Origin of the sequence: Nonomuraea sp. NPDC047897, assembly GCF_043204415.1 — a bacterium.
Taxonomy (GTDB): domain Bacteria; phylum Actinomycetota; class Actinomycetes; order Streptosporangiales; family Streptosporangiaceae; genus Nonomuraea.
This window is the reverse complement of record NZ_JBIDCC010000004.1, coordinates 443229-499105: the sequence shown is the minus strand read 5'-3', so window position 1 is coordinate 499105 and position 55877 is coordinate 443229. Positions and strand designations below refer to the sequence as shown.

Genomic DNA, 55877 nt, shown 5'->3' with positions numbered 1-55877 from the left:
AACGCGGGGAGACGAGCTGGGCGACGGCGTCGGCGATCTCCTGGGGGTGGACCAGGCGGCCGGTGGACAGCTTCATCATCTCGGGTGCCAGGGTCGCGATGACGCTGTCACGGTCGGCGCCCGCCATGCCGGCGATGACGTCGGCCGCGCCGCCGTCCTTGGTCCACCAGTCGGTGAGCACGGGCCCGGGCGAGACGGTGTTCACCCGGATGCCCTGCGGGCCGTACTCCTCCGACAGGGCCTTGCTCACGTGGTTGAGCGCCGCCTTGGCGGCGCCGTAGTCGACGTTCATCGCCGACGGCTGGCGGGCCGAGCCCGACGAGACGTTGACGATCGCGCCGCCGCCGCGCTCCAGCATCGCCGGTACGGCGGCGCGCACCATGCGGAGCGCCGAGAAGAGGTTGAACTCGAACATCTCCCGCCAGTCGGCGTCGTCGGGGGCCATGAAGCCGACGCGGGGGAGGGTGACGCCGGGCGGCGGGCCGCCCGCGTTGTTGACGAGGATGTCCACGCCGCCGAACTCCTCGACCGCGCGGGCCACGATCCGGGCCGGCGCCTGCGGGTCCATCAGGTCGGCGGCCACGTGGACCACCTTGTCGGGCAGGTCGGCCGTGCGCGTCCGGGAGGTGGCCACGACGTGCGCGCCCTCCTCGAACAGGGTGCGGGCGACTGCCAGCCCGATGCCCTTGGAGGCGCCGGTGACGACGGCGACGCGGCCGGAAAGCTGCAGATCCATGGTGTTCCTTCTGCCGGGTGTCACTTACGCGGTGAGGAACACCGGCCGGCCCCTTCCGGTTGCGCGCATCAGCGGACACAGGTCCGAGGCGCGGGTCAGAGGACGAGGGTCAGAGGAACGGCGGGAAGGCGTGGCCGCGCCGCAGCCGTAGTTCGTGGAGCATCTGCTGGACCAGCTCACGCACGTGGTCGGTGAGCTCGAACACCAGCATCGGGTCGTCGGCGTCGGACGGGTCGTAGGCGTCGGTGTGCACCGGCTCGCCGAACTCGATCATCCACTTGGACGGCAGCGGCACCAGGCCGAGCGGCCCGAGCAGCGGGAAGAACGGCGTGATCGGCAGGTAGGGCAGGCCGAGCAGCCTTGCCAGCGACGGCAGGTCGCCGATCTTGGGGTAGATCTCCTCGGCGCCGACGATCGCGGTGGGCACGATGGGCACGCCGGCCCTGATGGCGGAGGCCACGAAGCCGCCGCGGCCGAACCGCTGCAGCTTGTAGCGCTCGGAGAACGGCTTGCCGACGCCCTTGAAGCCCTCGGGGAACACCCCGACCAGCTCGCCCTTGCGCAGCAGCCGGTCGGCGTCCTCGGGGCAGGCCAGCGTGTGGCCGGTCTTGCGTGCCAGGTGGCCGAGCACGGGAAGCTGGTAGACCAGGTCGGCGCCGAGCAGCCGCAGCGCCCGGTCGGCCTCGTCGTGCAGCGCCACCTGCAGCATGAGGGCGTCGAGCGGCAGCGTGCCGGAATGGTTGGCCACGACGAGCGCGCCGCTGTCGTGCGGCACGTTCTTGAGCTCGACGGTCTCGACCCGGAACCAGTGGTGGTAGAGCGGTCTGAGCAGCTCCAGCATGACCTTGTCGGTGAGCTCGGGGTCGTAGCCGAACTCGTCGACCTCGTACTCGCCGGTGACGCGCCTGCGCAGGAACGCCAGCGCCTCGGCCAGCGGGTCGGGTGCGGGCTCGTCGTAGGACGGCGCGTCGGTGATCGGGATCACCCGCGCCTCGTGGTCGGGGACGCTCACCGTCGGGCACCTCCCAGCGGACGGAGCTGCCGCGATCGCAGATAGTCGTCGAACGCCGCGCCGGTGGTGAACTTGGGCCGCCAGCCCAGCTCGGCCTCCAGCCTGCTGGGGTCGACCGCCCGGCCGTAGCTCATCAGCCGCAACTGCTCGGGCGAGTAGTCGACCAGGCCCATCTGCCGCACGGTGTTGCCCAGCATCCGGAAGGCCGGCGAGGGCAGCGGCAGCGACAGCCGGCCGGCCCGCCGCACGCACTGCGACAGCAGCAGCACGCCTGCCCCGGCCACGTTGAACGTGCCGGGGTGGTCTTCGGTCGCCGTCCGGCGCAGCACCTCGACCGCGTCGTCCTCGTGGACGAACTGCAGCCGCGGGTCGAAGCCGAACACGGTCGGCAGCACCGGCTGGGTGAAGTAGCGGGTCAGCGGCGAGTCGACGCCCGGCCCCATGAAGTTGGCGAAGCGCAGCACCGTCACGGTGACGTCGGGGCGGCGGCGCGCGAACCCGCGCACGTAGGCCTCGACCTCGGCCGCGTCCTTGGCGTAGCCGTGGACGGGGCCGTCGTGCGGCTCCAGGTCCTCGGTGAACACCGCCGGGTCCTTGGGGGACGAGCCGTAGACCGCGGTGGTGGAGCGCACCACGACCCGCCGGACGGTGGCCGAACGCTGGCAGGCGCCGAGCAGTTGCATGGCGCCGATGACGTTGTGCTCCTTCATCAGCGCCCGCCCGGCGTTCCGCGACGGAGCGCTGACCAGGCTCATGTGCACGACGGTGTCGATGTCGGCGTCCGCGATCACCCGCGCGATGTCGGGGCTGCGCAGGTCAACGCGGACGAACTCGGTCCGCCCGAGGGAGACGCCGCCCTCTCGCGTCAGCGAGGGCGGCGGCACGGTGTCGACACCGATCACACGACTGATGTCCGGGTCGGCCGCGAGAACGCTCGCCACCCGGGCGCCGATATGGCGCGAGACCCCGGTGACGAGCACGGTGTGGGTCATCAGCGCCTCGCAGCTGCGTCTGGTTACTTCTTGTTACGCCGCTGGATGCGCGTCTTCTTGAGCAGCTTGCGGTGCTTCTTCTTGGCCATCCGCTTGCGGCGCTTCTTGATCACAGAGCCCACGGGACCCCCAGGTGGTGATAGCAAGGCTGAACCGATGTGCGAGCGCACACCGGGTCACAGACTACCGGCGATCCACGGTAGATCGCCCCAAGGGGGTGGCCCGGCCGCGTTGCGCCGGCCGGGCTACGCCCGCGTCGGCCATTCGCGGTGTGGCCTCACCTGCGCGTCACACCGCTACTCCTGCGTCATCCTGCCTCGATGTAGGCCTCCCGGAGATAGTCGTGGACCGCCTGCTCGGGCACCCGGAACGACCTGCCGACCCTGATGGCCGGGAGCTCGCCGGAGTGCACCAGCCGGTACACGGTCATCTTGGACACCCGCATGACCGTGGCGACTTCTGCCACAGTCAGGAACTTCACCTCGCTGAGAGGTCTTTCGCCTGCACCCATCGGACGCCTCTTCCGCACGTGGTTTCCGGGTTATCCCCACTGGTGCCATTGCTCACGCACGTGTACTGCCGTCAGCGTAAGACGGGACTCCGAGTCGGCAAACCCCCCAGTTTCTCAGCCGCCGGAGCCGCGTGTCAGCCAGACCAGTAAAATGCCTGGTCAGCAGCTTGCCGAGCACCTCGCCTGATCGTTGGACCTGTCCAACTTGTCACACATAAGAGTCGCCCAGGACGTGTCAAAAGTTGGCAAAGGGACAGCGAGCCTCTTGGAATGCAGGCGCGAAAAGACCGTATCGAGCTGACCGTTTTCGACTCAGAGGGCTCGTGAGACTCCAGTGACGAGCCACTCGGTCAGCGGCGCGTAATAGCGCGGCAGCACGTTGTCGTCGAGGGGCACCACCACGTCGATCTTGCCCTCGGCCTCGCCGAGGAAGAGCCCCGGGTCGTTGGAGTCGGCGAAGGCCACCGTCGGCACCCCGGCCTCACCCGCGGCTCCGGCCCAGCCGTGGTCGGCGACGACCAGGTCCGGCGGCTCGTCGCCCAGTTCCTCCAGCATCCGCTCCATCGGGGCCGCGTCGTGGGTGTGCACGAAGCCGCCCCGGTCGTCGAGCATCGCCACCTCGTAGAGGTAGCGGACGCGGCGCAGGCGGCCGAACCCGGACCCGGTGTAGGACCAGCCCTCGGCGGGCGTCAGCAGCGTGGCCCCGTGCTCGGCGGCCAACCTGGCGAGCGGCAGGTGGACGGCCAGCAGGCCCGTGGGGTGACCGGTGGCGAACAGCAGCCGGGGCCGCTCGCGTGACAGCGCGGCGGCGATGCGGCCGGCCATGGCGTCGAGGGCGGCGATCGTCCGCTCGGGGTCGATGGTGTCCTGGCCGGAGCGGTGCCGCGGGTCGGCCACGACGCCCGCCGACTTGGCCATCAGCTCCAGGATGTCGCGGAAGGACCACGGCTGCTCGAACGTCAGGCCCAGCGCGTAGTAGGGGTCGCCGTTGGCCAGGGAGCTGTAGTGGTCGAGGTTGTTCTCTCGTGAGGTCGCGACATCGCCGGCGATGCGGGTGTGGATCAGGTGCTCGCGGAGTGCGTCACGACTCAGCACGGTTCCTCGCTAGGGGATCGGGTCGAGGCCGTGCAGGGGGAAGACCGCTTTGCGGGTCGCCATGATCGCACGGTCGATCGGGTCTGCTGGGTCATAACCACCAGACAAGTCCTGAAATTCCGGTGTACGTCCGTCGGTCATGGTGAGCGGCGCGACCTCCCCCGTACGCTCCTGCACGAGCCGGCGCCAGCCCTGGCCGGTGGGCGTCGCCGGGTCGAGCGGATGCCCCGCCACCTCGGCGATCAGGTGCGTCCAGGCCCGCGGCACCACCTGCACCAGCTCGTAGCCTCCCCCGCCCGTCGCGATCCACCGGCCGCCGGCCGTCTCGTGGGCCAGGCGGTGCAGCGCCACGTAGGCGGCGCGCTGGCCGTCGAGACTGAGCATCAGGTTGGCGAGCGGGTCGAGCGCGTGGCTGTCGCAGCCGTGCTGCGTCACCAGGATCTCCGGCGCGAACTCGCGCAGCAGCGGCGGCACCACCGCCTCGAAGGCCCGCAGCCAGCCGGAGTCGCCGGTGCCCGCCGGGAGGGCCACGTTGACGGCCGTGCCCCCGGCGCCGGTCTCCTCGGGATAGCCGGTGCCCGGGAACAGCGTGCGCGGGCTCTCGTGCAGGCTGATCGTCAGCACCCTCGGATCGTCGTAGAACAGCGCCTGCACGCCGTCGCCGTGGTGCACGTCCACGTCCACGTACGCCACCCGGCGGGCGCCCTGGCGCAGCAGCCAGGCGATGGCCAGGGCGGGATCGTTGTAGACGCAGAAGCCGCTGGCCGTCGACGCCATCGCGTGGTGCAGTCCGCCGGCCACGTTGACCGCGTGCTCGGCCGTGCCCTCCCAGACCGCGCGGGCGGCGGCGAGCGAGGCGCCGGCGATGAGCGCGGAGGCCTCGTGGACGCCCTTGAAGGAGGGGTTGTCGGAAGTGCCGAGCCCGGCGGACAGGTCGGGCGCGCCGGCGGCGGAGCAGCGCCGGACCGCCTCGATGTAGCCGCGGTCGTGCACCATGGCGAGCTCGTCGTCGGTGGCGGGGACGCAGCCGGCCAGCTCCACCTTGTCGAGCACGCCCAGCTCGCGGGCGAGCGCCATCGTCAGCTCGACGCGGACGGGGGCGAGCGGATGGCTCGGGCCGAAATTGTATGAGGTGAGAGCGTCGTCCCAGATGACCCGTGCTGTCCGACTCATACGCACTCCCGTCCCTCGCCCTGGGGCCGACGTTACCGCAGCGTCACAGGGCCCCGTCCCCCTGGTGACGCCGGTGATCAAAGCGAGATGTCTCCCCTTTTCCACGTATGGTCTGATCATGCGCTGGGAACGTCGTGCCGAGGCCGCATGGCGTTTCGTCCGCCGCCCCCGCGTCCTCGACACCACGCTCGTCGTCCTGCTCGTCACCGGCGGACTCCTGGCCGCCGCCACCGCGCTGGCACAGGGGAACCCGGAGCTCGCCGCCGGCGCCGCGCACCTCACCGTGTCGGTCCTCCCCCTCCTCGTCCGCCGCGCCCACCCGGTCGCCGTCGTCGCCGCCGTCACCGTCCTGGACCTCCTCGGCCTGCTCACCGGCGTGACCCGGGGCAACAACCTGCCCATCCTGATCGCCCTCTACAGCCTCGGCCGCTACTCCACGGGCCGGACGGCCGTGGTCGTCGCGGTGGCCGCGTCGGTCGCCTACAACGCGGCGCTGCTCCCGCTCGCCCTGCGGGCGGGCGCACCGCCCGCCTGGCTGGCCACCACGTTCTCGTTCCTGGTCTTCATGGGCCTCGGCCAGTTCGTCCGCGTCCGCGCCGAACTGCGGGAGCGGGGCCGCCGCGAGGCGGCCGAGGAGGCTGTCCGCGCCGAACGCCGGCGGATCGCCCGCGAACTGCACGACGTCGTGGCCCACCACCTCAGCGTGATCAACGCGCTCGTCGGCGGCGCCCGCGCCACCCTCCCACCAGGACACGACGTCACCCGTGAGGCGCTGTCCAGCGCGGAGGGCACCGCCCGGCAGGCGCTGACCGAGATGCGCCAGCTCCTCGACGTGCTGCGGGCCGACGGCGGCGAGGGCGACGGCGCCGCCACCGGCGTCGGCGCCGCCCGCCTCCCCGCGCTGGTCGAGGAGGCCAGGACCGCCGGCCTGCCCACCACCCTGGCCGTCCGGGGCGAGGCCGCACCCCTGCCCACGGCCGTGGACCACGCGGTCTACCGCATCGTGCAGGAGGCCCTGACCAACACCCGCAAACACGCCGCCGGAGCCCGCGCCGACGTCATCCTCACCTACCGGCCAGAGGCCGTGGAGGTGGAGGTGGTGGACGACGGCGTCCCCGGGCACGCCGACAGACAGCCGGCCGCGTCGCCCGGGTTCGGGCTCGGCGGCATGGCCGAGCGCGTGGCACTGTGCGGCGGCGAACTGCAGACCGGCCCGCGCCCGGCAGGCGGCTTCCGGGTGCGCGCCCGCATCCCCCTGGAGCAGACATGATCGCGGTCCTGCTGGTCGACGACCACGCGCTGGTGCGCATGGGCTTCCGGCTGATGCTGGACGCGCAGCCGGACCTGCGCGTGGTCGGCGAGGCCGCCGACGGGGCCGAGGCGGTCGAGCGGTGCAGGCGGCTCCGGCCCGACGTGGTGCTGATGGACCTGCACATGCCCGGCGTGGACGGGGTCCGCGCCACCGAGCGGATCACCACCGAGCTGCCCGGCGTGCGGGTGCTGGCGCTGAGCACCTTCGACCTGGACGAGAACGTGGTGGCCGCGCTGCGGGCCGGCGCCGACGGGTTCCTGCCCAAGGACGTCTCCCCCGAGGAACTGGTCGAGGGCGTGCGGGTGGTGCACCGGGGCGAGTCGGCCGTGGCGCCCCGCCTGCTGACCCGCCTCATCGGCACGTTCGTCCGGGCCGAGAACCCCCGGCGGCCGGGCGCCAGCCTGGAGCTGAGCGGCCTGACCGAGCGGGAGCGCGAGGTCCTCGTGCTGATCGCGCGCGGCCGGTCCAACGGCGAGATCGCCGCCGACCTGGGCGTCTCCCCCTCCACGGTGAAGAACCACGTCACGAGCCTGTTCGCCAAGCTGGCCGTCAGGGACCGGGCCCAGGCCGTGATCGCCGCCTACGAGGCCGGGCTCGTCACCCCTGGAGCGTAGGACCGCGCTCCCACCACCCCCGGGACAGAACGGTTCCCCGGCAGGAAGAAGTCGCCCGTCCACGCCGCCACGCTGGACACATGACCTCGATACGGGCGACGAACCTCACCAAGCGTTACGGCGGGACCGTGGCCGTGGCGGACCTGTCCTTCGACGTCGAGCCCGGCCGGGTGACCGGTTTCCTCGGGCCCAACGGCGCGGGCAAGTCCACGACCATGCGGATGATCCTCGGGCTGGACCGGCCCTCGGGCGGCGCGGCGCTGGTGGACGGCAAGCCGTACCAGGAGCTGAGCCACCCCCTGCGCAAGATCGGCGCGCTGCTGGACGCCAAGGCGGTGCACGGCGGGCGCAGCGCGCGCAACCACCTGCTGGCCATCGCGCAGAGCAACGCCATCCCGTCGCACCGGGTCGAGGAGGTGCTGGACACCGTCGGCCTGCGCGAGGTGGCCGGACGGCGGATCGGCGGGTTCTCGCTGGGCATGTCGCAGCGGCTCGGCATCGCCGCCGCCCTGCTCGGCGACCCGGAGATCCTCATCTTCGACGAGCCGGTCAACGGGTTGGACCCCGACGGCATCCTGTGGATCCGCACGTTCATGCGCGACCTCGCGGCCGAGGGCCGGGCGGTCTTCGTCTCCAGCCACCTGATGAGCGAGATGGCGCAGACGGCCGACCACCTGGTGGTGATCGGCAAGGGCCGGCTGATCGCCGACACGAGTGTGCGGGAGTTCATCGGGCGCAGCTCCCAGGGGTACGTACGGGTGCGCTCGCCCCGGCTGGCCGAGGTGGCCGAGCTGGTCAGGGTCGGCGAGCCGCACCCCGACCACCTGCGCGTGACCGCGATGACCCCGCTGGAGATCGGCACGCTCGCCGCGCGGGCGGGGCTGCCGCTGGAGGAGCTGACCTTCGTCCAGCCCTCGCTCGAAGCGGCCTACATGGAGCTCACCAAGGACAGTCTGGAGTTCTCGTCGTGATCGACATCCTCAGGTCCGAATGGACCAAGATCCGCTCCGTCCGCTCGACCGTGTGGACGCTGGCCATCACCGCACTGCTCATGGTGGGCCTCGGCGCGCTGCTGTCGGGCTCGGTGGCCGCCTCCGAGGACGGCCCGGTCGATCCCGTCTCCGCGACGCGGATCAGCCTCAGCGGCATCATGCTCGCCTCGATGGGCACGGCCGCGCTCGGCGTGCTCGTGATCTCCGGCGAGTACCGGACGGGAGCCATCCGCACGACGCTCATGGCCGTGCCGCGACGCCTCAAGCTGCTGGCCGGAAAGATCATCGTGTTCACGGCGGTGGCGCTGACCGTGAGCATGGCCGCCGCGCTCGCCAGCTTCCTGATCGGGCAGGCCATCCTCGACGGCGCGACGCTCGGCGACCCGGGCACCGTCCAGGCGGTCGCCGGGACCGGGCTCTACCTGACGGCGTGCGGCCTGTTCGGGCTGGCGCTGGGCGCCCTCATCCGGCACACGCCGGGCGCGATCGTCTCGGCCGTCGCCCTGATCCTCGTGCTGCCCCCGCTCACCAACGGGCTGCCCGGCCGGTGGGGGCAGCTCGTGCGCGACCACTTCACCTCGAACGCCGGCATGGAGGTGGCCTTCCCCTCCGAGGCCAACCAGCTCGGCCCGTGGAGCGGCTTCGGCGTCTACCTCGCCTGGATCGCGATCGTGCTGATCCCCGCCGCGGTCCTGCTGCGTCGCCGTGACGCGTGATGCGCCGTTGCCCCGGTGCGATGACCCGGGTCCACTTCCGGGGTCGGCCGGAACCCGGGATCAGCCGGAGGGTCGGCCGGAGCGCGAGGTAGGCCGGAGGGTCAGCCGGAGGCGAGCTGGCGGCCGCGGTCGCGGGCGGCCTCGATCGCGGCCAGGAAGGCGGCGCGCACGCTGTGCCGTTCGAGCTCGGCGATCGCCGCGATCGTGGTGCCGCCGGGCGAGGTCACGGCCTCGCGCAGGATCACCGGGTGCTCGCCCGAGTCGCGCAGCATCACGGCCGCGCCCACGATCGACTGGGTCACCATGTCGAGCGCGGCCGCCCGCGGCATGCCGAGCAGGATGCCCGCGTCGACCATGGCCTCGACCAGGTAGAAGAAGTAGGCGGGCCCGCTGCCGGACAGCGCGGTCGCGGCGTCCTGCTGCGACTCGGGGATGCGCAGCACCTTGCCGACGGGCTTGAGCAGGTCTTCGGTGTGCCGCAGGTGCTCCTCGCCGGCGTGGGCGCCGGCCGAGATGACGCTCATCGCCTCGTCGAAACGGATGGGCGTGTTGGACATGACCCTGACCACGGGCACCTCGACGCCGAGGCGCTGCTCGACGAACGCGGTGGTGATGCCGGCCGCCGCGCTGATCACCAGGCGGCCGGCGGGCACGTGCGGGGCGATCTCGCCCAGCAGCGACGCCATGTCCTGCGGCTTGACGGCGAGGATCAGCGTCTCGGCGGCCTTGGCGGCCTCCGGGTTGGACATCGTGCGCACGCCGTAGGTCTCGCGCAGCGCCTGCGCGCGCTCCGGCCGGCGGGAGGTGGCCACGATGTCGGCCGGCTTGAAGCCCGCCCGCAGCAGCCCGGACAGCAGGGCCTCGCCCATCTTGCCCGTGCCCAGAATCGCAATCACGCCAAGCAGCCTATCGGCTCGCTAACTCCTGCTCAGCAGCGAGCGGAGGAAGAAGGCGAGGTTGTGGGGGCGCTCGGCCAGCCGGCGCATGAGGTAGGGGTACCAGTCGTCGCCGTAGGGCACGTAGACCCGCACCTGCGCGCCCAGCCTGGCCAGCCGCCGCTGCTCGGCGGGCCTGATGCCGTAGAGCATCTGATGCTCGTACGCCGAGAAGTCGCGCCCGTGCAGCACCGCCAGCGCCGAGGCGATCTCGACCAGCCGGGGGTCGTGCGTGGCGACCATGGGGTGGCCGGAGCCGGCCATGAGCACCCTGAGGCAGCGCACGAACGACCGGTCGATGTCGGCCGGCGAGGTGTAGGCGCCGGGCGCCGTGTAGGCGCCCTTGCACAGCCGCACCCGTGCCCCCTCGGCGGCCGCGAGCCGGGCGCAGCGCTCCTCCGCCTCGGGCAGGTAGGCCTGGACGACGACGCCGACGGAGGGGTGCTCCTTGCGCAGCGTGGCGTGCACCGAGTGCAGCCCGGCGATCGTGTCGTGCTCCTCGGCGTCGAGGGTGAGCGTGATGCCGCGCAGGGCCGCGTGCTCGCAGATGGTGGCGGCGTTGTCGAGCGCGAGCTGCTCCGACAGCCGCAGGCCCAGGGCGGTCAGCTTGACCGACACGTCGGACCCCTCGGGCAGGCGGCCGAGCAGCGCGAGGTAGGCGCGCACCTCGCCCTCGGCCTGCGCCCGGTCGGTCACCTCCTCGCCCAGGTGGTCGGCGGTGACGAGCAGCCCGTCGCGGGTCAGCTCGGAGACGACCGCGCCCACGTCCTGGGCGACGTAGCGCCTGACCACGTCCCTGGTCAGCGGAGAGGTGGACACGAGGCGCTCGACGCGCTCGCTCCTGGAGGCGGCTAGCAGGACCTGACGAAGCACGTAACCACCCTAGTCCTCGCGTCCGGTCGGGCCCGCCGCATCCGGTCGTGAACCGCTCGGCGGCGCGGTCCGTCGTAGGGGTATGCGAACGATGACAGCGACTCTTCTGGCCGGATGTCTGCTCGCGGCGAGTTGCGGCACGGAGACGCCCGACGGGCGTGCCGCCTCGTCCACCGTCCCCTCCTCCAGCACGCCGGTCTCCGCCACCGCGGTGTCCACCGGCACCGCGTCCACCGGCACCGCGTCCTCAACGCCGCCCACCGGCGGGCCGGCCAAGGGACCGGAGCCGGTCAAGCCGACGGGCGACGCGATCGACGTCCGCAAGGTGCGCTGGACGAAGGCCAAGCCCGTCGCCAAGGGCCGCAAGGTGCAGCTCGTCTGGATGTCGGGCGTCGCGCCGTGCACCGTGCTCGACCGGGTCAAGGTCACGGAGACGCGCAAGCGCGTCACGATCACCCTGTACGAGGGCACCTCGCCCAAGGCGAAGAACGTCTCCTGCATCATGATCGCCATCGAGAAGACGACCACGGTCAAGCTCAAGGCCCCGCTCGGCAAGCGCCGGATCGTGGACGGCGCCAAGAGCTGACACCCACGGCGATTCGAGCACGCCGACGGCGAACATGAGGGAATGCGCAGGCCGTCCTTGGGGTTGAGTCGAGTAGGCTCAAGACGTTTGACAAAGACACCCGTCATTCGTACCTTGAGTCTGACCGACTCAACTTTGACTACAAGGACGTACTCATGGCACGTGCGGTAGGTATCGACCTGGGGACGACCAACTCCGTCGTCTCGATCCTCGAGGGCGGTGAGCCCACCGTCATCGCCAACGCGCAGGGCTCGCGGACCACGCCGTCCGTGGTCGCCTTCGCGAAGAACGGCGAGGTCCTCGTCGGTGAGGTCGCCAAGCGGCAGGCCGTCACCAACGTGGACCGCACGATCCGCTCGGTCAAGCGGGAGATAGGCACCACCTGGTCCAAGGAGATCGACGGCAAGAAGTTCTCTCCGCAGCAGATCAGCGCCTTCGTCCTGCAGAAGCTCAAGCAGGACGCCGAGGCCTACCTGGGCGAGAAGATCACCGACGCCGTGATCACCGTCCCGGCCTACTTCAACGACGCCCAGCGCCAGGCCACCAAGGAGGCCGGCACCATCGCGGGCCTCAACGTGCTGCGCATCATCAACGAGCCGACCGCGGCCGCCCTGGCCTACGGCCTCGACAAGGAGGAGGACCAGACCATCCTGGTCTTCGACCTCGGCGGCGGCACCTTCGACGTGTCCCTGCTCGACGTCGGCCAGGAGGACGGTCACGGCTTCGTCGAGGTCAAGGCCACGTCCGGCGACAACCACCTCGGCGGCGACGACTGGGACCAGCGCGTCGTGGACGAGCTGGTCAACAGGTTCAAGAACGCCCACGGCGTCGACCTGGCCAAGGACAAGATGGCCCTCCAGCGCCTGCGCGAGGCGGCCGAGAAGGCCAAGATCGAGCTGTCCAGCCAGTCCGAGACGACGATCAACCTGCCCTACATCACGGCCTCGGCCGAGGGCCCGCTGCACCTCGACGAGAAGCTGACCCGCGCCGAGTTCCAGCGGCTCACCGCCGACCTGCTCGAGCGGACCAAGGGCCCGTTCCACCAGGTCATCAAGGACGCCGGCATCAAGGTCGCCGACATCGCCCACGTGGTGCTCGTCGGCGGCTCGACCCGCATGCCCGCCGTGTCCGAGCTGGTCAAGGAGCTGACCGGCGGCAAGGAGCCCAACAAGGGCGTCAACCCCGACGAGGTCGTCGCCATCGGCGCCGCCCTGCAGGCCGGCGTGCTCAAGGGCGAGGTCAAGGACGTCCTGCTGCTCGACGTGACCCCGCTGTCGCTGGGCATCGAGACCAAGGGCGGCATCTTCACCAAGATCATCGAGCGCAACACGACAATCCCGACGAAGCGCTCGGAGGTCTTCACCACGGCCGAGGACAACCAGCCGTCGGTGCAGATCCAGGTCTTCCAGGGCGAGCGCGAGATCGCCTCCTACAACAAGAAGCTCGCCACGTTCGAGCTGACCGGCATCGCCCCGGCGCCGCGCGGCATCCCGCAGATCGAGGTCACCTTCGACATCGACGCCAACGGCATCGTCAACGTCTCCGCCAAGGACCTGGGCACGGGCAAGGAGCAGACGATGACGATCACCGGCGGCTCCGCGCTGCCGAAGGACGACATCGAGCGCATGATGCGCGAGGCCGAGTCCTACGCCGAGGAGGACAAGAAGCGCCGCGAGGAGGCCGAGGTCCGCAACAACGCCGACGGGCTCGCCTACCAGACGGAGAAGTTCCTCCGCGAGAACGACGACAAGGTCCCCGGCGAGATCAAGACCGAGGTCAACGACGCGCTGGCCGAGCTGAAGAAGGCACTGGAGGGCACGGACACCGACGCGATCCGCACCTCCGCCGAGAAGCTCGCCACGGTCAGCCAGAAGATGGGCTCGGCGATCTACGCCCAGAGCCAGCAGTCCCCCGGCGAGGGCGCCCCGCAGGACGCCGCGCCCGGTGAGGGCGCCCAGGCGAAGGCCGACGACGACGTCGTCGAGGCCGAGATCGTGGACGACGAGCCGAAGAAGGACAAGTGATGCCGCCGCGTGACAACGGACACGAGCACAGCGAGCCGGTGATCCGCGACAACCGCAAGATCGACCCCGAGACGGGCCGGGCCCGGGTCAGCTCGGACGGCAAGCCCGAGCAGCCCGCCGAGGCGCCGGCCGACGGCGCGGCCGCCGGGGCCGGGGCCGGCACGACCGGCGAGGACGCCGAGCTGCAGGCCCAGCTCGCCGAGCGGACCGCCGACCTGCAGCGTCTCCAGGCCGAATACACCAACTACCGCAGGCGGGTCGAGCGTGACCGCGTCGCGATGCGCGAGCAGGCCGTCGCCGGCGCGCTGACGGAGCTGCTGCCGGTGCTCGACGACATCGGCAGGGCCCGCGACCACGGCGAGCTCACCGGCGGCTTCGCGAAGGTGGCGGAGTCGCTGGAGGCGGCGGTCACCAAGCTGGGCCTCAGCCCGTTCGGGCAGAAGGGCGAGCCCTTCGACCCGACCGTCCACGAGGCGCTGATGCACAGCTACTCGCCGGACGTGACGGAGCCGACCGCGGTCGAGGTGCTGCAGCTCGGTTATCGCATGGGTGACCGGGTGCTGCGCCCGGCTCGGGTGGCCGTGGCCGAGCCCGACGACGCCCCCCCGGCGTCCGCAGACGACGACAACTGACCAAGAGGACGAAGGGCCATAGATGAGCACCAAGGACTACCTGGAGAAGGATTACTACGCCGTCCTTGGTGTGCCCAAGACCGCCACCGCCGACGAGATCAAGAAGGCCTACCGGAAGCTGGCCAGGCAGTACCACCCCGACACCAACCAGGGCGACACGGCCAAGGAGACCAAGTTCAAGGAGGTCTCCGAAGCCTACGACGTCCTGTCCGACGGCAAGCGCCGCAAGGAGTACGACGAGGCGCGCACGCTGTTCGGGTCGGGGATGGGCGGCCAGCGTCCCGGCGGTGGCGGGTTCCCGTTCGACTTCGGCGACCTGTTCGGCGGCACGGCCGGCCAGCCGGGCGGCGCCGGGGCCGGCGACCGTCTCGGCGACCTGTTCGGCGGGCTGTTCAACCGTGGGGGCGGCACGACCCGCACCACGACCAGGACCACCAGGCCACGCCGCGGCCAGGACGTCGAGTCGGAGGTCACGCTCACGTTCACCGAGGCGGCCGAGGGCACCACGGTGTCGCTCCGGCTGACCAGCTCGGCCGCCTGTACGGCGTGCAGCGGCACGGGAGCCAAGGCGGGCACGACCCCACGGGTCTGTCCGACCTGCGAGGGCACCGGAGCGGCCAGCCGCAACCTCGGCAACTTCGCCTTCTCCGAGCCCTGCCGCGACTGCAAGGGCCGCGGTCTGCTCGTGGACGACCCCTGCCAGGTGTGCGAGGGCAGCGGCCGGGCCAAGAGCACGCGCACCATCCAGGCGCGCATCCCCGCGGGGGTGGCCGACGGCCAGCGGGTCAAGCTCAAGGGCAAGGGCGCGCCGGGCGAGAACGGCGGGCCCGCGGGTGACCTCTACATCCAGACCCACGTCAAACCGCACGCGGTGTTCGGTCGGAGCGGCGACCACCTGACGATCACCGTGCCGGTGACGTTCTCGGAGGCCGCGCTCGGCGCCGAGATCAAGGTGCCGACCCTGAAGGGCATGCCGGTCACCCTGCGCATCCCCGCGGGCACGCCCAACGGCCGCACCTTCCGGGTGCGCGGCCGCGGCGCCACCCGCAAGGACGGCACCAAGGGCGACCTGCTCGCCACCATCGAGGTGCTGGTGCCCAAGACGCTCGACGACAAGTCACGCGACCTCCTGACGGAGTTCGCCACCGCTGCCGCGGGCGACGACCCGCGGGCTGATCTCATTCAGAGAGCCAGAAGCGAGTAGCCGATGGACGCCAACTATTTCGACCTGTCCGACGACACTCCCGTCTATGTGATCTCGGTGGCCGCCCAGCTTTCGGGCCTGCATCCGCAGACGCTGCGGCAGTACGACCGGCTGGGGCTGGTGTGCCCGGGTCGCACGGCCGGGCGCGGCCGTCTCTATTCGACACGTGACATCGTCCAGCTGCGCGAGGTGCAGCGCCTGTCCCAGGAGGAAGGCATCAACCTCGCCGGCATCAAGCGGATCCTGGAGCTGGAGAACGAAGCTCTGCGGCTGCGTGAGGAGGTTCACCGGCTGCGCGCCGAGATGCAGATGGTCAAGGCGCTGATCCGCTACGAGCTGCCACCGGGGGCCTAGAACAGATGGACTACAAGCTCACTCAGAAGAGCCAGGAAGCGCTCTCCGGGGCCATGCGGCGCGCCGCCGCCGAAGGCCACCCGGAGATCGCGCCGGCGCACCTGCTGACGACGCTGCTCAGCCAGACGGGCGGCACCGCCGTCCCGCTGCTGGAGGCCGTGGGCGGCGACTGGAAGGCGCTGCGCGCCAGGGCGGAGGAGCTGCTCGCCGCCCTGCCCAAGGCGCAGGGCTCGACCGTCAGCGCGCCGTCGAGCTCGCGACAGCTCCTGACCGTCATCAACACCGCCGCCCAGCGCGCCAAGCGCCTGGAGGACGAGTACGTCTCCACCGAGCATCTGCTCGTGGGCCTGGCCACCGACGGCGGCCAGGTGGCCGAGCTGCTCAAGGCGCAGGGGGCGACGCCGCAGGCACTGCTGGACGCGTTCGAGAAGGTGCGCGGCCACGCCCGCGTCACCAGCGAGACGCCCGAGGACACCTACCAGGCGCTGGAGAAGTACGGCGTCGACCTCACCGAGCGGGCCCGCGGCGGCCGGCTCGACCCGGTCATCGGCCGCGACTCCGAGATCCGCCGGGTCGTGCAGGTCCTGTCCAGGCGCACCAAGAACAACCCGGTGCTGATCGGCGAGCCCGGCGTCGGCAAGACCGCCGTGGTCGAGGGCCTGGCCCAGCGGATCGTGGCCGGTGACGTGCCCGAGTCGCTGCGGGGCAAGCGGCTCATCTCACTCGACCTGGGCGCGATGGTGGCCGGCGCGAAATACCGCGGCGAGTTCGAGGAGCGGCTGAAGGCCGTCCTGTCCGAGATCAAGGAGAGCAACGGGCAGATCGTCACCTTCATCGACGAGCTGCACACGGTCGTCGGCGCCGGGGCCGCCGAGGGCGCGATGGACGCGGGCAACATGCTCAAGCCCATGCTGGCCCGCGGCGAGCTGCGCATGATCGGCGCCACGACGCTCGACGAGTACCGCGAGCGCATCGAGAAGGACCCGGCGCTGGAGCGGCGCTTCCAGCAGGTGTACGTGGGCGAGCCGACCGTCGAGGACACGATCGCGATCCTGCGCGGGCTCAAGGGCCGCTACGAGGCCCACCACCAGGTGCAGATCGCCGACAGCGCGCTCGTCGCCGCCGCCGCGCTGTCCGACCGCTACATCACCAGCAGGTTCCTCCCGGACAAGGCCATTGACCTGGTCGACGAGGCCGCCTCCCGGCTGCGTATGGAGATCGACTCCCGTCCCGTGGAGATCGACCAGCTCCAGCGCAACGTCGACCGGATGAAGATGGAGGAGCTGGCGCTGTCCAAGGAGACCGACGAGGCCTCCGTCCAGCGGCTCGAACGGCTCCGCAAGGAGCTGGCCGACCGCCAGGAGGAGCTCAACGCCCTCGTCGGCCGCTGGGAGCGCGAGAAGGCCGGGCTGAACAAGGTCGGCGAGCTGAAGAAGCAGCTCGACGAGGCGCGCGGCGCGGCCGAGCGGGCCCAGCGCGACGGCGACTTCGAGGCGGCGTCGCGGCTCATGTACGCCGAGGTGCCCCGGCTGGAGCAGGCCCTGCTGGAGGCGTCCGAGGCCGCCCAGCCCGAGGACGCCATGGTCAAGGAGGAGGTCGGCCCCGACGACATCGCCGAGGTCATCTCGTCCTGGACCGGCATCCCGGCCGGCCGCCTGATGGAGGCAGAGACGGCCAAGCTGCTGCGCATGGAGGACGAGCTGGGGCGGCGGCTCATCGGGCAGCGGCAGGCCGTACAGGCCGTGTCCGACGCCGTACGGCGCAGCCGGGCCGGCATCGCCGACCCCGACCGGCCGACGGGCTCGTTCATGTTCCTCGGGCCCACCGGTGTCGGCAAGACCGAGCTGGCCAAGGCGCTGGCGGAGTTCCTGTTCGACGACGAGCGGGCGATGACCCGCATCGACATGAGCGAGTACTCCGAGAAGCACAGCGTCGCCCGGCTGGTCGGCGCGCCTCCCGGCTACGTCGGCTACGAGGAGGGCGGCCAGCTCACCGAGGCCGTGCGGCGCCGGCCCTACACGGTGGTGCTGCTGGACGAGGTGGAGAAGGCGCATCCCGAGGTCTTCGACATCCTGCTGCAGGTGCTCGACGACGGGCGGCTGACCGACGGCCAGGGCCGCACGGTCGACTTCCGCAACACGATCCTGATCCTCACCTCCAACATCGGCTCGCAGTTCCTGGTCGATCCGACGCTGGAGAACGACGCCAAGCGCGAGGCCGTCATGAGCGCGGTCCGGGGCTCGTTCAAGCCCGAGTTCCTCAACCGGCTCGACGACGTGATCCTGTTCGACGCGCTCGGCTCGGAGGAGCTGACGCGGATCGTCGACCTGCAGGTCGATCGGCTCGCCCGGCGGCTGGCCGACCGCAGGCTGACCCTGGAGGTCACCCCGGCGGCCCGCGAGTGGCTGGCGCTGACGGGTTACGACCCGCTGTACGGCGCCCGCCCGCTGCGCCGGCTGGTGCAGTCGGCGATCGGCGACAAGCTGGCCAAGGCGGTGCTGTCCGGCGAGGTCGTCGACGGTGACCAGGTCAAGGTCGATCTCGGTGACGACGAGCTGACCATCCAGCGCGCCTGACGCCCGGCGATGGAAGCCCGGCGGCCTTTCGGCCACCGGGCTTCCGATTGTCGGTAAGGACTGCCCCAGCCTTCGGGCAAGCAGCCGTCCGCCCGTCGCCCTCCTGACTAGCTTGGCGCTTCATCGGATCGCCGAAGCACGATCAGGGGGACGTGAAGTGTCATCTCGGAACATCATTGCGGTGGCCGCTCTGACCGCGGGGGTGAGCTGGCCGGGAGTGGGCCCGGTGACCGCCGACTCGTGCCGGCCGGCGTCCGTCGACTCCGTCGCCGCGTCGGCCTGCGACGAGCTCACCCGCGCCGTCGGCGAGGGACGGCTCGACGACGACGAGGAGCTGGGCAGGCTCGTCACGCGGACCGCCCAGCGCCTCGGCCTGACGGGCCTGAACGACCGAGCCCTGGACGGATCGGCTCCGACGGACGGCGCCATCGCGGGGAGCGCCGCCCGGGACCACGAGGACGGCGGCGAGGGCCGTGAAGGTGGCAGAGGCGAGCAAGGCGGCAAGGGCGAGCAGGGCGGCAAGGGCGTGGGGAAAGGCAAGGGGAAGGGCAAGGGGCGCGGCGAGGGAGGGCCGGCCGTCGACTCGCACGTGCCGGAGCGGCCGGCCGTCCCCACGCCCGGGGGCCTGCCCGGCGTACCCGCGGTGAATCCGGCGCCCGACCTGCCCGGTCTGCCCGTGCTGCCCGTCGCGCCCAGCGGCATGTCGTCCGCCGGCGCGCCGTCGACGAGCGAGGCCGCGTCCGCGCGCCGTCCGGTCGACCCGGACCGTCAGCGGACCGCCCCGAGGACCCACCAGAAGGGCGAGACTCTCCCGGACCTGCCGAGCGTGCCGGGACTGCCACAGCCGCCGGCCCTGAACCCGGCCGGCGGCGTGCTGCCCGGCCTGGGCCTCGACTGACCGCGACCGCCCTCCCGGGCAAGAGCCTCGGGCAAGACGCCTCGGGCAAGACGCCTCGGGCAAGACGCCTCGGGTAAGCAGGCCTCGGGTAAGCAGGCCTTGGGTAAGCAGAGTGTCCCCTCCTCGGCAGGCCATCGGGACAACCCGAAACCACGCGGCAGACCGTCCCGGGCACCGGAACCACACGATCGGCGGCCCGGGACAGCCCGCAGCGGGCCGCGCCCCTCACGGTCGCGGCCCTGTCGCGCCGGCGCTCAGGACACCAGCGCGTCGAGCTCGTCCTCCGGCAGCCCGAGATCGACCCTGATGCGGTAGCGGGTGCGCAGCAGCGCCTCGTGCTCGGGGTCGTCCTCGTCGCTGGCCAGCACGGCCTGCGTCACCCATTCGAGTCCGGCGTGCAGGTCGCCGTAGGCGACGAGGGTCTCGGCGATCGTGTGGGCGGTCGCCGTGGTGACGCCGCCCTCCGCTCTGAGTGTCTCGATGACCTCCCTGGCCTCGTCGGACCGGTCCAGCTCGAACAGCGTGTCGGCGATTCCGGCACGCGGGTCGACGATCGACTCGCCACCGTCCTCCACCGCGCGCTGGAAGCACTCCAGCGCCCGCGCGGGCTGCCCCGCCGCTCGCCACTCCTCGGCCGCCAGGACCAGGATCGACGCCCTGGAGACGTCGCCCGAGGAATAGCCCAGCGCGACGTCGTACAGCCGCTGGGCCAAGGAGCCGTGGTCGTCGGCCAGCAGGGCCTGCTCAAGCAGGCGATCAAGGTGCTCACGGGTCACATGCGCCACACCGCGAGACTACCGAGCCCTTTGCCGGTTTGCCCCGGCAATGCGCATCGCCGATCGGCCACGACTTCACCACCGTCAGGTCAAAGGATGGCGGCGATCGGCGTGTCGGCACGGCCCCCGGGCATAACTGCCGTCGCGCGCCGCGAGTCGAGGGGGCCGTCATGGGCATGTCCAAGCAGATGACCTTCGTCTTGGGATGCGCCCTCGTGCTCTCCGCGGTGATCCCGGGCGCGTCCGGCTATCTGTCGGCCAGGCTGGAGGCCGTCGAGGCGGCCGAGCGCAACCTGCGCGCGGTCGAGGCGCGGCTGACCGCGCGGATGGTCCGCGAGGACACCCGGCCCGTGTCGTTCCCCGCGCCCTGTGTGGGCGGCCCCGCCTCCGTCGCCGACAGGCGGCACTCCCCCCGCTAGCCGCGCCCCGCGCCCGCCCGCCGGAACGGCCGCCGAGGAGCGCCGCTCAGGAGCGCCGGGTCACGAGGAGCCCGGTCACGAGGAGCCCGGTCACGACCGGTCAGGAGGGGCCGGGGGACCAGGCGCGGAGCTGCCGCGACAGGAAGCCGCGGATGAGTTTCTTGGCCGCGTCGATGATCTCCGGCTCGCCCTCGGGGTGCCGCCGGAAGGCCAGCTTCAGCACGGCGTCGCCGGCCTCGACCGCGACCAGCATGGCCACGTCGAGTTCGTGGCTGTCGGCCAGCCCGAACTCCTTGAGCAGCAGCCCGCGCAGCCGCCCGGCGATGACCGTGTTGTTGTCGGAGGCGGAGTCGAGCAGGTTGAGGTCGACGACGTCGCCGAAGTGGAGGCTCTTGAACCCGGGAACGGTCCGGTGCATGTCCACGTACTCGTCGATGATCGCGTCGACGGCCTCCCACCAGCCGCGGTAGTCCTCCTCGATGAAGCGGTGGCCCACCCGGGAGACGAACTGCTCGACGTTGCGCCGGGTCAGCTCCTGGGTGATGGCCCGCTTGTCGGGGAAGAACTGGTAGACCGATCCGATGGCGACGCCGGCGCGTTCGGCGATGCGGGTGGTGGACAGGGCCTCGTAGCCCATCTCGTCGAGCAGCGCCGCGCAGGCGTCGAGCATCCGCTGGACCCGGCGCGCGCTGCGGCGCTGGGTGGGCCGGCGCCGCAGCGACGGCGGGCTGGCGCAGTCATCAGTCTGGGGGGTCGGCACGTCCTCATCTTCTCCTGAAGCGGCCGACCGTCACCCGTCGATTACACATTTCTGACGGCGGCGGACAGCCGCGCGAAGCCGCGCATGGCTCCGGGGAGGGCCCGGGACAGCGCGTAGCCGAGCTTCGCCTCGGTGTTGACGGGGACGACGGCCTGGTTGCGGCGCACGGCGCGCAGGATGTGGGCCGCGACGCGCTCGGGCGGGTAGCCGCGCAGTTCGGCTCCCGCTTCGGCGAGTTCACGCAGGTCGGGGCCGACGTAGGTGGCGTTGCGGGCGATGGCCGTGGACACGAAGCCGGGACAGATCACGCTCACGCCGATGCCGTCGGCGGCCAGCTCGGCCCGCAGGCACTCGCTGAGCGTCTTCACCGCCGACTTCGCCGCCGAGTAGGCGGGCAGCACGACCGTCGGAGCGAACGCGGCCATGGAGGCGATGTTGACGATGTGGCCTCCCTCGCCGCGTTCGACCTGCTGGGCGGCGAACAGCCGGCAGCCGTGGACGACGCCCCACAGGTTGACGTCGAGGGTCCTGCGCCAGTCGTCGAGCGAGTGGTCGAGGAAGGGGCCGCTGACGATGACGCCGGCGTTGTTGACCACGATGTCGGGCACGCCGTACCGGGCGCGTACGTCCTCGGCGAAGGATTCCATCGCGGCGGCGTCGGCCACGTCGACCGGCATGGCGTGCGCCGTGCCCGCCAGGCCCTGGGTGATGCCGTCGGCGGTCCGCGCGGCGGCGGCCGCGTCGATGTCGGCGCAGACGATCTCGGCCCCGTGGGCGGCGAACGCCCGCGCGGTGGCCCGCCCGATGCCGCTGCCCGCGCCGGTGACGACCACCAGCCGGTCGCCGAACGCGCCGCGTCCCGGCACGACGCGGGAGCGGCGCAGGCTGCCGCCGGCCTCGCCGCCGTCCACGTGGCCGGCGAACTCGGCGATCATCCTGGCGACCACGTCGGGCCGGCCGCGGTGCGCCCAGTGGCCTGCGACGATCCGGCGGTGCCAGCACCGGGACGCCCATCGAGTGATCGAGGCGAGCAGCGCCGGGGTGACGAACGAGTCGCGGGTGGCCTCGATGAGCTGCACCGGCACGTCCACGCGGGGGTCGCGGGGGCGGCGGCCCACGCTGTTGCACCGGTAGAGCCACAGCCCGTTGGCGGCGTCCTTCGGCAGGGTGGCGGCGGGGTGGCCGGGCCGGGGCTCGATCCCGTCGCGGAGCCGCATGGTCCGCTCCAGCATCGCGGGCACGAACGTCCGCCAGGCCAGCTCGGGCAGCACCGGGAGCTGGAAGGCGCCGATGTACCAGGACCGGGCGCCCTGGGCGGCGACCTCGGCGGGCCTGCCGTGCCGCAGGAAGAGCGCCGTCTGGTCGAGCCCGGGCCCGCCCAGGCTGGTGAAGGAGGCGACGCGTTCGCGGATGCCGGGCCTGGTCACCGCGTCCCAGCCCTGCAGCGAACCCCAGTCGTGGCCGACCAGGTGGACGGCGGGCTTGCCGATCTCGTCGAGCACGGCCGAGAGGTCGGCGGCCAGGTGGTCCAGGTCGTAGTGCCGGTGGTCGGCCGGCGCGCTGGAGTCGCCCGCGCCGCGCACGTCGTAGCGGACCACGTGGAAGCGGTCGCGCAGCCGTTCGGCGACCTCGTCCCAGACCTGGTGGGTGTCGGGGTAGCCGTGCAGGAGCAGGACCGTCGGCCGGTCGGGGTCGCCCTCCTCGACGACTGCCAGCCGTACGTCACCGGACTCGATCCACCGCATCGCGACCCCCCCTTGCCGGACGCACGCCCCCCTTTCCGAACATAACCGGTCAGGGCCGGGTGGACAGGCCGGTGCAGGAGCGCAGCGCCTTCCAGTCGGCGACCGCCTGGGTGCGGGCCGAGCCGGTCATGGGGATCGGGAGGCCGCCCTGGATGGTGGCGGGGGTCCACGTGTCCTTGAGCACCTTGCGGCCGTTGAGGGTGAGCGTGAGCACGCCGGTACGCCCGGTGGTGGCGGGGTTGGAGTTGTAGAAGACGAAGTTGCCGAGGCCGTAGCTGACGTAGGCGTTGCCGAGGTAGCCGGCGCCGAGCAGGATGTGCGCGTGCCCGCCGACGACCACGTCGGCGCCCGCCTTGACGAGCTTGGGGGCGAGGGAGAGCTGCGCCTGGTTGGGGCACTTCTGCATCTCGGTGCCCCAGTGCAAGTGCACGATCACGGTGTCGGACCGCTTGCGCGCCTCCCGTACGGCCCGTAGCAGGCGCGGCTCGTCCTTGGCGGAGGCCAGCCCGCCCTTGTCGGGCGTCGCGGTCCAGGCGGAGATGAGGTGGTCGTCGAGCACCTGGGTGGCCCCGATGATCGACACCCGGTTGCCGTTGACCACCGTGCGGAACGGCCGGTACGCCTCGGTGTCGTTGTCGCCGATACCCACCACGGGGTACCGCGACCGTTTGACGGCGGCCAGCGAGTCGGCCAGGCCGGTTTCCATGTAGTCCATGCCGTGGTTGTTGGCCATCGACACCACGTCCACTCCGGCGGCCTTGAGCGCGGTAAGGGCGCTGGCCGGCGCCCGGAAGGTGAACTGCTTGCCGGGCGCCGGGGTGCCGCCGGTGGTGATGGCGGTCTCCAGGTTGACCATCGCGAGGTCGGCGTCGCGCAGCACACCGGCGATCGGCCCGAGGGCGGTGCGCGGGCTGTTCAGCCGCGCCCGCAGCATCCCTTCGAAATGCACGTCGCCGCCGAACGCGATCGTGAACGGCTTGCGTACCCGCGAGGGTTTGGGGCTGGGTGACGGGCTGTCGGCGGCGGCCGTCTCGGCACGGCGCTCGGGGGTCTCTGACTCGGCAGCGGAGCACGCGGTGAGCGCGGCGGCGAGAGCCACAGCCGCGGCGGCAGGGGGGAGTCTCATGTGTCGCCACTTCTGCTGGATCCGTTGGGTCAAGGATCGAGCATGCCATGCGGCCCGGGGTCACACCGAGGTCAGGTGCCGGTAAGCAGCCGGTCGATCGCTTCGCGGGTGGCGTCGTCCATGGGCGTGTAGATCACCATGCGGGTCTCGGGGGCGGGCGAGTGGAGGACCGTGGTGACGAACCGCATGGCGCCGACCCGCGGGTGCCGCATGAGCTTCTCGCGCGGGCCTGGCTCGGCCACGTCCTGCCGGGCCCACAGCCGGGCGAAGTCCGGGCTCACCGCGCACAGCCGGGTGACGAAGCCCTGCCAGCACGGGTCGTCGGAGTGGCGGCTGTAGGCGCCGCGGAACACCGCGACCACGCCGGGCAGTTCCTGCTCGCGGTTGACCAGCATGGCCGACAGTTGGGAGGGCACGCAGCTCTGCCACAGGGTGTTGCGCTCCCCTTCGGGCGCCTCGACCACTTCGGGCGCCAGGGCGGCGTAGGCGGGGTTCCAGGCGAGCACGTCGCAGCGGCTGTTGGACAGGCAGGCCGGCATGGGGTCGAGCTTGTCGAGGATTCCCTGGACCTGTGGTGTCACCCGTACGGCGTCGCCGGCGGGCACTCCGGCGTTGTGGCCGGCCAGCCGGTAGAGGTGCTGCCACTCGGCGTTGTCGAGCCGGAGGGTGCGGGCGACGGCGTCGAGCACCTGGGTGCTGGCGTTGATCGGCCGTCCCTGCTCCAGCCACGTGTACCAGGTGACGCCCACTCCGGCGAGCTGGGCGACCTCCTCGCGGCGCAGGCCGGGCGTGCGCCGGCGCGGGCCGGGGGCCAGGTCGACCATTTCCGGGGTGATGCGTTCGCGCCTGGTGCGCAGGAACGCCGCCAGGTCGGCGCGCCTCACCTCTGTCACTGTCACGCCTCCACTGTCGCGGCTCCGGGCACGGATATCCAGGTAGCGTCAGTACCAGTATGCAGGGGCTCTCGTTACCGGTATCCAGGGTCCGGCACTGTAGAAGCATGACCCGTACCGCTGCCGCCCCTCCCCCTCTGGCCGCACGACCGGAGCGGAGCAGGGCCAGTGGTCTGCTCCTGGCGGTCATCCTCGTCGGTCAGTTCCTGGCCATCCTGAACGTCAACATCGTCAACGTGGCCACCCCCACGATCGAGGCCGACCTGCGGTCCTCGGGCGCCGGCCTGCAGATGATCGTCGCCGGTTACACCATCGTCTACGCGGTGCTGCTGATCACCGGAGCCCGGCTCGGCGACCTGTTCGGCTATCGCAACGCCTTCCTCGCCGGGCTGGGGCTGTTCACGCTGACCACGCTCGGGGCGGGGCTCGCCCCCTCGACCGGCTGGCTGGTGGCCTTCCGGCTCGCGCAGGGCGCGGGCGCCGCCCTGATGATGCCGCAGGTGCTCACCCTCATCCAGCACAACTACCAGGGCGCGGCCCGGGGCCGGGCGCTCGGCCTGTGGTCGGCCGTGGTGAGCGGCGGCATCGTGGTGGGCCAGGCGCTCGGCGGCGTCCTGCTCGGGTTCGGCGCGGGCTGGCGGATCGTCTTCCTGGTGCTGGTGCCGATCGGCGCGCTGCTGCTGGTGGCGGGGTTGCGCGTGCTGCCCGCCGACCGGGGCGGCGGCCGGGGCGGCCTGGACCCGGGCGGCCGGGGCGGCCTGGACCCGGGCGGCCTGGTGACGCTGGCGGCCGCCGTGCTGCTGCTGGTGGTGCCGCTGGTGCTGGGCCGGGAGTTGGGCTGGCCGCTGTGGGGATGGGTGTCGATGGCGTCTAGCGTGCCGATGTTCGCGGTGTTCGTCCGGATCGAGCGGTGGGTGACAGCCCGCGGCGGGCGGCCGCTGGTCGCGGCGGCGGTGCTGCGCGCGCCGGGCATGCGGCCGGGCCTCGCGGTGCTGCTGCTGGGGCCGGCCACGTGGGGCGCGTTCCTGTTCACCTCGGCGTTGCACCTGCAGGGCGAGTTGCGCCTGTCGCCGCTGGCCTCGGGCATGATGCTGGTGCCGTGCGCGCTGGCCTTCGCCGTGGTCGGGCTCCTCTGGCCGCGCCTGCCCGCCCGCCTGCAGCGCTCCCTGGTGCCCTACGGCTACGTGGTGGCCACGCCGGCGTACGTGGGGCTCGGCCTGGCGGCCGGGGGCGGCGTGCCGTACGCGGTGATGAGCGCGCTGATCGGCGCCGGGCTCGGCGTGCAGATCGCGGTGACGAACCTCGCCACCGCCCAGGTGGGCGAGGCGCACGCCGCCGACGCGAGCGGCGCGCTGCTCACCGTGATGCAGCTCGGCCAGGTCATCGGGGTGGCGACGGTCGGCACGCTGTTCATCTCGCTGCAGGGTCAGGGCGTCACGGCCGCCATGACGGCCGCCCTCGCCTGCGCGGCGCTCGCCGTCCTGGCCGGCGTCAGCTCTCTGTTCCTCGTACGGCGACGTTCCTCGTACGGCGACGCGCCCCAAGACCGGAATGGCAGCGTGACGGGAGGATCACGATGACGCCGTGTGCCATGATGTGCGGGTGATCACTGCTCGCCCGGCAGGGCGAGCGCACGCGAGGCTGTCACGAGCCTCTCGAACGGCCCTGAATGGTTGGCGCAACAACTGGCCAGGGCCGTTCTTCACTCCCTGCCGGCAAGCGCGCTCAGGTCGAATTCGCCGTCGCGAACCCCGGCTGTGAAGGCCTCCCACTCCGACGGCGTGAAGACCAGGACGGGACCGTCCTCGTCCTTGCTGTCCTTGAGCGCGACGTTGCCGTCGGCCAGCGGGGCGACTTCGACGCAGGCGGAGTTGCCGTTGCAGAAGCTGCTCCTGCGCCAGGTCGTGATCTTGGATCCGGTGTACATGTTCTCCCCATATGGGCGTAGGGCGCCATTGCCCTGTCGAGTCGTGCGTCCTAACCTCGCCACACCATCGCCTTGCGCTGGATCAGGACGCGTGACTCGTCCTCGTCGAGCGCTTCGGACGCGGTGTGGTCGAAGGCGGTCTCGTATCCGGCCACCCGTTCGAGGTCTTCGACGAAGTCACCCGCGTAGAGCTGTTCGAGGTACACGACGTCGTCGAAGTCCGAGAACTTGAGATGGACGAACGTCCCCGTGTTGACCGGATGGAGCGACTCCATGCTCAGCACGCGGACGCTGACATGCGGAAGCAGGGACATCTCCAGAAGATGCTCCATCTGCGCCCGCATCACCGACGGCTCGCCGAACTTGCGGTTGAGCACCGACTCGTCCAGCACGAAGCGGAGCTTGGGCGGATCCGGTCTGCGCAGGACCCGCTGCTGACGGTCCATGCGCGCCTCGACCCTGCTTCGGACACCGCTTTGGGTGATGCGCGCGATGCCCCGCGTGGCGAGGATGACTTCGCGCGCATAGCCTTCGGTCTGCAAGAGGCCCGGCACAAGCTGGGGTTCCCAATTGCGCAGGAATATCGCCTCGGCCTCCAGCCCGAGGAATCTGGTGTATTCCTCCGGCAGAGTCTCTTCGTAATCTTCCCACCAGCCGCGTTGATCCGCATCTCGCAACAGGCCGATGAGTTCGTCAAGCTTCGCCTCGTCGACCCGGTAGAGCTTGGCCAGGGCCTTGACGTCGTCGGCGCTGGGCATGGTCTTGGCCGCTTCGATGCGGGACACCTTGCTCGCTGACCAGCCGAGCTCGCCGGCGGCCCTGCCCCCGGTGAGCTTGCTGCGCTCGCGGAGGAGACGAAGCTCCTGGGCCAGCCTGAGCCTGCGGACAGTCGGGCTGCCCTGCTGCGATGGCACCGTCCCACGCTCCTCGTCGGGAAGGAAGGTGTAGCCGGGAAGGGTCGTTTCGGATGCCCGGGCGGGGGCCGTGTCGCTCAATCTTACACTGCAAGTTGCATGTGTAGTCGCGCCTCGGCCGCCGTTGCAGCGTGACACGATCGGCCGAATCGGGCAAGCCGATCGCGGCTTCCGAGATGCCGCGTGCAATTTGCAGAGCAAGACGACCAGCAAGGAACGAAGAAATGTAAATCTTCTCTTGCTCAAGGCCTTGCAGGGGAAAGGTTACGGAGAGACCATCAGGCTCAGGAGGCACCGATCAGCGAAGGAGGCCGGGATGACGACACGGCCGCACCGCACGGGCCTTCGGATCATGTTCGCGCGCGGCCACGCGGGCCGCCCCACCGGCAACGGCGCCGTCCCGGATACGAATCCCCGCCCCAGGGAGGCCGCTTGCCGGAAGGATCTCGCACTCGTCTGACACGAAGCCGCGACCGTCGCTCCGCCGGAGATCCCGGGGAGAGCGCACCGAAGAACCGGACCCAGGCCGCCGGCCGGTCACCGCGTCAGGGCTGCCACCCTGCGGCGACGTCGGTCGACCAGCCTGTGGTCCGGCTTGAGAAGCCACCTCGAGTAATGCCGCGAAAGGGGTCTTCCATGTACTCACAAGGTACCAAGGGACTCGGCCGAATCAAGTCCCGGATCCGGGAGCTCATCGCCTGGGCCGACCGCGAGATCTGCATGGAGCCGGACGAGTTCGCCTTCCGGCGCGGCTGGACCGTGTCCAGGGCCGGATTCGGCGCCCGCGTGTACCGGGATCCGCGCTTCGACCAGCTCCGCGTCGCGCCACCGGTGGCTGAGGAGGTGTCGTGAGATGGACCGCAACCCGCGCAACCAGATCTACCCGGCCGCCGACGACCTTCCGGCGGCCCGCCGGTCCGCCCCCTTGGCCCGCCTGTGGCGCTACCGCACCGAACTGCTGGCCCTCGCCGGGCTCCTCCTCCTCGCCGCCGCCCTGGCCGGGGCGGCGGGGCAGCGCCGGTGGATGCCGCTGATCCTGCTCAGTGCCGCGATCTCGGCACCCGCCGTCACCAGGAGCGGCCGGGGATGGGTGGTGGCGCACTTCTGGTGCGTGGTCTCCCGGCACCGCCTGCAGCGCACCTGCCTGGAGACGACGATGCACACCCGCGCCGGCCGGATCCCGCTGGTGCTGTGGATCACGTCGACCCGTACGGGCGAGAAGGCGCTCGTGCTGACCAGGGCCGGCATCTCGGCGGCTGAGTTCGAGGCGTACGCGGAGGAGATCGCCGCCGCCTGCTGGGCCAGGAGCGTCACCGTCCACCGGCACCGCAGGTGGGCTCAGCTGATCATCGTGGAGATCGTCCGGCGCGACGAGCTGCCGGGGGCGCTCTCACCCGGGCTGGAGCGCCTGTACGGCCGGCGCTCGTGGATCGCGCTCCGCTCGCGCGACCTGGAGGAGCCGCCCGATCCGCGCTCCACCGTGCCCGACCGGCGGATCCTGTCGCGGGTGGGCTGATCTCCGGGGGCGCGACCGCGCCACGTCCCCGGAGGAGCCCCGGAGACCGCGGGGGCTCCGGGGCTTCCCCCTGCGCCCGGCGCGAGCCAAGATGAGTTCAGATGACGAACTCAGGAGCCTCGATGCCTTCGACCGTCCACCGCACCTGCCCCCTGTGCGAGGCCGTCTGCGGCCTGACCCTCACCCTCGACGACGCCGGGCACGTCACCGGCGTCCGCGGAGACCGGGAGGACCCGTTCAGCAAGGGGTTCATCTGCCCCAAGGGCGCCAGCCTCGGGCGCCTGGACGAGGACCCCGACCGGTTGCGCCGGCCGCTGATCCGCGACGGCGAGCGGTGGCGGGAGGCCGGCTGGGAGGAGGCGTTCGCGGCGGTCGAGGTTGGCTTCGCACGGGTGGCCGAGACGCACGGCCGGCAGGCGCTCGGCGTCTACCTGGGCAACCCCAGCGCCCACACCATGGCCGGCGCCCTCTACGCCGGCCCGATGATCAAAGCGCTGGGCACCCGCAACGTCTTCTCCGCCAGCACCGCCGACCAGATGCCCAAGCACGTGGCCTGCGGGCTGATGTTCGGCCACCCGATGACCATCCCGGTGCCGGACCTCGACCGGACCGGCTACCTGCTCATGCTGGGCGCGAACCCCCTGGAGTCGAACGGCTCACTGTGCACCGCGCCCGACTTCCCCGGCCGGCTGCGGGCGCTCCGGGCGCGCGGCGGCCGGCTCGTCGTGGTCGATCCGCGGCGCACGCGGACGGCCGCGCTGGCCGACGAGCACGTGTTCGTCCGGCCGGGCGCCGACGCCTACCTGCTGTTCGGCCTGGTGCACACGGTGCTCGCCGAGGGCCTGGACCGGGTGTCGGTCGAGGTGGCCGGGCTCGACGAGGTGCGGGAGGCGGCCAAGCACTTCCCGCCCGACGTGGTGGCCCGCCGTACGGGCGTCCCGGAGGAGGTGATCGTGCGGCTGGCCAGGGAGCTGGCCGCGGCTCCGGCCGCGGCCGTGTACGCCAGGATCGGCACCTGCACGGCCGAGTTCGGCACGCTGGCGCAGTGGCTGGTCGACGTCCTGAACGTGCTGACCGGCAACCTCGACCGGCCGGGCGGCGCCATGTTCGCCAAGCCCGCCACCGAGTACGGCGGGCCGCGCCGGCCGTACACGGTGGGGCGGTGGGCGAGCCGGGTGCGCGGCCTGCCCGAGGTGAACGGCGAGCTGCCGGTGGCGACCCTGGCCGACGAGATCGAGACGCCGGGCGAGGGGCAGATCAGGCTGCTGCTGACCGTGGCGGGCAACCCGGTGCTGTCGGCGCCGCACGGGGCGCGGCTGGACCGGGCGTTCGCGGGGCTCGACTTCATGGTCAGCGTGGACCCGTACCTGAACGAGACCACCCGGCACGCGCACGTCATCCTGCCGCCGCCGCGGATGCTGCAGTCGGGCCACTTCGACTTCGCGCTGCAGGCCTTCGCCGTGCGCAACTTCGCGCGCTACTCGCGGCCGTCGCTGCCGCTCGGCGGGCGGCCGTCCGAGGCGGACATCCTCGCCCGCCTGGCCGGGATCGCCTCCGGGCTGGAGGGCGACCTGGACGCGTTCGTCATCGGGCAGATGCTGGCCAAGGCCGTCTCGACGCCCGGCTCCGGTGTCGAGGGCCGGGACGCCGACGACCTGCGGGCCGCGCTCGACGGGGAGACGGGCGCCGAGCGCAGGCTCGACCTGATGCTGCGGCTCGGCCCGTACGGCGAGTGGTCCGGCAAGGGCCGCCTGTCGCTGCGCACCCTGCTCGCCCACCCGCACGGTATGGACCTCGGACCGCTTGAGCCGCGCCTGGCCGAGGTGCTCCGGACCGCGTCGGGCGTCGTCGAGCTGGCCCCGGCACCGATCCTGCTGGACGTCGGGCGGCTGCGTGCCGGGCTGGAGGAGCCGCCGCCCGAGCTGGTCCTGATCGGGCGGCGCCACCTGCGTTCCAACAACAGCTGGCTGCACAACGTCGCGCCGCTGGTCGGCGGCAGCAACACCTGCACGCTGCAGATCAACCCGGCCGACGTGGCCAGGCTGGGGCTGGGCGGCGAGGCGGTCGTGCGCTCGGCGAAGGGCGAGCTGACCGTGCCGCTGGAGCCGACCGACGCCATCATGCCCGGCGTGGTCTCGCTGCCGCACGGCTGGGGGCACGCGGGCAGCTCGCAGGGGGTGGCCGCGGCGCACGCCGGGGTCAGCGCCAACGTGCTCACCGACGAGACGGCGATCGACGTCCCGTCGGGCAACGCGGTGTTCAACGGGGTTCCGGTGACCGTTCTGCCCACCTGAGTGATCATCGGACGTTAGGGTGTCGCGCGTGACTACCGTGCCGGAGAAGGACCGCCTCAACGCCCAGATCACCTTCGCCGTCGAGATCGACAAGCTGAAGCGGATCATCCGCCGCAACCTCCTCATGGACGGTTCCCGGCGGGAGAACGACGCAGAGCACTCCTGGTACGTGGCCATGCTGGCGATGATCTTCGCCGAGCACGCGCCTCCCGGCACGGACATCCAGCGGGTCGTCGCCATGCTCATGGTGCACGACCTGGTCGAGATCGACGCGGGCGACACGTTCGTCCACGATCCCGTCGCGGTGGCCGCGCAGGCGGAGGCGGAGCGGGCGGCGGCCGACCGCATCTTCGCCCTGCTGCCCGCCGACCAGGCGGCGGGGCTGCGGGGGCTGTGGGACGAGTTCGAGGCGCGGGAGACGCCGGAGGCGAGGTTCGCCCGCGCGCTCGACCGCTTCGCGCCGCTGCTGGCCAACCACAACACCCAGGGCGGCGTCTGGCCGCTGTTCAAGGTGACGGCCGAACAGGTGATGCGGAATGTGCGGCTGATCGAGGAGGGCTCTCCCTCGCTGGGCGCGTACGCTCACGACCTGGTCAGACGGTCCGTGTCCAAGGGCTACCTGTCCGAGTGATCCCCTCATGCCGGGGGTAGGGGACTTTTCGTGAAAGAGATAGTGCGACCGAGACGTAAGCAATTGCGCCGTTTCGGGGGGCCGATCAACCTCGCGGAACAGCTGGAGAAGACCAAGGCCATGGACAGGCCCGTCCAGGCGCTGGCCAAGACCGTACGCGGCATGATCCGCCCGGGCCTGCTGCGCGACCTGCTCCACGGCGTCCCCGTGGGCAAACCGGCGCACCCACCGCTCGCGAACGTGACCCTCGGCTGCTGGATCTCCGCGGCCGTGCTCGACCTGACACGCATCGACCCCCGCGCGTCGCGGCTGCTGCTGACCGTGGGCATCGGCAGCGCGCTGCCGACCGCCGCCGCCGGGCTGACCGACTGGTCGTCGCTGCACCGGGAGCAGCAGCGCGTCGGCTTCGTGCACATGCTGACGAACGTCACCGCGCTCGGGCTGTTCTCCGCCTCGCTGGCCGCGCGGCTGTCCGGACGGGAACGCGCCGGCCGGATCCTGTCGTTCGCCGGCGTCGGCCTCGGCGGCGTCGGCGCCTACCTGGGCGGCCACATGGCCTACCGGCAGGCGGCCGGGGCCAACCACGCCCCCCAGATCGCCCACCTGGTGCCCCTGGGCTGGCACGACCTGTGCGCCCTGGCCGACCTGCCCGACGGCCGGCCGGTGGCCCGGCGGCTCGGCTACATCCAGCTGTTCGTGCTGCGGCGGGGCGACCACGTCACCGTCCTCGCCGACCGCTGCCCGCACCTGGCCGGGCCACTGCACCAGGGCAGGCTGGTGGTGGAGAACGGCGAGGCGTGCGTGGTCTGCCCCTGGCACGGCAGCACCTTCCGGCTCGGCGACGGGTCGGTCAAGCACGGGCCCGCGACCGCGCCGGCCCCGACCTTCGAGACCCGCATCCGGCGGGACGGGATCATCCAGGTGCGCCCCGGGGTTGACCTCAAGTTGGCTTGAGGTTCTACGGTCGGGTCATGGGCGAGTTCCTCGTGACCGGACCGGCCGGTGACGCGGTCGGTGACCTGGCCGGCCGCGTCGGCGTCCGGATCGTCTCGCGGCTGGCCGAGGCGGGCCTCACGGTCCGCGCGCTGGTCAGCGACCCGTCCCGGACCCGGCTGCCCCCACACGTCGAGACGGCCCGCGGCGACCTGGCGGCCCCCGAGACCCTGGAGCCGGCACTGCGCGGCGTGGAGACGGTGTTCCTGATCTGGCCCGACCGCGGCGCGGCGGCGCCCACGCCGGCCGTGGAGGTCATCGCGAAGCACGCCCGCCGGATCGTGCACCTGTCCGGCGGCCGCGGCCCGCACCGGGAGATCGAACGCGCCATCCGGTGGACCGGGGTGCCGTGCACGTTCCTGCGACCCACCGGGTACGCCGCCGACACCCTCCGCTGGGCCCACCAGGTACGCCGGGGCGTGGTCCGCCAGCCGTACGGGACGGCCGCGCGCTCCCCCGTCCACGAGCGGGACGTCGCGGCCGTCGCCGTCCACGTGCTCACCTCGGCCGGGCATGGCGGGGCCACGTACACGATCAGCGGGCCCGAGACGCTGACCCGGGCGGAGCAGGCGCGGATCATCGGCGAGACCGTCGGCCACGAGGTGCGCTGGGAGGAGCCGCCCGCACGGACGGCCAGGGAGGAACTGCTGGCCGCCTGGGGCGACCCGGCGGCCGTGGACGACGCGCTGGCCGAGTGGGCGTCGTTCGCAGGCGCTCCGGAGCGCGTCACCGACACGGTGCAGCGGCTGCTCGGCAGGCGGGCACTGACGTTCCGGCAGTGGGCGGGTGAGCACGCCGCCGACTTCCGGTAGCCGCGGGCCGCCGTCAGCGCTCGTCGGCGGGATGCTCCACCAGCGCGAGGATGCGGCTGGACATGAACCGCGCGGTCCGTACGGCGGCGCCGCCGCGGGTCACCTCGCTCACCTCGACCAGACCCCGTCGTGTGGCCACCTCGACGCGCCGGCCCGCCCGGGTGGCGGTGACCTCGTAGGTGCGCGGGGTGCCGCCCGCGTCGATGACGATCTCCACCCGATCACCCTTCATGCCCGGATTCATACCCAAGAGAGCGGGAATTTATCCGTACACCAGTTTGACAATCGCGACGACCCCCACCGCCACGATCACGCCACGGAGGACGGGTGCCGGGATGCGCCGGCCGAGCCTCGCCCCGACGAACCCGCCCGCCGTGGCCCCCACCGCCACGGCCAGCACCGCCCACCAGTCGATCTCGGCGATCAGCACGAAAAGGACGGCGGCGGTGGAGTTCACAATGAGCGACAGCACGTTCTTGGCGGCGTTCACCCGCTGGAGATGTTCGCTGAGGAAGCTGCCGAGCAGCCCGATGAGCAGCACGCCCTGCGCCGCGCCGAAGTACCCGCCGTAGACGCCGGCGCCGAACACGCCCAGCCAGAGCGTCACCCCGCCGTGGGAGTCGGCGTGCGGCCGTCCGGCCGCCAGCCGGGCACTCAGCCGGGGCTGCACCACCACCAGCACGCAGGCCGCGGCGATCAGCACCGGCACCACGACCTGGAACACGCCCGGGTCGAGGGAGAGCAGCAGCAGGCCGCCGAGCACCGAACCCAGGCACGAGGCCACGCCCAGGCGCACCAGCCGGTCACGCTGCCCCTTGAGCTCCTCGCGGTAACCGTAGGCACCGGTGAACGACCCGGGGACCAGGCCGACGTTGTTGGACACGTTCGCCACGACCGGGTCGACACCCACCGCGACCAGCGTGGGGAAGGTGATCAGCGAGCCCGAGCCGACGACCGCGTTGATGGCCCCGGCCGCGACCCCCGCCGCGCACACCGCCAGCGCTTCCCAGATCGTCACCCGCCGTAGCCTAGACGCCGCCCCGCGGCGCCCTCACAGCGCCCCGGGCGACCGCGCTCCTCACAGCGCGCGGGCGTACCAGCGGCCCTCGGCGCTGCGGTCGAGCGACAGCGGCAGCCCGAACGTCCGCGACAGGTTGTCGGCCGTCATCACCTGCTCCAGCGGCCCCTGCGCCACCACCGAGCCGTTGCGCAGCAGCAGCCCGTGCGTGAAGCCGCTCGGCACCTCCTCCACGTGGTGCGTGACCAGCACCAGCGTCGGCGACCGGAAGTCCTGGGCCAGCACCGCCAGCCGGCGCACCAGATCCTCGCGCCCGCCCAGGTCGAGCCCCGCCGCCGGCTCGTCGAGCAGCAGCACCTCGGGGTCGGGCATGAGGGCCCGGGCGATCTGCACCCGCTTGCGCTCCCCCTCCGACAGGGTGCCGAACCGCCGCCGGATCAGGTGGGCGGCGCCGAGCATGTCGATCAGCTCGACGGCGCGGGTGACGTCGTTGGAGTCGTACTCCTCCGTCCAGCGGCCCATGATGCCGTAGGACGCGGTGAGCACCAGGTCGATCACCTTCTCCTCGGGCGGGATGCGCTCGGCCAGCGCCGCGCTCGCCAGCCCGATGCGCGGCCTCAGGTCGAAGACGTCGGTCTGACCCAACCGCTCGCCGAGCACCTCGACGACCCCCTCGCTGGGGTACAGCAGCGTGCTCGCCACCTGGAGCAACGTCGTCTTGCCCGCGCCGTTGGGCCCGACCACGACCCAACGCTCGTCCGCGTTGACCTCCCAGTCGATGCCGCGCAGCAGGGCCGCTCCGTCGCGCCTGACGGCCACGTCCTGGAGCCGCAGCACCTGACCACCCATCCCGGATCCCTCCTTCAGGAGAACGCTCGGGGTCAAACCTATTGCAGGGCGAGCGCATATCGTGGACCGGTGCGCCCTGAATCGACTGTCTCTCCCGTCCTGGCCGCCTGGGGCAACGCCTGGCTGGCCGGCCATGTCGGCCTCGACGAGGCGGCCGACCGCGTGGAGGCGGCCGGCGGGCCCACGGTCGCGGGCGAGACGCCGCTCCGCGGATACCTCGCCGGCCTGCGCGGCGACGGCCTCAGCGAGCTCCGGCTGGCGCTCCCGGCACCCGGCGACCCGCTCGGCCTGTCCGGGCCGCCGGAGCTCAACTCGGCCGCCGTCGAGGCGCGCGAGGCCGTCATCGCCGTGCTCGCCGACCGGCGCCTCGGGCTGGTGCCCGCCCCCGACCGGCGCGGCTCCTCCTACACCGGCACCCGCCTGACCGTGTACGAGGCCGGGCCCGTCAGGCACGACCTGCCCTCACTCGCCGAGGCCGAGCAGGAGCTGTCGGCCGTGATGCGCACGGCGACCGAGGCGCTGGCCTCCGTCGAGGGCCCGGCGCAGAGCCGGCCCGGACGGCTGCCCGGCGGCGCCCCCGGCGGCACGGGCCTGGCGCCCGGCTACCCGGCGCGGGCCCACCGGGTCGCGGCGCTCGCCACCCGGCTCGCCACGGTGCTGCGGTTGGCCGACGACCGCGGGCTGACCTCGGCCCAACTCGCCGCCCGCGCCGAGGCGCTGCGCGAGCTGGACCGGGCGGTGCGGCGGGCGACCGTGGCCGCCCACCACGCCATCTTCGAGCCCCTCCGCAGCTCCTGACGGGCGGTGCTCAGGCCAGGCCGTGCTCAGGCCAGGCCGTGCTCAGGCCAGGCCGTGCTCAGGCCAGGCCGTGCTCAGGCCAGGCCGTGCTCAGGCCAGGCCGTGCCGGACCGCGTACAGGGCCGCCTGGGTGCGGTCCTGGACCCCCAGCTTCATCAGCACGTTGCTGACGTGGGTCTTGACCGTCTTCTCCGCGACGAGCAGGCTCCGCGCGATCTCCCGGTTCGACCGCCCGGCGGCGATCAGCGCGAGCACCTCCCGCTCCCGCTCGGTCAGCGGCACCGGCGCCGGCCGCGCCGCCCCGCCGCCCTCGCCGGCCAGCATCGCCTCCGCCGCCTCCGGCGCGAGCAGCACCTGCCCGCCGTGCACGGCCCGTACGGCCTGCACCAGCGCGGTCGGATCCACGTCCTTGTAGAGGAACCCCGAAGCCCCCGCCCGCATCGCCGGCCCCACGTCCGACCGGTCGCTCACCGACGTGAGCACCACCACCCGGGTCGACACCCCCGACAGCCGCTCCAGCGCGCCCCGCCCGTCCAGCACCGGCATCTTCAGGTCCAGCAGCAACACGTCGGGCGCCAGCTCGCCGACCAGCTCGACCGCCTCGGCCCCGTCACCCGCCTCCCCCACGACCGTGATGTCGTCCTGCAGGTCGAGGAAGGTGCGCAACCCCTGCCGCACCACCGGATGGTCGTCGGCTATCAGCACCCGGATCACACGCCCACCTCCACCCGGACCGCCGTGCCCGCGCCGAGGGCCGACTCCACGGTCATGACCCCGCCCACCGACTCCGCCCGTTCACGCATCGACACCAGCCCCAGGCCGCGCGAGTCGGCCTGGTCGAAACCCCTGCCGTCGTCGCGCACCGACAGCACCAGCCTGCCGTCCCCGTGACCGAGCCGTACCGACACCTCGGCGGCGTCCGCGTGCCGCAGCGCGTTGTGCAGCGCCTCCTGCGCCACCCGCAGCACCGCCACCTCCACCGCCGGCTCGATCGGGGGCAGCTCCCCGCAGTCGAACACGACCCGGACCGGGTGCAGCCGGTCGAGCAGGCGTACGTGCTTGCGCAGCGTCTCGGCCAGCCCATGGCGGTCCAGCTCGGCGGGACGCAGCTCGACGATCACGGCGCGCAGCTCGGCCAGCGCCTCGCCCGCCAGGCGCTGCACCCGTTCCAGCTCGGCCGCGGCACGGGCCCGGTCGCGGTCCAGCACGGTCGAGGCGGCCTGCGCCGACAGCCGCAGCGAGAACAGCTTCTGGGTGACGGCGTCGTGCAGCTCGCGGGCCATCCGGTTGCGTTCCTCCAGCATGGCCAGCTCCCGCCCGCGCTCGTACAGCCGGGCGTTGGTCAGCGCGATGGCGGCGTGCGCCGCGAACAGCGTGAGCAGGTCCTGGTCGCCGGCTGTGAACCCGCCCTCGGCGCGCTTGTTCGCCAGGAAGATGATGCCGAGGACCTCGTCGCCGTCACGGATCGGCACGCCCAGGAAGTCCTTCATCACCGGGTGCGCCTTCGGCCAGTACTCGAACCGGGGGTCCTCGCGCAGGTCCGGCAGCCGCACCGGGGCGCCCTCGCGCAGCATCGCGCCGAGCATGCCGTGCTGCCTGGGCAGCGGCCCGATCGCCGCCCACTGCCTGTCGGTGATGCCCTCGGCGACGAACTCCCCGAACGACCCGTCGTCGTCCGGCACACCCAGCGCGGCGTAGCGGGCGTCCAGCAGCCGCTGCGCCGAGCGGACGATGACCTGCAGCACCTCGCGCACCGACAGGTGCCGGGTCACGGCGAGCACGGCCGAGCTGACCGCCTGCAGGATCTCTTCCCGATCGTCCGACGTCACGCCACCACTCTAGGGTTCCGCGGCGAACCGGCCAGGGCCGGTGGTCCTAGGACGAAGTGCCCACCGCGGGCCCGGCCCTGCGCCCGATGCCCGGGCGAGGCGTCGTTCCTACCGTCGAGTCATGACGAACACCGCACTCATCACCGGCGCCTCCCGCGGCCTCGGCCTGGCCCTCGCGCGGTCGCTGGCGGACGCGGGCTGGCACCTCGTCCTCACCGCCCGCGGCCACGACGACCTGGAGCGGGCCGCCGCCGAACTCGGCGCCACCGCCATCGCCGGCGACGTGACCGACGCCGCGCACATCGAACGGCTGTCGCTCGCCGTGCCCGAGCTGGACCTGCTCGTCAACAACGCGAGCGTGCTGGGCGTCACACCGCTGCCCAGGCTGGGCAGCTACCCGCTGGAGGCGTTCAAGCTGCTGCTGGAGACCAACGTCACCGCCCCGCTCGCGCTCATCCAGGCGGTACTGCCCGCGCTGCGGGCCAGGCGCGGCGTCGTCGTCAACGTCACCTCCGACGCCGCCACCGGCGCCTACCCGGGCTGGGGCGGCTACGGAGCCACCAAGGCGGCCCTGGAACAACTGTCGAACGTGCTCGCCGCCGAGGAGCCCGACCTCGCCGTCTGGTGGGTGGACCCGGGCGAGATGAACACCCGCATGCTGGCCGACGCCGTGGGCGCCGAGGAGGCCGCGGCCGCCGCCGACCCGGCCAAGGTCGCCGCCGCGCTGCACGACCTCGTCCGGTCCCGCCCGGCCGGCGGCAGGGTGAGCCTGCAATGAGCACGACGCTCCGAGCCGGGACCCCCGCGAACCCGGCGCTCGACTTCGTCCTGCCGCCCGCGCTCGCCGCGCACGAGCCGCCCGAGGCGCGCGGCCTGGCCCGCGACGGGGTGCGCCTGCTCGTCAGCCACGGCGGGCGGCCGCCCGCCCACCACCGCTTCACCGACCTGCCCGCCCTGCTGGAGCCGGGCGACCTCATCGTGGTCAACAACTCGGCGACCCTGCCGGCCGCCGTCCGCCTCGACCGGCTCGCCGTGCACTTCTCCACCGCCAGGGAGGACGGCACCTGGCTGGTCGAGCTGCGCCGCCGCACCGCCGGGACGACCGAGCCGTACGGCGGCTGCGAGCCCGGCGAGTGGCTGCCCCTGCCCGGCCGGGCGACGCTGCGGCTCATCCAGCGGGAGACACCGCGGCTGTGGCGGGCCCGGCTCGACCGGGACGTGGAGACGTACCTGCGGGCGCACGGCGCGCCGATCCGCTACGCGTACGTGCCGCGCGACTGGCCGATCGAGGCGTACCAGACGGTGTTCGCGACCGTGCCGGGCAGCGCGGAGATGCCGAGCGCCGGCCGGCCGTTCAGCGCCGGCCTCGTGACGGCCCTGGTGGCGCGCGGCGTGCAGATCGCGCCGATCACGCTGCACACCGGGGTCGCCTCGCCGGAGAAGGACGAACCGCCCTACGCCGAGCGGTACGCCGTCCCCGCCGCCACGGCCCGGCTGGTCAACCTGACCCGGCGGAGCGGCGGCCAGGTTGTGGCGGCCGGCACGACCGTGGTCCGCGCCCTGGAGACCGCCGTGGCCGGCGACGGGCTGGTGGCCGCGTCAGCCGGCTGGACCGGGCACGTCGTCACCCCGGACACGGGCGTCCGCGCCGTCACCGGGCTGATCACCGGCCTGCACGAGCCGCGCTCCAGCCATCTGATGATGCTGACCGCGATCGCCGGGACGGGGGCGCTCGCGTCGGCCTACGAGGAGGCGCTGCGTGAGGGGTACCTGTGGCACGAGTTCGGCGACACGCACCTCATCCTGTCCGAAACGCCCTGAGCTCTCGTCCTGTCCGAAACGCCCTGAGCCCATCCACCGGGCCACCACGAACGGCCACCCTGCCGCCCGAGCACCCCGCGCGGCGCAGTAGCGTGGCACGATGTGGACCAGCGCACGCTCCTGATCACCCTCACCGGCCCCGACCGGCCAGGCGTCACTTCCCGGCTCTTCTCCGTCCTGTCGAGCTTCCCCGTCACCGTCTCCGACATCGAGCAGGTCGTCATCCGGGGCAGGCTCACCCTCGGCGTGCTCGTCACCTACGCGGGCGGCCCGTCCACCGGCACGGGCACCACGCTCGGCGCCATGTGGACCGCCGTCGAGAGCGTCGCCGAGGACCTCGGCATGGAGGTGGAGCTGTCCACCGGCTCCCAGGCCAAGGAGAAGCGCCGTCGCGGCCGCCTGTCGGTCAGCGTGCTCGGCGCCACCCTGCAGCCCGCCGCCATCGCCGGCATCGCCGGCCGCATCGCGGCCGCCGGCGCCAACATCGACCGCATCGAACGGCTCGCCCAGTGGCCGGTCACCTGCATCGAGCTGTCCGTCTCCGGAGCCGATCCCGACGCGCTGCGCGTCGAGCTCGCCGCCGAGGCCGCCGCCCTCCAGGTGGACGTGGCCGTGCAGCGCACCGGCCTGTCACGCCGGGCCAAACGGCTGGTCGTCATGGACGTCGACTCCACCCTGATCCAGGGCGAGGTCATCGAGCTGCTCGCCGCGCACGCCGGCTGCCTGGAGGAGGTCGCCCGGGTGACCGGCGAGGCCATGCGCGGCGAGATCGACTTCGCCGAGTCGCTGCGCCGCCGGGTCGCGCTGCTCGAAGGACTGCCCGTCGAGGTGCTGGCGGACGTGCGCCGCGAGGTCGTGCTCACCCCCGGCGCCCGCACCCTCGTCCGCACGCTGAAGCGGCTCGACTACCGCTTCGCCATCGTCAGCGGCGGCTTCACCCAGATCACCGACACGCTCGTCGAGGACCTGGGCATCGACTACTCCGCCGCGAACGTCCTGGAGATCGTCGACGGGCGGCTCACCGGCAAGGTCGTCGGCGAGATCGTCGACCGGCCGGGCAAGGCGCGGGCGCTGGAGCGGTTCGCCCGGCAGGCGGGCCTGCCCATCAGCCAGACCGTGGCCATCGGCGACGGCGCCAACGACCTCGACATGATCGCGGCTGCCGGGCTGGGCATCGCGTTCAACGCCAAGCCGGTCGTGCGCGAAGCCGCCGACACCGCGGTCAACACGCCGTACCTCGACTCGATCCTGTACCTGCTCGGCATCTCCAGGGACGAGGTGGAGGCCGCCGACGCCGAGGACGGCGTCCTCACCCGCTGAACGGTCAGTCCGCCTTGGGGTCCCACAGCGTGACGAGGCGCCCCTCACCCGGAGACAACTCGCTCCAGTCCGAGCCGGTCTCGATCACAGCGAACGAGCCCGGCCGGAACCCGTAGTCGCCCCCGGCCAGCCCGAGCGCCAGCTCGTGCACGCCCGGGTTGTGCCCGCACAGCACCACGGTCCGCAGCTCGGCCTCGGTCCTCCTGACCAGGTGGAGAAGCTCGTCCGGGTACGCCTCGTAGATGTCCCGCTCGTAGCTGGGCTCCACGCCAGGGAACGCCAGCTCGGCGGTGCGGCGGGTGCGCACGGCGGGCGAGCACAGCACCAGCTCGGGAGCCAGCCCCAGAGCCCGCATCCGTTCGCCGGCCAGCGCGGCGTCCCGCTCGCCCCGCTCGGTCAGCGGCCGCTCCCTGTCGGCCAGGCCGGGCGCCTGGGCAGCCTTGGCATGCCGGAGCACGATGAGGGTGCGCAACGTTCACACCCCCCTCGACGCCCACATGGCCAGCCCGATGATGACCGCCAGAATTCCCAGCATGGCCAGCAGGATGAAGGCCAGCGTCTTCCCTCCGGAGGGCCGCTTCTCGCTCATCCGAACAGTTTCCCACCGGCACCCCGAGGTTCCCCACCCCGGCTCACAGCGAGGCGATGCCGAGCATCAGGGGGGCCGTGGAGATCGCGGTCAGCACCGCGGGGACCAACGTGCCGCTGACGTCCTTGGCCCGCAGGTGCGCGACGACCGCGCCCGCGAAGTAGAGCACGACGCCGACGGCGGCGGCGACGCCGAGCGGGCGGACGAAGATCCCGGCCAGCAGCCCGAGCGCCCCCGCGATCTTGAGTGCCGCCAGCAGGGGGAACCAGCGCAGCGGCACTCCCAGCCCGGTCATGCTCGCCGTCACCCCCTTCTCCTTGGTCAGCAGCAGACCCCCCGAGGCGATCAGCAGCAGCGACAGCAGCACGGCGACGACGACGTAGGCGACGAACATGGGTTCCTCCGATGAGGGCGAACGGGAAAGGCGACGTTCCTGATCCCGGCGGCGGGCGGCCCGGGCCGGTCCGCCGCCTCGGACGTCATGGCGACAACCCTCATCCGGCGGGCGACGCCCAGGAAGGCCGAGCCGAGACTGGCACCGACAGGGCCACGCTGAGCGTCCCGCCCGCCGCTACGCTGCCGGTCATGAGCGACAACGCACTGGGCGAGTTCCTGCGCGACCGGCGGGCGGCCATCACCCCGGCCGACGTCGGACTGCCCTCAGGCGTCAGACGTCGCACCCCCGGCCTGCGCCGCGCCGAGCTGGCCACGCTCGCCGGGATCAGCGTGGAGTACCTGACCCGGCTCGAACAGGGCCGCGACCGCCAGCCCTCCCCGCAGGTGCTCACCGCTCTCGCCGACGCCCTGCGCCTGACCACCGACGAACGGCTGCACCTGGGGCTGCTCGCCAAGGCGACCGGTGGCGGGCTGTCGTTCGCCTGCCCCGGCACCCGGCCGGCCCGCTCGGTACGGCCCACGGTGCGGGCGCTGCTGGACCGGCTCGAACCCGCGCCCGCCCTCGTGCTCAACCGGTTCAACGACCTGCTCGCCTGGACCACCGGCTACGAACGGCTCGCCGCCCCTCTCGGGGTGCTGGACGCCGAGGAGCCCAACCTGATCAGGTTCGTGTTCGCCGACGCCAGGGCGCGGACCGCCTTTCCCGACTGGGAGCGGATCGCCGGCGAGCACGTGGCCCTGCTCAAGCTCGAATCCGCCCGCAGGGACCCGCTCGTCGCCGCGTTCACCGACGAGCTGGCGGGCATCGCCGGTGCGCTGTTCACCGACCGGATGCGGGCCCCCGCCACGCTGCCCCGCCGTACCGGCGTCGAACGGTGGCACCACCCCGAGGCCGGCGAACTGCGCCTGGCGTTCGAGTCCCTGGAACTGCCCGACGCCGGCGAGCAGCGCCTTCTCGTCTACCTGCCCGCCGACGATGTCTCGTCGTCGGCCCTGGACCAGCTCACCGGACGCCACCCCGGCGCCCTCCGCATGGTCGCGGGCTGACCCGCCTCGAAGGCGCGGCGCCGCCTCACCGAGCCCCGCAGGGCCACACGCTGCGCCACCCCCGCCGCTCCTCCGCAAGAACCCCCGCCACACACACCGCGGAACCCGCCCCCCAGACACCGCGGGACCCCCGACCCCAGACACCGCGGGACCTCCGTCCCCACACACCGCGAGACCTCCGTCCCCACACACCACGGAACCCCCGCCCCCCACACGCCACGGAACCCCCGTCCCCACGCAGCGCGGAGCGCCCGCCCCCTGCCCCGGTGTGCCCGGGAACGGGGACGGACGCTCCGAACGGATGGCTTGCGACGAACCACGCCGCCCACGAGTCCCGGCGGCCAGGCGCTGCCGCCCCCGGGCCGGGACCGCCGCTGTTACGAGGCGACCGGTGTCTGCTCGCGCTTCTTGTCGTCGGCCGGAGCAGTGGTGACCGAGCGGCGCTTGGAGACGATGATCGCCCCGACCACCACGGCCGTCGCGACGACCGTGATGCCGACGCGCAGCGCGACGTTGTCCGCGTAGAGCACCACCGCGGGCGCCACCAGCAGCGCGACCAGGTTCATCACCTTGATCAGCGGGTTGATGGCCGGACCGGCGGTGTCCTTGAACGGGTCGCCGACGGTGTCGCCGATGACGGTCGCGGCGTGGGCCTCGGAACCCTTGCCGCCGTGGTGGCCGTCCTCGACCAGCTTCTTGGCGTTGTCCCAGGCGCCGCCGGAGTTGGCCAGGAACACCGCCATCAGCGTGCCGCACGCGATCGCCCCGGCGAGGAACGCACCCAGCGGGGCGTACCCGAAGGCGAAGCCGACCGCGATCGGCGTCATGACGGCCAGCAGGCCCGGCGTGGCCAGTTCGCGCAGCGAGTCGCGGGTGCAGATGTCGACGACGCGCCCGTACTCCGGCTTCACCGAGCCATCCATGATGCCCGGGTTGTTGCGGAACTGGTCGCGCACCTCGAACACGACCCGCATCGCGGCCCGCCCGACCGCCATGATCGCCAGGCCGGCGAACAGGAACACCACGGCGGCGCCGATGATGAGGCCGACGAGCACGTTCGGCTGGTCGATGCTGAGGCTGAACGTCGACGCCTGCGCCAGCTCGCCCTCCACGGCTGTCCGGAACGCGCCGAACAGCGCGGTCGCGGCGAGCACCGCCGTGGCGATCGCGATGCCCTTGGTGATGGCCTTCGTCGTGTTGCCGACGGCGTCGAGGCTGGTCAGCACGCGGGCGCCGTCGCCCTCGACGTCGCCGGACATCTCGGCGATGCCCTGCGCGTTGTCGGAGACGGGGCCGAAGGTGTCCATGGAGACGATGACGCCGACAGTGGTGAGCAGGCCGGTGCCGGCCAGCGCCACCGCGAACAACGCGATGGTCACGTTGCCGAACCCGAGCAGGAACGCCCCGTAGACAGCGCCCGCCAGAATGAGCGCCGTGTAGACCGCCGACTCCAGGCCCACGCTGATGCCGGCCAGGATGACGGTCGCCGGGCCGGTGGCGGAGCTCTCGCCGATCTCGCGGACCGGGCGACGGTTCGTCTCGGTGAAGTAGCCGGTCAGCAGTTGGATGGCGCTGGCCAGGACCAGGCCGATCAGCACCGCGCCGAGGGCGATGATCCGCGGGTCGGCGTCGGACTGCACGCTCGCGCCGCTCAGGCCGCTGAAGCTGCTCGGCAGGTACCAGAACGTCGCGGCGGCCACGAGGACCGCGGAGATCGCGGCCGAGATGAAGAAGCTGCGGTTGATGGCGGCCATGCCGTTGCGGTCGCGATCGCGCATCCCGGTGACGAAGATGCCGATGATCGCCGTCAGCACACCGATCATCGGGACGATGAGGGGGAAGATCAGGCCCTGCTCGCCGAACGCGACCTTGCCCAGGATGAGGCTGGCGACCAGCATGACCGCGTACGACTCGAACAGGTCGGCGGCCATGCCCGCGCAGTCGCCGACGTTGTCGCCCACATTGTCGGCGATGGTCGCCGCGTTGCGCGGGTCGTCCTCGGGGATGCCCTGCTCGACCTTGCCGACGAGGTCGGCCCCGACGTCGGCGGCCTTGGTGAAGATGCCGCCGCCGACTCGCATGAACATCGCGAGCAGTGCCGCGCCGAAGCCGAAGCCTTCGAGCACGCCCGGCGCGTCGCCCTGGTACAGGAGGACGACGACCGCCGCGCCCAGCAGGCCGAGACCCACCGTGAACATGCCGGCCACGCCGCCCGTGCGGAAGGCGATGCGCATCGCGCGCTTCTCGCCCGAGTCGCGTGCCGCGGCGGCGACACGGACGTTCCCGCGCACGGCCAGCCACATGCCCATGAACCCGGTCAGCGCGGAGAACACCGCACCGACCACGAAGAAGATCGAGCGGCCGATGCGGACGTCCATCTCGCCCGGCAGCAGCAACAACAGGAACGGGATCACGACAACGAAGATCGCCAGCGTGCGGAACTGCCGGGTCAGATAGGCCGCGGCACCTTCCTGTACGGCTCGGGCGATGTTCTGCATGCGCTCGGTGCCCTGGTCGGCGCGCAACACCTCGCGCACCAGGCCGCCGGCGACGGCCAGGGCGATCAGTGCGACCGCGGCGACCACGATCACGATGGTGAGATTGCTACCGTTCAGGGCCAGATTGGACGCTGGCTCCAGTGCCAGCACGTGCCTGATCATCGGTTTCTCCTCGGCAAGACCGGTCGTCCTGCCCGGGCGGTGCCGCGATCACCGGCGGGCGGTGCGGCACCATCCGGGTTGTGGGTGCCGCTTCCGGTTGAGTCCGCAGTTTCTCCGGATCACCTTGGCCGGTGCCGGGAGTCTACGCAGCGTCTGCCCGGATATGAAGGCTCTGTAGCCGCCTAATTGTGCGCGCGTCCAGTAATCCCCCGGCAGCGAGGGGATTTGGGCTCTGACAAGAGATATTTCCCCCCGTTTACGGCCATGACAACCCCCAATAGCGACACGCCCGAAACTCGCCCGCCTCGCCGATCCCCCAGCCCGCAGCCCTCACACCCACCCGTACCGCCGCACGCCCCAAACCCTCGCCCTCGCCTACACCCAGCAAGCCATCACCCCCAAGCCCCCGCTCCACCCGACCCACCACCACCGCCACCCCGCGTCAGCTCACCCATCCATAGCTCACCCACCCACGCCACCTCATCACCCCAGCTCAGCTCAGCTCACATCAGCCCACCCCGCCCCAGCTCAGCTCACCTCACCCCAGCTCACCCCACCCCAGCCCCCCTCCTCACACACGAGGAAGCCACCTCGGCTCGCCCGGACCGGACAAGCAACACAGGCCGAAAGGCATCACCCGGCGCGGCCACCCCCACGGCGAAGAGATGCGACGACGATGGCGGCCGGCCATCGAGGCCGAGACGGGGCCGCCCTCCGCCCCCACCGACGACGGTTCCGCGCGGCCACGAGTGACCCGGACCGGCCAGTCCGCCCGACCCGCAGCCCCGACAACGCGCCGACACAATCCACGGCCACGCACACACGAGTTTGATCATTTCCGGTAGATCCACCGAACGAACTTTCAGCTCCGACAGAAGCGTCACCGAGGAAATGATCTTTCCCTGCCGCATAAGGCGCCTCTGGAACGCGGCCTTACCCGCTCCTGGGAGAACCGCCCTGATATAAAGCCTCACACCGTTTCCCGCGGGCTCACCACGAATGCGCTGACCCGGGCCCAGGCTCTACCAGCTTTCCCGAACGAGTGCGTCCAGATCGCGTTGCCGGACACGGACGGCCGGCGCCCAGAGCGCCCAGCCCGGCAATGCCAGCGCCACCACCGACAACACAACCCGCGCCGCCGCGGCCGCCAACCCCGACGTCACACCCCAGCGCCCGCCACCACGGTCAGGACACGGCACCCGTAGGAGGCGCCACCAAGCGAGGCCCTCTGCCCGAAACAACAGCCATCAGCCCCGCCAACAACGTGACCAGAACGAGCCGCACCCCACGAGCATCACGACGGCCACCGAGACCCCACCAAGGGCATCCAGGACGCCGAGCTGTCCCAGCACCATCACGACGGCAACCGCACCCAGAACCGACGTGGCAAGCCACCCTGCCGCGTGCTGCCCTCACCGCCGGCGGGCCGTCGGCTCATGGAAACTGTTGCGGACATCGCCGGGGCGGAGACCAGTGAGCCACTCTGCCAGCACCAGAACCAACCATCCCCGCCCAACTTTCCGCCCTCCGACACGGGCGTCTGCACCCCCGCCTACGTCGATGACGTGCACCGCGCGAATGCCGGACAAGGATGACGTGCACCGCGCGAATGCCGGACAAGGATGACGTGCACCGCGCGAATGCCGGACAAGGATGACGTGCACCGCGCGAATGCCGTACCAGAACGACTGCGACGCCAACGCGTCCGGTCGACACGGACACCGACACGACTAGCGGACGTAACCGACCGACACGACCGGCGAATACCTCCGGCCAACACGACCGGCGACACGCATGCCGACCCGATCGGCCGACACGAACGACCATGCGAGGGGGCGCCTTTCACCCAGACCCAGACGGCCGACACTCACGTCACGAACGGCTGCCACGAACGGCAGCATGGCCGACCAACACCACCAGCAGCACGACATACGAGCAGCAGCGTGGCCAACCAGCACGACCGGCAGCAGGACCGCCATGCATAGCCGGCCGGCATGGGTGGCAGACGACGCAGGCCATGGGTTCGGTGCGCACGTCGCGGCGCGCAGCGGTCTCCACCAGAGGAGCGTTCCCCTGGACAGAGACCGGCCACGTGCGGCGGGTGGGGCACACTGTGCCGGCCGTGAAGCTGGAGGAGGGACCCTGCGAGACGACCCGCGCTCAGAAAGGCGGATGGCCGTTCGTCGCGGCGGGCCAGCTCATGCGGATGCGCATGCCCTTGGGGCTGGGGAAGACCTCGACGTCGTCGGCCAGGCCCGCGATGACCGCGATGCCGAAGCCTGACATGAACGAGTCGGAGAGCACGCCCAGATCGAGGGGTCGTTCCTGCATGGTCTCGTCACTCGGGGCCTGGTCACTGACCGTGACCTCGAACCGCCCCGAGTCGTCGCGCAGCTCGATGCGGATGGGCTCACCCGGGCAGTGAGCACGGTGAGCCTCCACCGCCCGCGAGCACGCCTCACCCACAGCGAGCCTGACTTCGTCCAACAGCGACTCCTGCACGCCGGTGCGCCGGGCGATCGCCGTCGCCACCAACCGGGCGGTCCGCACATGCGCGGGGAGTGCGCTGAACGTCAGCTCGACGGTAGCCATGACTACTTGTCTTTGCCGTGAGCTTCCTTGGCTTCGTCGACCGAAGCGTAGATCCCGAAGACCTTGGTCAGACCGGTGATCCGGAAGATCTTCAGGATGCGCTCCTGCGTGCACACCAGCTCAAGCGAGCCGTCGTGCGCGCGAACCCGCTTGAGCCCTCCGACCAGGACGCCGAGCCCGGTCGAGTCGAGGAAGTCGACCTTCTCCATGTTGACGAGAAGGTGGAAGTTGCCCTTGTTCACCAGGTCGATGAGGAGCTCACGCAATCTCGGCGCGGTGTAGACATCGATCTCACCTTCGACCTCCACGATGGTGAGTCCGTCTTCGGTGCGGTGATCCAACTTCAGATCCACAGATCCTCCAGCGCCTCGCCTGCGAAAGTACCCTTTATGAGCCGGGCTGCCCGGAGCCATGCTCCAGACCGTCCGACCCTGACGCGCGGCATTCAACCATGCGTCTGGCTTGTGTCTATACGAAATCACGATTCCCGGCGACTTTGCCCACGGATGCAGACTGGAAACAGTGACTTCCACCGCTTCCTCCCCACACCGGCCAGGTCCACTCCTCCAGCACCTGCTCGGCGTTCCCGCACGTCACGAGCGCGTCACCCATGTGGAGCATGTTCCTGCACGTCAGGCGGGTCAAGCCAGATGGCCGAACTGGGCCCCCGAAGTCTTCGTTACGCGCTTGGCGAACCGAGGCGTCACAGGACTGTGGCCGCACCAGTACGAGGCGGCTGACCTGGCACATCGTGGCCGAAACGTGATCATCTCCACGGGTACGGCCTCGGGCAAGTCGCTGGCGTACCTCACGCCGGCAGTCACCTCGTGTCTCGACGGGGGCACCGTCCTCTATCTCACGCCGACCAAGGCCCTGGCGGCCGACCAACTCCGGGCACTGCGCGAACTGCGCATCGCCCAGGTACGCGCCGCCTGCTTCGACGGCGACACCCCTTTCGAGGAACGAACCTGGGTCCGCCAGCACGCCAACTACGTCCTGACGAACCCCGACATGTTGCACCGTGGCATCCTCCCTCGTCACGCTCAGTGGTCGTCGTTCTTCCGCCGGCTGCGCATGGTCGTGGTCGACGAGTGCCACGGCTATCGGGGAGTCTTCGGCTCCCACGTGGCCCAGATCCTGCGGCGCCTACGCCGGATCTGCTCGCGGTACGGCTCCCGTCCGGTCTTCATGTTGGCCTCTGCGACGGCCAGCGAACCGGGCGCGTTCGCGAAGCGGCTGACGGGGCTGGAGGTGGAGGAGGTGACCGTGGACGCCTCGCCACGGGGTTCGACCACGTTCGCCCTGTGGGAGCCGCCCCTGACCGAGCTGCGCGGCGAACGGGGAGCGCCGGTGCGGCGCACGGCGACGGCCGAGGCCGCGGACCTGCTCGCCGACCTCGTCCTCGCGGATGTCCGCACCCTCGCCTTCGTCCGCTCCCGCCGCGGCGCCGAAACCGTCTCCTTGTCCGCCCGGGCCAAGCTGTCCGACGTCGCCTTCTCCCTTTCCGCACGACACACCCCACCTCGCCCGCACCCGCACACCATCTCTCCGGCCACGCCCAGCAACCCCGACCCAAGCGAGCGGCCAGAGACCGGTAGCGACCAGCCCCACCTTTCTGGTGGGCAACCGGACACTGACCGCGGCCGGCCCGGGACCGGTCACCAACAGCCCAGAACCGAGCCTCGGGCGCGGAGAGAGCGAGCCGGGGCGGAGAACGTGACGGGCTCGCAGCTTTGGGAGAACCCGCTGGCAGAGGGCCCTCACGCGCCCGCGGAGACCGCAGCGGACGGTGCGGAATCCGGCCGTGCCGCGACGTCGCCCGTGATCTCGTCCTCCCCTGCCCCGACCGCTTCGATCCCGACCTCTGGCTCTCCCAGCCCGAACGGTTGGGCTGACCTTCCGAACAGGGTCGCCGCCTATCGCGCCGGCTACCTCGCGGAAGACCGCAGACTTCTCGAAAAGGCACTACGCTCGGGCTCCCTGCTTGGTCTGGCCACCACGAACGCTCTCGAACTCGGTGTGGACGTCTCCGGGCTCGACGCCGTCCTGATCGCCGGCTGGCCGGGCACCCGTGCCTCCCTTTGGCAGCAGGCAGGTCGGGCCGGACGTGAGGGCCAGGACGCGCTGGCCGTCCTCATCGCGCGGGACGACCCGCTGGACACCTACCTCGTGCATCACCCCGAAGCCCTGTTCGGCAGGCCCGTCGAGGCGATCGTCCTCGATCCGGACAACCCGTACGTGCTGGGACCACATCTGTGCGCGGCCGCCGCGGAGATCCCGCTGACCGAGGACGACCTCGACACCTTCGGTTCCACCACGCCGGACGTCCTCGGCGGCCTCGTCTCCCAGGGGCTGCTGAGGCGGCGGCCCGCGGGCTGGTTCTGGACCCGTCGCGAACGGGCCACCGACCTCGCCGACATCCGGGGCGGCGGCGGCGCCCCCATCCAGGTCGTCGAGTCGGCCACCGGCCGGCTGCTCGGCAGCGTGGACGAGCCTTCCGCGCACACCACCGTCCACACGGGCGCCGTGTACCTGCACCAGGGCGAGACCTTCCTGGTGGAGACCCTCGACCTGGAGGCGGGTGTCGCCCTGGTCTGCGATGCCGAGCCCGACTACGCCACGTTCGCCAGGGACGTGACGGAGGTCTCCGTACTGGAGTCCCTCCGCTCGCAGCCCCTCGGCCGCGGCCAGTTGCATTTCGGTGAGGTGGAAGTGACCAGGCAGGTCGTCTCTTACCTCAAACGGCGTCTCCAGTCGGGCGAGATGCTGGGTGACGAGCCGCTGGATCTCCCTCCGCGCACTCTTCGGACCCGCGCCGTCTGGTGGACGCTCCCGGCCCCGGAGCTGACAGCCCTGGCCGATGAGGGTTTCGACCTGGGTGGGGCCGCTCATGCCGCCGAACATGCCTCCATCGGTCTGCTTCCTCTCTTCGCCACCTGTGACCGCTGGGACATCGGTGGCGTCTCCACTGAGCTCCATGCCGATACGGGTCTCCTCACCGTGTTCGTGTACGACGGTCACGAGGGCGGGGCTGGTTTCGCGGAACGCGGCTACGCCCGCGCTGCCGACTGGCTGACGGCGACCCGTGAAGCCATCGCCTCATGCGAGTGCGAACGCGGCTGCCCTTCCTGCATCCAGTCGCCCAAATGCGGCAACGGCAACGAGCCCTTGGACAAGCAGGGCGCCATTCGCCTGCTCGACACCCTCCTAGGCTCCTGACCGGATTGCCCTCGGGCTGGCCCGGGCAAGCCTGCCTCCGCTGAGCTGCACGTCGTTGCCGTTCCGGCCAGGTCTCGGCCCCCGCCACGCCTCGTGGCTTCCGGTGAGGGACCCACCCGCACCGCTTCATGAGTCGTGCGGCCCTGAGCTGTGCCGGAGACATGGCCTGGCATCGTCTGAGACCTGCGCTCACCCACGCCGAAAAGCGATCATCATCGTGGGCCGCCGGTCTGGGCCGGCCCCGCACGGGCCCTGCCGGTCAGCTCACGTGTTCCCATGACCGGCACGGAGATCAACAGGGACGTCCACACGTCAGCCACTTCGCCGTCGATCTCACACTTCGCCAGATCCACACCATTGTCCTCTGCGAGGGATGCGGCCCGCGCGCACGCGCGGCCAGGGTCGGCGATCGCCAGCCTGGCCGCCGCCAACGCGCTGAGATCCGCGGCGTCGTTCACCCGATGACGGGCAACCCGTACGGACCCCACCGTCGCCAGAGCCGTCGCCACAGCCATCAAGAGCCCCATGAGCGCGACGCCCCACAGCGTCGCGGATCCCCGGTCTCCTTGAACACCGTGCATTCTCCCCCTCCTTTCATACGAAGATCGGTACCCGATCAGGGCCGGACGATCGACATCCTGCTGAAGGCAGGGTCTCGGCGGCACGGACCTGAGGAGCGCGACACTCCTCGGCGGTCGGCTTCAGGATTCGGTGTCCGCCGAAGCGGATGCCGCCACCCGGACCGAAGGCCGGGAGCCGCCCCACGGGGGCCGCACCTCCACCGAGACCTCCACTCTTGTCCGCTCGTGGTCACGGCTCACCCTCACCCATGCGTCCGGTCTTGTCGCCGAGCGCACGAGATCACGAACCCGGTCGAGCGACTCACCTCTCGACGCGGCCCGCACGGCCGCCCGAGCCGCGTCCACACATTCGAGCTGCGCTCCAACCGCCTGCACGATCCACAACGCCGCCGCGAGAACCGCCATGAGAGCCGGCAGCACGGCCGCCGTCTCGGCGGTCACGGAGCCTCTGGACGGCGAGCCGGCGGCAGCTCTCGGAAACCGTCGAACCCTTGAGATCATCCGGCGGTTTTGAGCGCGCGGTCGATGAGCGAGGACAGCATCTCCTGCACTTCGGTGCCGGTGACCACCTTGAACAGGATGGCGGCGAACGCACAGGCCGCTATGGTGCCCACCGCGTACTCGGCTGTGGACATGCCACGCTCCCGGTGCGCCCTCGCGAGAAGCAGCATCCGGCTTGTGAACGGGTGGCGTCGATCATGAGCCTTCAGGGCGGCTGTGCCTGGGGCCGTTGGCATCGCCGCCTGCTCGGTGCGGCCGGACGGGCGCTCGATGTCGCTCTCGACCGCCCCTGTGGGGCTCGTGGCATCCGTGGCGGTGACGGCGGCTGTAGTGATGACGGCAGTTTCAGGAGTGACGATCGTTGCAGGGATGGCGGGCTTTGCAGGGATGGCGGGCTTTGCAGGGATGGCGGGCTTTGCAGGGATGACGCCGGTTGCAGGAGTGACAGCTGCTTCCGCGATGGGAGGCCGCGCCGGTATGGCAGCCGCGGCATCAGCGCCGTTGGCCAGGACGCCCGTGACAGTGAGGCCAAGGGGTGCGGATGCCTGCCGGTTACTAACGCGCTGCGGGATGGTGGGGGAATGACTCATCGTGCCTCCAGGTGTGCGGACGCCGGATCTCGCCCGGCGTGGGGAATGTCAGCGTCGCCTAGCAGGGCGTGAGGACGAGCGACCGAGCCGGATTCTGTGGACAACGGGTAAGGGGCTGGGAGGAGTTGGGGACAACGGGTGTGCCGCCCGATGGGGGCATGGCCGGATGGCGAGGCTCCGCAGCGCCCTCCAGCAGAGTCAGAGGGGTCTTGGAGGGCCGGCAACGGCATGCGGGTGGAACGAGCCGCCGGTACGGGGGCAACGGCCACTGAACGCCAGGGAGGAGCCGGGGGGGACCGCCGAGCACTGAGCGGCCGGTACAGGCCATGAAGCCGGAACGAGCAGGAAGGAGCCGTGTGGCCGGAAGAACCCCGTAAAGCTGGCTGGGGGGAGCCGCGGAGTCAGCAGGAACCGGTCAAGCTGGAGGAGCCGGTCACACCCGGTGGATCAGGGCAGGACGATCGTGGTGGCGAGACCGGCCACGACCGGGATGATGCCGAGGAGGACGAAAGCCGGCAGGAAGCACAACCCCAGCGGCGCCACGGCCTTCACTCCGACGCTGCGCGCGGCGGCGACCGATGCGGTCCGAGCGGTCTCGCGTGCGTCATCGGCTACGCGAGTGAGCACGTCGGCCACTGGGGCGCCGCTCTGCGCAGCGCGGCTCATGGCGCGCGCCAGTTGCCCTGTCGCAGGGTCCCTGGCGAGGTGGGCCCAGGTCGGTTCGGGGTCGGCGCCGAGGCGAAGCTGGCCGCTGACCCAGGTGAGGCGCCGGCCGAGCGGGCCGCCGATCGCGCCGGCGACTATCTCGGTGGCGGCGCTCACCGGGCGGCCGGCCATCAGGGACGCGGCCATCAGGTCCGCCGCGATCGGCAGGTCGTCGGCGATCCGTGCCCGCGTCTCCTTCCGGGCGGGATCCTCGTGCCGACTGAGGACAATGCCCACGGTGGGGGCAACGAGAAGCGCCGTCACGATTCCGGCGAGCCCTCCGACCAGGACCCCGGCGACGAGGCCCGCCGCTGTGGCGGAGATGACGGTACGACGGTCCAGACCGCGATGGGTGGCCCCGGCATCGTGCAGCCATTCGGGAAGGTTGTCGCCGGCTGTTTCTTGATGGGGCGGATGGGGGTCAGCGGCGACCGTGGCTGACGCAGCGGCTGTAGCCGCGGGCTGTCCGGGCGATGGGAACAGACGGGCGAGGCGGTCGGCCGGGGTGGTCAGGGAAAGGCTCATCCAGACGGCCAGACCGATGCAGGTGGCCGAGCCGATGTAGATCAAGGTCATGGTCGGTCCATCCGTGGTGGGCGTCCCAGGGGTGGCATTGGTCGGTCCACTCGGGGTGATGTGGAACCGACTGGTATGGACCAGATCGTGCGTACGGGGCAGGTGGGCTCCTGTTCGTGTCTGCGTCAACCAGCGTCAGGTTGAGGGGGCGAGCGGGGTGGTGACGCGGTGCTCGCAGCGTCAGGCTGAGCGGGCGATCGAGGTAGTACGCGGCGCCGCAGCGTCAGGAGGCCTGGGCGCGTAGGGCCATGCGGTTGGTCCACCAGAGGCCGCAGGCGTCGAGTGCTGTTCCGAGGACGAGGCAGGCGAGGCCGGGGAGGCTGCCGAAGAGAAAGGCGAGGGGGCGCATGCCGAGGGCCGCGGCCATGAGCAGGCCGAGGGCGGGGAGGACGGCGAGCATCCGGGCGGTTGCTCGGGGGCCGGCCAGTTGGGCGGCGACATCCTGGCGGTGGGCCTGGGCGGCGCGCAGCGTGGTGCCTACGCGTTCTACGAGGGCGGCCAGTCCTGCTCCCGCCGTCACGCTGACTTCCCAGCATGCCGCCAGGCGGCGCAGTCCTTCGCCGCCGTGGGCGGGGGCGACCGTGGTGAGAGCGGCGGGCACGTCGCCGCCGTCTCTTGCCGCGGCCATCAGCGGTCGGAGGGCGTCGGGGTCCGGGAAGTCGACGGCCGCCACGGCTCGGGCCAGCGCCTCACCGGGAGTTCGGCCCGCCGTGAGCTCCGCGGAGAGTGCCTGACAGAGCTCGAT

Annotated in this window: 56 protein-coding genes (2 of these 56 cut by a window edge); 25 read left to right on the top strand and 31 right to left on the bottom strand. The window is 71.7% G+C overall.

Going from position 1 to position 55877, the window contains the following annotated elements:
• The 7 genes from ACGF0J_RS12415 to ACGF0J_RS12385 form a co-directional block, all read right to left on the bottom strand.
• Positions 1-736 carry the 5' portion of an SDR family NAD(P)-dependent oxidoreductase gene (locus tag ACGF0J_RS12415; RefSeq protein ID WP_393144867.1) on the bottom strand. It extends 59 nt beyond the left edge of the window, so only the first 736 of its 795 coding nucleotides appear in the window; it begins with the start codon at positions 734-736; its stop codon lies off the left edge, out of view.
• A gap of 109 nt (positions 737-845) precedes the next feature.
• Positions 846-1721 (bottom strand): lysophospholipid acyltransferase family protein, encoded by an 876-nt coding sequence (locus tag ACGF0J_RS12410; protein WP_393144983.1) that lies wholly within the window; start codon positions 1719-1721, stop codon positions 846-848.
• A 23-nt stretch (positions 1722-1744) separates the two neighbouring features.
• Positions 1745-2740: an NAD-dependent epimerase/dehydratase family protein gene (locus ACGF0J_RS12405; protein WP_393144865.1), complete on the bottom strand. Its 996-nt coding sequence runs from the start codon at positions 2738-2740 to the stop codon at positions 1745-1747.
• A 23-nt stretch (positions 2741-2763) separates the two neighbouring features.
• Positions 2764-2862, bottom strand: a complete 99-nt coding sequence (locus tag ACGF0J_RS12400; RefSeq protein ID WP_018654693.1) for a 30S ribosomal protein bS22 — start codon at positions 2860-2862, stop codon at positions 2764-2766.
• 185 nt (positions 2863-3047) lie between these two features.
• Entirely contained in the window at positions 3048-3251 is a 204-nt protein-coding gene (locus ACGF0J_RS12395) for a helix-turn-helix domain-containing protein (RefSeq protein WP_026214222.1), read from the bottom strand.
• Positions 3252-3563: 312 nt separating this feature from the next.
• The gene (locus tag ACGF0J_RS12390; RefSeq protein ID WP_393144863.1) at positions 3564-4346 is read right to left on the bottom strand and encodes a phosphatase; all 783 of its coding nucleotides are present in this window, start codon (positions 4344-4346) and stop codon (positions 3564-3566) included.
• Between the two features lie 9 nt (positions 4347-4355).
• A complete protein-coding gene (locus ACGF0J_RS12385) occupies positions 4356-5519 on the bottom strand; it encodes an acetoin utilization protein AcuC (protein ID WP_393144861.1) in 1164 nt (387 codons plus the stop codon).
• Positions 5520-5637: 118 nt separating this feature from the next.
• On the opposite strand from ACGF0J_RS12385, the gene ACGF0J_RS12380 reads away from it, so the two are divergent.
• The 4 genes from ACGF0J_RS12380 (at position 5638) to ACGF0J_RS12365 (ending at position 9153) form a co-directional block, all read left to right on the top strand.
• Positions 5638-6789 carry a sensor histidine kinase gene (locus ACGF0J_RS12380; protein ID WP_393144859.1) on the top strand — a complete coding sequence of 384 codons (1152 nt, stop codon included), beginning with the start codon at positions 5638-5640 and terminating at the stop codon, positions 6787-6789.
• Positions 6786-7445, top strand: a complete 660-nt coding sequence (locus ACGF0J_RS12375) for a response regulator (protein ID WP_393144857.1) — start codon at positions 6786-6788, stop codon at positions 7443-7445. Before ACGF0J_RS12380 ends, ACGF0J_RS12375 begins: the two co-directional genes overlap by 4 nt.
• An 80-nt stretch (positions 7446-7525) precedes the next feature.
• Positions 7526-8416, top strand: coding sequence for an ABC transporter ATP-binding protein (locus ACGF0J_RS12370; protein WP_393144855.1), 891 nt, complete (start codon positions 7526-7528; stop codon positions 8414-8416).
• Positions 8413-9153, top strand: a complete 741-nt coding sequence (locus ACGF0J_RS12365) for an ABC transporter permease subunit (RefSeq protein WP_393144853.1) — start codon at positions 8413-8415, stop codon at positions 9151-9153. Before ACGF0J_RS12370 ends, ACGF0J_RS12365 begins: the two co-directional genes overlap by 4 nt.
• Before the next feature lie 101 nt (positions 9154-9254).
• On the opposite strand, the gene proC is transcribed toward ACGF0J_RS12365, so the two are convergent.
• Both proC and ACGF0J_RS12355 read right to left on the bottom strand, forming a co-directional pair.
• Positions 9255-10049 carry a pyrroline-5-carboxylate reductase gene (proC, locus tag ACGF0J_RS12360; protein ID WP_393144851.1) on the bottom strand — a complete coding sequence of 265 codons (795 nt, stop codon included), beginning with the start codon at positions 10047-10049 and terminating at the stop codon, positions 9255-9257.
• Positions 10050-10070: 21 nt separating this feature from the next.
• Positions 10071-10961 (bottom strand): proline dehydrogenase family protein, encoded by an 891-nt coding sequence (locus tag ACGF0J_RS12355; protein ID WP_393144849.1) that lies wholly within the window; start codon positions 10959-10961, stop codon positions 10071-10073.
• A gap of 91 nt (positions 10962-11052) precedes the next feature.
• On the opposite strand from ACGF0J_RS12355, the gene ACGF0J_RS12350 reads away from it, so the two are divergent.
• From ACGF0J_RS12350 to ACGF0J_RS12320, 7 genes are all read left to right on the top strand, one after another.
• Positions 11053-11547 (top strand): hypothetical protein, encoded by a 495-nt coding sequence (locus ACGF0J_RS12350; protein ID WP_393144847.1) that lies wholly within the window; start codon positions 11053-11055, stop codon positions 11545-11547.
• 155 nt (positions 11548-11702) lie between these two features.
• Positions 11703-13571 carry a molecular chaperone DnaK gene (gene dnaK / locus ACGF0J_RS12345; RefSeq protein WP_393144845.1) on the top strand — a complete coding sequence of 623 codons (1869 nt, stop codon included), beginning with the start codon at positions 11703-11705 and terminating at the stop codon, positions 13569-13571.
• Positions 13571-14203: a nucleotide exchange factor GrpE gene (grpE, locus tag ACGF0J_RS12340; RefSeq protein ID WP_393144843.1), complete on the top strand. Its 633-nt coding sequence runs from the start codon at positions 13571-13573 to the stop codon at positions 14201-14203. The genes dnaK and grpE overlap by 1 nt, the downstream gene beginning before the upstream one ends.
• A gap of 22 nt (positions 14204-14225) precedes the next feature.
• Complete coding sequence (gene dnaJ, locus ACGF0J_RS12335; RefSeq protein ID WP_393144841.1) at positions 14226-15407, top strand: molecular chaperone DnaJ; 1182 nt, start codon at positions 14226-14228, stop codon at positions 15405-15407.
• Between the two features lie 3 nt (positions 15408-15410).
• A complete protein-coding gene (locus tag ACGF0J_RS12330) occupies positions 15411-15761 on the top strand; it encodes a heat shock protein transcriptional repressor HspR (RefSeq protein ID WP_101786457.1) in 351 nt (116 codons plus the stop codon).
• Positions 15762-15766: 5 nt separating this feature from the next.
• Positions 15767-18337 carry an ATP-dependent chaperone ClpB gene (gene clpB, locus ACGF0J_RS12325; RefSeq protein WP_393144839.1) on the top strand — a complete coding sequence of 857 codons (2571 nt, stop codon included), beginning with the start codon at positions 15767-15769 and terminating at the stop codon, positions 18335-18337.
• A 181-nt stretch (positions 18338-18518) separates the two neighbouring features.
• Positions 18519-19235: a hypothetical protein gene (locus tag ACGF0J_RS12320; protein ID WP_393144838.1), complete on the top strand. Its 717-nt coding sequence runs from the start codon at positions 18519-18521 to the stop codon at positions 19233-19235.
• 254 nt (positions 19236-19489) lie between these two features.
• Here ACGF0J_RS12320 and ACGF0J_RS12315 read toward each other — a convergent pair whose 3' ends face one another.
• Positions 19490-20020, bottom strand: a complete 531-nt coding sequence (locus tag ACGF0J_RS12315) for a hypothetical protein (protein ID WP_393144836.1) — start codon at positions 20018-20020, stop codon at positions 19490-19492.
• 161 nt (positions 20021-20181) lie between these two features.
• Here ACGF0J_RS12315 and ACGF0J_RS12310 point away from each other — a divergent pair, with 161 nt between their 5' ends.
• Positions 20182-20430 (top strand): hypothetical protein, encoded by a 249-nt coding sequence (locus ACGF0J_RS12310; protein WP_393144834.1) that lies wholly within the window; start codon positions 20182-20184, stop codon positions 20428-20430.
• Positions 20431-20530: 100 nt separating this feature from the next.
• Here ACGF0J_RS12310 and ACGF0J_RS12305 read toward each other — a convergent pair whose 3' ends face one another.
• From ACGF0J_RS12305 to ACGF0J_RS12290, 4 genes are all read right to left on the bottom strand, one after another.
• Complete coding sequence (locus ACGF0J_RS12305; RefSeq protein WP_393144832.1) at positions 20531-21190, bottom strand: TetR family transcriptional regulator; 660 nt, start codon at positions 21188-21190, stop codon at positions 20531-20533.
• A gap of 41 nt (positions 21191-21231) precedes the next feature.
• The gene (locus tag ACGF0J_RS12300; protein ID WP_393144830.1) at positions 21232-22935 is read right to left on the bottom strand and encodes an SDR family oxidoreductase; all 1704 of its coding nucleotides are present in this window, start codon (positions 22933-22935) and stop codon (positions 21232-21234) included.
• A 49-nt stretch (positions 22936-22984) separates the two neighbouring features.
• Complete coding sequence (locus ACGF0J_RS12295; protein ID WP_393144828.1) at positions 22985-24061, bottom strand: CapA family protein; 1077 nt, start codon at positions 24059-24061, stop codon at positions 22985-22987.
• Between the two features lie 71 nt (positions 24062-24132).
• Positions 24133-24960, bottom strand: coding sequence for a helix-turn-helix transcriptional regulator (locus tag ACGF0J_RS12290; RefSeq protein WP_393144826.1), 828 nt, complete (start codon positions 24958-24960; stop codon positions 24133-24135).
• Positions 24961-25061: 101 nt separating this feature from the next.
• On the opposite strand from ACGF0J_RS12290, the gene ACGF0J_RS12285 reads away from it, so the two are divergent.
• Positions 25062-26534: an MFS transporter gene (locus ACGF0J_RS12285; RefSeq protein ID WP_393144824.1), complete on the top strand. Its 1473-nt coding sequence runs from the start codon at positions 25062-25064 to the stop codon at positions 26532-26534.
• A 122-nt stretch (positions 26535-26656) separates the two neighbouring features.
• Here the strand turns inward: ACGF0J_RS12285 and ACGF0J_RS12280 are convergent, their stop codons facing one another.
• Together ACGF0J_RS12280 and ACGF0J_RS12275 are read right to left on the bottom strand one after the other, a co-directional pair.
• Positions 26657-26881, bottom strand: a complete 225-nt coding sequence (locus ACGF0J_RS12280; protein WP_393144822.1) for a DUF397 domain-containing protein — start codon at positions 26879-26881, stop codon at positions 26657-26659.
• 50 nt (positions 26882-26931) lie between these two features.
• A complete protein-coding gene (locus ACGF0J_RS12275) occupies positions 26932-27876 on the bottom strand; it encodes a helix-turn-helix domain-containing protein (protein WP_393144820.1) in 945 nt (314 codons plus the stop codon).
• Positions 27877-28431: 555 nt separating this feature from the next.
• Here ACGF0J_RS12275 and ACGF0J_RS12270 point away from each other — a divergent pair.
• From ACGF0J_RS12270 to ACGF0J_RS12245, 6 genes are all read left to right on the top strand, one after another.
• Positions 28432-28647 (top strand): hypothetical protein, encoded by a 216-nt coding sequence (locus tag ACGF0J_RS12270; RefSeq protein ID WP_393144818.1) that lies wholly within the window; start codon positions 28432-28434, stop codon positions 28645-28647.
• 1 nt (position 28648) lies between these two features.
• Complete coding sequence (locus ACGF0J_RS12265; protein WP_393144816.1) at positions 28649-29311, top strand: hypothetical protein; 663 nt, start codon at positions 28649-28651, stop codon at positions 29309-29311.
• Between the two features lie 122 nt (positions 29312-29433).
• Positions 29434-31605 carry a molybdopterin-dependent oxidoreductase gene (locus ACGF0J_RS12260; RefSeq protein WP_393144814.1) on the top strand — a complete coding sequence of 724 codons (2172 nt, stop codon included), beginning with the start codon at positions 29434-29436 and terminating at the stop codon, positions 31603-31605.
• Positions 31606-31624: 19 nt separating this feature from the next.
• Entirely contained in the window at positions 31625-32236 is a 612-nt protein-coding gene (locus ACGF0J_RS12255) for an HD family hydrolase (protein WP_393144812.1), read from the top strand.
• Positions 32237-32299: 63 nt separating this feature from the next.
• Positions 32300-33190 carry a Rieske 2Fe-2S domain-containing protein gene (locus ACGF0J_RS12250; RefSeq protein WP_393144810.1) on the top strand — a complete coding sequence of 297 codons (891 nt, stop codon included), beginning with the start codon at positions 32300-32302 and terminating at the stop codon, positions 33188-33190.
• Positions 33191-33207: 17 nt separating this feature from the next.
• Positions 33208-34041 carry an NAD(P)H-binding protein gene (locus tag ACGF0J_RS12245; RefSeq protein WP_393144808.1) on the top strand — a complete coding sequence of 278 codons (834 nt, stop codon included), beginning with the start codon at positions 33208-33210 and terminating at the stop codon, positions 34039-34041.
• Between the two features lie 13 nt (positions 34042-34054).
• Here ACGF0J_RS12245 and ACGF0J_RS12240 read toward each other — a convergent pair whose 3' ends face one another.
• The 3 genes from ACGF0J_RS12240 to ACGF0J_RS12230 are packed head-to-tail and all read right to left on the bottom strand — an operon-like array spanning position 34055 to position 35908.
• Entirely contained in the window at positions 34055-34273 is a 219-nt protein-coding gene (locus tag ACGF0J_RS12240; protein ID WP_393144806.1) for a hypothetical protein, read from the bottom strand.
• A 30-nt stretch (positions 34274-34303) separates the two neighbouring features.
• The gene (locus ACGF0J_RS12235; RefSeq protein ID WP_393144804.1) at positions 34304-35059 is read right to left on the bottom strand and encodes a sulfite exporter TauE/SafE family protein; all 756 of its coding nucleotides are present in this window, start codon (positions 35057-35059) and stop codon (positions 34304-34306) included.
• A gap of 60 nt (positions 35060-35119) precedes the next feature.
• Positions 35120-35908 carry an ABC transporter ATP-binding protein gene (locus tag ACGF0J_RS12230; RefSeq protein WP_393144802.1) on the bottom strand — a complete coding sequence of 263 codons (789 nt, stop codon included), beginning with the start codon at positions 35906-35908 and terminating at the stop codon, positions 35120-35122.
• A gap of 69 nt (positions 35909-35977) precedes the next feature.
• Between ACGF0J_RS12230 and ACGF0J_RS12225 the strand changes: the two genes are divergently transcribed.
• Positions 35978-36706: a hypothetical protein gene (locus ACGF0J_RS12225; protein WP_393144800.1), complete on the top strand. Its 729-nt coding sequence runs from the start codon at positions 35978-35980 to the stop codon at positions 36704-36706.
• A 90-nt stretch (positions 36707-36796) separates the two neighbouring features.
• On the opposite strand, the gene ACGF0J_RS12220 is transcribed toward ACGF0J_RS12225, so the two are convergent.
• Together ACGF0J_RS12220 and ACGF0J_RS12215 are read right to left on the bottom strand one after the other, a co-directional pair.
• Positions 36797-37420 (bottom strand): response regulator, encoded by a 624-nt coding sequence (locus ACGF0J_RS12220; protein ID WP_393144798.1) that lies wholly within the window; start codon positions 37418-37420, stop codon positions 36797-36799.
• Positions 37417-38535 carry a GAF domain-containing sensor histidine kinase gene (locus ACGF0J_RS12215; RefSeq protein ID WP_393144796.1) on the bottom strand — a complete coding sequence of 373 codons (1119 nt, stop codon included), beginning with the start codon at positions 38533-38535 and terminating at the stop codon, positions 37417-37419. The genes ACGF0J_RS12220 and ACGF0J_RS12215 overlap by 4 nt, the downstream gene beginning before the upstream one ends.
• Before the next feature lie 121 nt (positions 38536-38656).
• On the opposite strand from ACGF0J_RS12215, the gene ACGF0J_RS12210 reads away from it, so the two are divergent.
• From ACGF0J_RS12210 to serB, 3 genes are all read left to right on the top strand, one after another.
• Entirely contained in the window at positions 38657-39313 is a 657-nt protein-coding gene (locus ACGF0J_RS12210) for an SDR family oxidoreductase (RefSeq protein WP_393144794.1), read from the top strand.
• The gene (locus ACGF0J_RS12205; RefSeq protein WP_393144792.1) at positions 39310-40356 is read left to right on the top strand and encodes an S-adenosylmethionine:tRNA ribosyltransferase-isomerase; all 1047 of its coding nucleotides are present in this window, start codon (positions 39310-39312) and stop codon (positions 40354-40356) included. Before ACGF0J_RS12210 ends, ACGF0J_RS12205 begins: the two co-directional genes overlap by 4 nt.
• A 102-nt stretch (positions 40357-40458) precedes the next feature.
• Entirely contained in the window at positions 40459-41676 is a 1218-nt protein-coding gene (gene serB, locus ACGF0J_RS12200; RefSeq protein ID WP_393144790.1) for a phosphoserine phosphatase SerB, read from the top strand.
• Between the two features lie 4 nt (positions 41677-41680).
• Here the strand turns inward: serB and ACGF0J_RS12195 are convergent, their stop codons facing one another.
• Together ACGF0J_RS12195 and ACGF0J_RS12190 are read right to left on the bottom strand one after the other, a co-directional pair.
• The gene (locus ACGF0J_RS12195) at positions 41681-42148 is read right to left on the bottom strand and encodes a SixA phosphatase family protein (RefSeq protein ID WP_393144788.1); all 468 of its coding nucleotides are present in this window, start codon (positions 42146-42148) and stop codon (positions 41681-41683) included.
• A 160-nt stretch (positions 42149-42308) separates the two neighbouring features.
• Positions 42309-42659 carry a DoxX family protein gene (locus ACGF0J_RS12190; protein WP_393144786.1) on the bottom strand — a complete coding sequence of 117 codons (351 nt, stop codon included), beginning with the start codon at positions 42657-42659 and terminating at the stop codon, positions 42309-42311.
• A 191-nt stretch (positions 42660-42850) separates the two neighbouring features.
• Between ACGF0J_RS12190 and ACGF0J_RS12185 the strand changes: the two genes are divergently transcribed.
• Positions 42851-43708: a helix-turn-helix domain-containing protein gene (locus ACGF0J_RS12185; RefSeq protein ID WP_393144784.1), complete on the top strand. Its 858-nt coding sequence runs from the start codon at positions 42851-42853 to the stop codon at positions 43706-43708.
• 377 nt (positions 43709-44085) lie between these two features.
• Here ACGF0J_RS12185 and ACGF0J_RS12180 read toward each other — a convergent pair whose 3' ends face one another.
• The 3 genes from ACGF0J_RS12180 to ACGF0J_RS12170 form a co-directional block, all read right to left on the bottom strand.
• Entirely contained in the window at positions 44086-46368 is a 2283-nt protein-coding gene (locus ACGF0J_RS12180; protein ID WP_393144782.1) for a sodium-translocating pyrophosphatase, read from the bottom strand.
• A 2160-nt stretch (positions 46369-48528) separates the two neighbouring features.
• Positions 48529-48960, bottom strand: coding sequence for an ATP-binding protein (locus tag ACGF0J_RS12175; RefSeq protein WP_393144780.1), 432 nt, complete (start codon positions 48958-48960; stop codon positions 48529-48531).
• A gap of 2 nt (positions 48961-48962) precedes the next feature.
• Entirely contained in the window at positions 48963-49313 is a 351-nt protein-coding gene (locus ACGF0J_RS12170) for an STAS domain-containing protein (protein ID WP_101786510.1), read from the bottom strand.
• Between the two features lie 409 nt (positions 49314-49722).
• Between ACGF0J_RS12170 and ACGF0J_RS12165 the strand changes: the two genes are divergently transcribed.
• Positions 49723-52179, top strand: a complete 2457-nt coding sequence (locus ACGF0J_RS12165) for a DEAD/DEAH box helicase (RefSeq protein ID WP_393144778.1) — start codon at positions 49723-49725, stop codon at positions 52177-52179.
• Positions 52180-52391: 212 nt separating this feature from the next.
• Here ACGF0J_RS12165 and ACGF0J_RS12160 read toward each other — a convergent pair whose 3' ends face one another.
• The 5 genes from ACGF0J_RS12160 to ACGF0J_RS12140 form a co-directional block, all read right to left on the bottom strand.
• A complete protein-coding gene (locus ACGF0J_RS12160; protein ID WP_393144776.1) occupies positions 52392-52760 on the bottom strand; it encodes an Rv3654c family TadE-like protein in 369 nt (122 codons plus the stop codon).
• 120 nt (positions 52761-52880) lie between these two features.
• Complete coding sequence (locus ACGF0J_RS12155) at positions 52881-53261, bottom strand: TadE family type IV pilus minor pilin (RefSeq protein WP_393144774.1); 381 nt, start codon at positions 53259-53261, stop codon at positions 52881-52883.
• Entirely contained in the window at positions 53258-53851 is a 594-nt protein-coding gene (locus ACGF0J_RS12150; RefSeq protein ID WP_393144772.1) for a DUF4244 domain-containing protein, read from the bottom strand. Before ACGF0J_RS12150 ends, ACGF0J_RS12155 begins: the two co-directional genes overlap by 4 nt.
• Positions 53852-54298: 447 nt before the next feature.
• Positions 54299-55132, bottom strand: coding sequence for a type II secretion system F family protein (locus ACGF0J_RS12145; RefSeq protein WP_393144771.1), 834 nt, complete (start codon positions 55130-55132; stop codon positions 54299-54301).
• A gap of 223 nt (positions 55133-55355) precedes the next feature.
• Positions 55356-55877, bottom strand: partial view of a type II secretion system F family protein gene (locus tag ACGF0J_RS12140; protein ID WP_393144769.1) — the 3' portion only. Its footprint extends 189 nt past the window's final position; 522 of the gene's 711 nt are visible here — the last part of the coding sequence; its start codon lies beyond the right edge, outside the window; the stop codon is at positions 55356-55358.

Bases quoted from the DNA above. Each gene is read 5' to 3' on its own strand.
- ACGF0J_RS12405 (WP_393144865.1), bottom strand. From the start codon at position 2,740: ATGACCCACACCGTGCTCGTCACCGGGGTCTCGCGCCATATCGGCGCC.
- ACGF0J_RS12395 (WP_026214222.1), bottom strand. From the start codon at position 3,251: ATGGGTGCAGGCGAAAGACCTCTCAGCGAGGTGAAGTTCCTGACTGTG.
- ACGF0J_RS12385 (WP_393144861.1), bottom strand. From the start codon at position 5,519: ATGAGTCGGACAGCACGGGTCATCTGGGACGACGCTCTCACCTCATAC.
- ACGF0J_RS12380 (WP_393144859.1), top strand. From the start codon at position 5,638: ATGCGCTGGGAACGTCGTGCCGAGGCCGCATGGCGTTTCGTCCGCCGC.
- ACGF0J_RS12375 (WP_393144857.1), top strand. From the start codon at position 6,786: ATGATCGCGGTCCTGCTGGTCGACGACCACGCGCTGGTGCGCATGGGC.
- ACGF0J_RS12370 (WP_393144855.1), top strand. From the start codon at position 7,526: ATGACCTCGATACGGGCGACGAACCTCACCAAGCGTTACGGCGGGACC.
- ACGF0J_RS12350 (WP_393144847.1), top strand. From the start codon at position 11,053: ATGACAGCGACTCTTCTGGCCGGATGTCTGCTCGCGGCGAGTTGCGGC.
- dnaK (WP_393144845.1), top strand. From the start codon at position 11,703: ATGGCACGTGCGGTAGGTATCGACCTGGGGACGACCAACTCCGTCGTC.
- grpE (WP_393144843.1), top strand. From the start codon at position 13,571: ATGCCGCCGCGTGACAACGGACACGAGCACAGCGAGCCGGTGATCCGC.
- dnaJ (WP_393144841.1), top strand. From the start codon at position 14,226: ATGAGCACCAAGGACTACCTGGAGAAGGATTACTACGCCGTCCTTGGT.
- ACGF0J_RS12330 (WP_101786457.1), top strand. From the start codon at position 15,411: ATGGACGCCAACTATTTCGACCTGTCCGACGACACTCCCGTCTATGTG.
- clpB (WP_393144839.1), top strand. From the start codon at position 15,767: ATGGACTACAAGCTCACTCAGAAGAGCCAGGAAGCGCTCTCCGGGGCC.
- ACGF0J_RS12310 (WP_393144834.1), top strand. From the start codon at position 20,182: ATGGGCATGTCCAAGCAGATGACCTTCGTCTTGGGATGCGCCCTCGTG.
- ACGF0J_RS12300 (WP_393144830.1), bottom strand. From the start codon at position 22,935: ATGCGGTGGATCGAGTCCGGTGACGTACGGCTGGCAGTCGTCGAGGAG.
- ACGF0J_RS12295 (WP_393144828.1), bottom strand. From the start codon at position 24,061: ATGAGACTCCCCCCTGCCGCCGCGGCTGTGGCTCTCGCCGCCGCGCTC.
- ACGF0J_RS12285 (WP_393144824.1), top strand. From the start codon at position 25,062: ATGACCCGTACCGCTGCCGCCCCTCCCCCTCTGGCCGCACGACCGGAG.
- ACGF0J_RS12280 (WP_393144822.1), bottom strand. From the start codon at position 26,881: ATGTACACCGGATCCAAGATCACGACCTGGCGCAGGAGCAGCTTCTGC.
- ACGF0J_RS12270 (WP_393144818.1), top strand. From the start codon at position 28,432: ATGTACTCACAAGGTACCAAGGGACTCGGCCGAATCAAGTCCCGGATC.
- ACGF0J_RS12265 (WP_393144816.1), top strand. From the start codon at position 28,649: ATGGACCGCAACCCGCGCAACCAGATCTACCCGGCCGCCGACGACCTT.
- ACGF0J_RS12260 (WP_393144814.1), top strand. From the start codon at position 29,434: ATGCCTTCGACCGTCCACCGCACCTGCCCCCTGTGCGAGGCCGTCTGC.
- ACGF0J_RS12245 (WP_393144808.1), top strand. From the start codon at position 33,208: ATGGGCGAGTTCCTCGTGACCGGACCGGCCGGTGACGCGGTCGGTGAC.
- ACGF0J_RS12240 (WP_393144806.1), bottom strand. From the start codon at position 34,273: ATGAAGGGTGATCGGGTGGAGATCGTCATCGACGCGGGCGGCACCCCG.
- ACGF0J_RS12230 (WP_393144802.1), bottom strand. From the start codon at position 35,908: ATGGGTGGTCAGGTGCTGCGGCTCCAGGACGTGGCCGTCAGGCGCGAC.
- ACGF0J_RS12210 (WP_393144794.1), top strand. From the start codon at position 38,657: ATGACGAACACCGCACTCATCACCGGCGCCTCCCGCGGCCTCGGCCTG.
- ACGF0J_RS12205 (WP_393144792.1), top strand. From the start codon at position 39,310: ATGAGCACGACGCTCCGAGCCGGGACCCCCGCGAACCCGGCGCTCGAC.
- ACGF0J_RS12190 (WP_393144786.1), bottom strand. From the start codon at position 42,659: ATGTTCGTCGCCTACGTCGTCGTCGCCGTGCTGCTGTCGCTGCTGCTG.
- ACGF0J_RS12185 (WP_393144784.1), top strand. From the start codon at position 42,851: ATGAGCGACAACGCACTGGGCGAGTTCCTGCGCGACCGGCGGGCGGCC.
- ACGF0J_RS12180 (WP_393144782.1), bottom strand. From the start codon at position 46,368: ATGATCAGGCACGTGCTGGCACTGGAGCCAGCGTCCAATCTGGCCCTG.
- ACGF0J_RS12175 (WP_393144780.1), bottom strand. From the start codon at position 48,960: ATGGCTACCGTCGAGCTGACGTTCAGCGCACTCCCCGCGCATGTGCGG.
- ACGF0J_RS12160 (WP_393144776.1), bottom strand. From the start codon at position 52,760: ATGCACGGTGTTCAAGGAGACCGGGGATCCGCGACGCTGTGGGGCGTC.
- ACGF0J_RS12155 (WP_393144774.1), bottom strand. From the start codon at position 53,261: ATGATCTCAAGGGTTCGACGGTTTCCGAGAGCTGCCGCCGGCTCGCCG.
- ACGF0J_RS12150 (WP_393144772.1), bottom strand. From the start codon at position 53,851: ATGAGTCATTCCCCCACCATCCCGCAGCGCGTTAGTAACCGGCAGGCA.
- ACGF0J_RS12145 (WP_393144771.1), bottom strand. From the start codon at position 55,132: ATGACCTTGATCTACATCGGCTCGGCCACCTGCATCGGTCTGGCCGTC.